56 protein-coding genes and 1 other annotated feature are annotated in these 57,671 nt (G+C 40.1%); of the genes, 47 read left to right on the top strand and 9 right to left on the bottom strand.

The annotated features are described in order from the left end of the window. Positions 1–51 precede the first annotated feature (51 nt). The 7 genes from ACIFPW_RS09085 to ACIFPW_RS09055 all read left to right on the top strand — a co-directional run bounded on the left by ACIFPW_RS09085 (position 52) and on the right by ACIFPW_RS09055 (position 9,237). On the top strand, positions 52–1,632 hold the full coding sequence (locus tag ACIFPW_RS09085) for a glycoside hydrolase family 32 protein (protein WP_430243643.1): 1,581 nt from the start codon (positions 52–54) through the stop codon (positions 1,630–1,632). A 225-nt stretch (positions 1,633–1,857) separates the two neighbouring features. Beyond that, positions 1,858–3,894: a hypothetical protein gene (locus tag ACIFPW_RS09080; RefSeq protein ID WP_430243641.1), complete on the top strand. Its 2,037-nt coding sequence runs from the start codon at positions 1,858–1,860 to the stop codon at positions 3,892–3,894. Positions 3,895–3,996: 102 nt separating this feature from the next. Next, entirely contained in the window at positions 3,997–4,869 is an 873-nt protein-coding gene (locus ACIFPW_RS09075) for an SMP-30/gluconolactonase/LRE family protein (RefSeq protein WP_303530210.1), read from the top strand. A gap of 87 nt (positions 4,870–4,956) precedes the next feature. Then, the gene (locus ACIFPW_RS09070) at positions 4,957–6,957 is read left to right on the top strand and encodes a penicillin-binding transpeptidase domain-containing protein (protein ID WP_430243639.1); all 2,001 of its coding nucleotides are present in this window, start codon (positions 4,957–4,959) and stop codon (positions 6,955–6,957) included. Positions 6,958–7,217: 260 nt separating this feature from the next. Next, positions 7,218–7,742 (top strand): DinB family protein, encoded by a 525-nt coding sequence (locus tag ACIFPW_RS09065; protein ID WP_430243638.1) that lies wholly within the window; start codon positions 7,218–7,220, stop codon positions 7,740–7,742. A 30-nt stretch (positions 7,743–7,772) separates the two neighbouring features. Next, positions 7,773–8,669 carry an alpha/beta fold hydrolase gene (locus ACIFPW_RS09060; protein WP_430243888.1) on the top strand — a complete coding sequence of 299 codons (897 nt, stop codon included), beginning with the start codon at positions 7,773–7,775 and terminating at the stop codon, positions 8,667–8,669. Positions 8,670–8,673: 4 nt separating this feature from the next. Further along, positions 8,674–9,237 (top strand): GNAT family N-acetyltransferase, encoded by a 564-nt coding sequence (locus ACIFPW_RS09055; RefSeq protein ID WP_303530207.1) that lies wholly within the window; start codon positions 8,674–8,676, stop codon positions 9,235–9,237. Positions 9,238–9,270: 33 nt separating this feature from the next. Here the strand turns inward: ACIFPW_RS09055 and ACIFPW_RS09050 are convergent, their stop codons facing one another. After that, a complete protein-coding gene (locus tag ACIFPW_RS09050) occupies positions 9,271–9,429 on the bottom strand; it encodes a Fur-regulated basic protein FbpA (RefSeq protein WP_303530205.1) in 159 nt (52 codons plus the stop codon). Between the two features lie 141 nt (positions 9,430–9,570). On the opposite strand from ACIFPW_RS09050, the gene ACIFPW_RS09045 reads away from it, so the two are divergent. Both ACIFPW_RS09045 and ACIFPW_RS09040 read left to right on the top strand, forming a co-directional pair. Beyond that, positions 9,571–10,311 carry an alpha/beta hydrolase gene (locus ACIFPW_RS09045; protein WP_430243635.1) on the top strand — a complete coding sequence of 247 codons (741 nt, stop codon included), beginning with the start codon at positions 9,571–9,573 and terminating at the stop codon, positions 10,309–10,311. 13 nt (positions 10,312–10,324) lie between these two features. Then, complete coding sequence (locus ACIFPW_RS09040) at positions 10,325–10,822, top strand: N-acetyltransferase family protein (RefSeq protein WP_430243634.1); 498 nt, start codon at positions 10,325–10,327, stop codon at positions 10,820–10,822. 13 nt (positions 10,823–10,835) lie between these two features. On the opposite strand, the gene ACIFPW_RS09035 is transcribed toward ACIFPW_RS09040, so the two are convergent. Then, complete coding sequence (locus ACIFPW_RS09035) at positions 10,836–11,165, bottom strand: YciI family protein (RefSeq protein WP_430243632.1); 330 nt, start codon at positions 11,163–11,165, stop codon at positions 10,836–10,838. A 381-nt stretch (positions 11,166–11,546) separates the two neighbouring features. Here ACIFPW_RS09035 and ACIFPW_RS09030 point away from each other — a divergent pair, with 381 nt between their 5' ends. Both ACIFPW_RS09030 and ACIFPW_RS09025 read left to right on the top strand, forming a co-directional pair. Continuing rightward, complete coding sequence (locus ACIFPW_RS09030; RefSeq protein WP_430243631.1) at positions 11,547–13,136, top strand: solute:sodium symporter family transporter; 1,590 nt, start codon at positions 11,547–11,549, stop codon at positions 13,134–13,136. Positions 13,137–13,201: 65 nt separating this feature from the next. Then, on the top strand, positions 13,202–13,453 hold the full coding sequence (locus tag ACIFPW_RS09025; RefSeq protein WP_430243630.1) for a hypothetical protein: 252 nt from the start codon (positions 13,202–13,204) through the stop codon (positions 13,451–13,453). Positions 13,454–13,483: 30 nt separating this feature from the next. On the opposite strand, the gene ACIFPW_RS09020 is transcribed toward ACIFPW_RS09025, so the two are convergent. Continuing rightward, positions 13,484–14,356, bottom strand: coding sequence for a helix-turn-helix domain-containing protein (locus ACIFPW_RS09020; RefSeq protein WP_430243629.1), 873 nt, complete (start codon positions 14,354–14,356; stop codon positions 13,484–13,486). A 230-nt stretch (positions 14,357–14,586) separates the two neighbouring features. On the opposite strand from ACIFPW_RS09020, the gene ACIFPW_RS09015 reads away from it, so the two are divergent. From ACIFPW_RS09015 to ACIFPW_RS08940, 16 genes are all read left to right on the top strand, one after another. Further along, positions 14,587–16,842 carry an alpha-galactosidase gene (locus ACIFPW_RS09015; RefSeq protein ID WP_430243627.1) on the top strand — a complete coding sequence of 752 codons (2,256 nt, stop codon included), beginning with the start codon at positions 14,587–14,589 and terminating at the stop codon, positions 16,840–16,842. Continuing rightward, positions 16,839–18,005: a galactokinase gene (locus ACIFPW_RS09010; protein WP_430243626.1), complete on the top strand. Its 1,167-nt coding sequence runs from the start codon at positions 16,839–16,841 to the stop codon at positions 18,003–18,005. Before ACIFPW_RS09015 ends, ACIFPW_RS09010 begins: the two co-directional genes overlap by 4 nt. Then, complete coding sequence (gene galT / locus ACIFPW_RS09005; RefSeq protein WP_430243625.1) at positions 18,002–19,534, top strand: UDP-glucose--hexose-1-phosphate uridylyltransferase; 1,533 nt, start codon at positions 18,002–18,004, stop codon at positions 19,532–19,534. Before ACIFPW_RS09010 ends, galT begins: the two co-directional genes overlap by 4 nt. Before the next feature lie 172 nt (positions 19,535–19,706). After that, entirely contained in the window at positions 19,707–21,116 is a 1,410-nt protein-coding gene (locus ACIFPW_RS09000) for a sodium:solute symporter family protein (RefSeq protein ID WP_430243623.1), read from the top strand. Next, on the top strand, positions 21,116–22,801 hold the full coding sequence (locus ACIFPW_RS08995; protein ID WP_430243621.1) for a sensor histidine kinase: 1,686 nt from the start codon (positions 21,116–21,118) through the stop codon (positions 22,799–22,801). Before ACIFPW_RS09000 ends, ACIFPW_RS08995 begins: the two co-directional genes overlap by 1 nt. After that, complete coding sequence (locus tag ACIFPW_RS08990; RefSeq protein WP_430243620.1) at positions 22,802–24,178, top strand: sigma-54-dependent transcriptional regulator; 1,377 nt, start codon at positions 22,802–22,804, stop codon at positions 24,176–24,178. A gap of 138 nt (positions 24,179–24,316) precedes the next feature. Continuing rightward, on the top strand, positions 24,317–25,546 hold the full coding sequence (locus ACIFPW_RS08985) for an NRAMP family divalent metal transporter (RefSeq protein ID WP_430243618.1): 1,230 nt from the start codon (positions 24,317–24,319) through the stop codon (positions 25,544–25,546). 18 nt (positions 25,547–25,564) lie between these two features. Further along, a complete protein-coding gene (pxpB, locus tag ACIFPW_RS08980) occupies positions 25,565–26,311 on the top strand; it encodes a 5-oxoprolinase subunit PxpB (RefSeq protein WP_430243616.1) in 747 nt (248 codons plus the stop codon). Next, a complete protein-coding gene (locus ACIFPW_RS08975; RefSeq protein WP_430243614.1) occupies positions 26,298–27,071 on the top strand; it encodes a LamB/YcsF family protein in 774 nt (257 codons plus the stop codon). Before pxpB ends, ACIFPW_RS08975 begins: the two co-directional genes overlap by 14 nt. Further along, entirely contained in the window at positions 27,064–28,014 is a 951-nt protein-coding gene (locus ACIFPW_RS08970) for a biotin-dependent carboxyltransferase family protein (protein ID WP_430243612.1), read from the top strand. Before ACIFPW_RS08975 ends, ACIFPW_RS08970 begins: the two co-directional genes overlap by 8 nt. A 13-nt stretch (positions 28,015–28,027) precedes the next feature. Further along, positions 28,028–28,501, top strand: a complete 474-nt coding sequence (gene accB, locus ACIFPW_RS08965; protein ID WP_430243610.1) for an acetyl-CoA carboxylase biotin carboxyl carrier protein — start codon at positions 28,028–28,030, stop codon at positions 28,499–28,501. A gap of 10 nt (positions 28,502–28,511) precedes the next feature. Beyond that, entirely contained in the window at positions 28,512–29,858 is a 1,347-nt protein-coding gene (accC, locus tag ACIFPW_RS08960) for an acetyl-CoA carboxylase biotin carboxylase subunit (protein WP_430243608.1), read from the top strand. Continuing rightward, on the top strand, positions 29,836–30,627 hold the full coding sequence (locus tag ACIFPW_RS08955; protein WP_430243886.1) for a putative hydro-lyase: 792 nt from the start codon (positions 29,836–29,838) through the stop codon (positions 30,625–30,627). Before accC ends, ACIFPW_RS08955 begins: the two co-directional genes overlap by 23 nt. A 172-nt stretch (positions 30,628–30,799) precedes the next feature. Further along, positions 30,800–30,994 carry a hypothetical protein gene (locus ACIFPW_RS08950; protein WP_430243606.1) on the top strand — a complete coding sequence of 65 codons (195 nt, stop codon included), beginning with the start codon at positions 30,800–30,802 and terminating at the stop codon, positions 30,992–30,994. Positions 30,995–31,019: 25 nt separating this feature from the next. Next, complete coding sequence (locus ACIFPW_RS08945; protein WP_430243605.1) at positions 31,020–31,166, top strand: hypothetical protein; 147 nt, start codon at positions 31,020–31,022, stop codon at positions 31,164–31,166. Between the two features lie 367 nt (positions 31,167–31,533). Further along, on the top strand, positions 31,534–31,926 hold the full coding sequence (locus tag ACIFPW_RS08940; protein WP_430243604.1) for a hypothetical protein: 393 nt from the start codon (positions 31,534–31,536) through the stop codon (positions 31,924–31,926). A 238-nt stretch (positions 31,927–32,164) separates the two neighbouring features. Here the strand turns inward: ACIFPW_RS08940 and dacB are convergent, their stop codons facing one another. After that, the gene (gene dacB, locus ACIFPW_RS08935) at positions 32,165–33,631 is read right to left on the bottom strand and encodes a D-alanyl-D-alanine carboxypeptidase/D-alanyl-D-alanine endopeptidase (RefSeq protein ID WP_430243602.1); all 1,467 of its coding nucleotides are present in this window, start codon (positions 33,629–33,631) and stop codon (positions 32,165–32,167) included. Between the two features lie 290 nt (positions 33,632–33,921). Next, on the bottom strand, positions 33,922–34,905 hold the full coding sequence (gene guaC / locus ACIFPW_RS08930) for a GMP reductase (RefSeq protein ID WP_430243601.1): 984 nt from the start codon (positions 34,903–34,905) through the stop codon (positions 33,922–33,924). Between the two features lie 249 nt (positions 34,906–35,154). Here guaC and ACIFPW_RS08925 point away from each other — a divergent pair, with 249 nt between their 5' ends. From ACIFPW_RS08925 to ACIFPW_RS08875, 11 genes are all read left to right on the top strand, one after another. Then, the gene (locus ACIFPW_RS08925) at positions 35,155–35,586 is read left to right on the top strand and encodes a VOC family protein (protein WP_430243599.1); all 432 of its coding nucleotides are present in this window, start codon (positions 35,155–35,157) and stop codon (positions 35,584–35,586) included. Positions 35,587–35,796: 210 nt separating this feature from the next. Continuing rightward, positions 35,797–36,195: a VOC family protein gene (locus ACIFPW_RS08920; protein ID WP_430243597.1), complete on the top strand. Its 399-nt coding sequence runs from the start codon at positions 35,797–35,799 to the stop codon at positions 36,193–36,195. Positions 36,196–36,323: 128 nt separating this feature from the next. Continuing rightward, a complete protein-coding gene (locus ACIFPW_RS08915; RefSeq protein WP_430243595.1) occupies positions 36,324–36,896 on the top strand; it encodes a DUF4825 domain-containing protein in 573 nt (190 codons plus the stop codon). A gap of 29 nt (positions 36,897–36,925) precedes the next feature. Further along, on the top strand, positions 36,926–37,111 hold the full coding sequence (locus tag ACIFPW_RS08910) for a hypothetical protein (RefSeq protein WP_194220510.1): 186 nt from the start codon (positions 36,926–36,928) through the stop codon (positions 37,109–37,111). Positions 37,112–37,133: 22 nt separating this feature from the next. Then, positions 37,134–37,427, top strand: a complete 294-nt coding sequence (locus ACIFPW_RS08905; RefSeq protein ID WP_430243594.1) for a TIGR04104 family putative zinc finger protein — start codon at positions 37,134–37,136, stop codon at positions 37,425–37,427. A 272-nt stretch (positions 37,428–37,699) separates the two neighbouring features. Further along, a complete protein-coding gene (locus ACIFPW_RS08900; protein WP_430243592.1) occupies positions 37,700–38,917 on the top strand; it encodes a hypothetical protein in 1,218 nt (405 codons plus the stop codon). Next, complete coding sequence (locus ACIFPW_RS08895) at positions 38,910–40,670, top strand: ATP-binding protein (RefSeq protein WP_430243590.1); 1,761 nt, start codon at positions 38,910–38,912, stop codon at positions 40,668–40,670. Before ACIFPW_RS08900 ends, ACIFPW_RS08895 begins: the two co-directional genes overlap by 8 nt. A 229-nt stretch (positions 40,671–40,899) precedes the next feature. Further along, positions 40,900–41,439 (top strand): GNAT family N-acetyltransferase, encoded by a 540-nt coding sequence (locus ACIFPW_RS08890; protein ID WP_430243588.1) that lies wholly within the window; start codon positions 40,900–40,902, stop codon positions 41,437–41,439. 106 nt (positions 41,440–41,545) lie between these two features. Next, positions 41,546–42,100, top strand: a complete 555-nt coding sequence (locus ACIFPW_RS08885; RefSeq protein WP_430243586.1) for a CPBP family intramembrane glutamic endopeptidase — start codon at positions 41,546–41,548, stop codon at positions 42,098–42,100. A gap of 94 nt (positions 42,101–42,194) precedes the next feature. Next, positions 42,195–42,434 (top strand): membrane lipoprotein lipid attachment site-containing protein, encoded by a 240-nt coding sequence (locus tag ACIFPW_RS08880; RefSeq protein WP_430243585.1) that lies wholly within the window; start codon positions 42,195–42,197, stop codon positions 42,432–42,434. Positions 42,435–42,780: 346 nt separating this feature from the next. Continuing rightward, the gene (locus ACIFPW_RS08875) at positions 42,781–42,966 is read left to right on the top strand and encodes a hypothetical protein (RefSeq protein WP_430243583.1); all 186 of its coding nucleotides are present in this window, start codon (positions 42,781–42,783) and stop codon (positions 42,964–42,966) included. Between the two features lie 968 nt (positions 42,967–43,934). Here the strand turns inward: ACIFPW_RS08875 and ACIFPW_RS08870 are convergent. Both ACIFPW_RS08870 and ACIFPW_RS08865 read right to left on the bottom strand, forming a co-directional pair. After that, positions 43,935–44,534 carry a zeta toxin family protein gene (locus ACIFPW_RS08870; RefSeq protein ID WP_430243582.1) on the bottom strand — a complete coding sequence of 200 codons (600 nt, stop codon included), beginning with the start codon at positions 44,532–44,534 and terminating at the stop codon, positions 43,935–43,937. Then, positions 44,531–44,734 (bottom strand): hypothetical protein, encoded by a 204-nt coding sequence (locus ACIFPW_RS08865; RefSeq protein ID WP_098443859.1) that lies wholly within the window; start codon positions 44,732–44,734, stop codon positions 44,531–44,533. The genes ACIFPW_RS08870 and ACIFPW_RS08865 overlap by 4 nt, the downstream gene beginning before the upstream one ends. Positions 44,735–45,792: 1,058 nt before the next feature. Between ACIFPW_RS08865 and ACIFPW_RS08860 the strand changes: the two genes are divergently transcribed. The 5 genes from ACIFPW_RS08860 (at position 45,793) to ACIFPW_RS08840 (ending at position 48,785) form a co-directional block, all read left to right on the top strand. Further along, positions 45,793–46,191, top strand: a complete 399-nt coding sequence (locus tag ACIFPW_RS08860) for a disulfide bond formation protein DsbD (RefSeq protein WP_430243580.1) — start codon at positions 45,793–45,795, stop codon at positions 46,189–46,191. 103 nt (positions 46,192–46,294) lie between these two features. Next, positions 46,295–46,843 (top strand): DUF4269 domain-containing protein, encoded by a 549-nt coding sequence (locus tag ACIFPW_RS08855; protein WP_430243578.1) that lies wholly within the window; start codon positions 46,295–46,297, stop codon positions 46,841–46,843. Between the two features lie 83 nt (positions 46,844–46,926). Beyond that, the gene (locus tag ACIFPW_RS08850) at positions 46,927–47,148 is read left to right on the top strand and encodes a DUF3953 domain-containing protein (protein WP_430243576.1); all 222 of its coding nucleotides are present in this window, start codon (positions 46,927–46,929) and stop codon (positions 47,146–47,148) included. Between the two features lie 328 nt (positions 47,149–47,476). After that, positions 47,477–48,394: a DMT family transporter gene (locus ACIFPW_RS08845; protein WP_430243574.1), complete on the top strand. Its 918-nt coding sequence runs from the start codon at positions 47,477–47,479 to the stop codon at positions 48,392–48,394. Between the two features lie 256 nt (positions 48,395–48,650). Continuing rightward, complete coding sequence (locus ACIFPW_RS08840) at positions 48,651–48,785, top strand: hypothetical protein (RefSeq protein WP_430243909.1); 135 nt, start codon at positions 48,651–48,653, stop codon at positions 48,783–48,785. 151 nt (positions 48,786–48,936) lie between these two features. Here ACIFPW_RS08840 and ald read toward each other — a convergent pair whose 3' ends face one another. Further along, a complete protein-coding gene (gene ald / locus ACIFPW_RS08835; RefSeq protein ID WP_430243572.1) occupies positions 48,937–50,061 on the bottom strand; it encodes an alanine dehydrogenase in 1,125 nt (374 codons plus the stop codon). A 123-nt stretch (positions 50,062–50,184) separates the two neighbouring features. Beyond that, on the bottom strand, positions 50,185–51,417 hold the full coding sequence (locus ACIFPW_RS08830; protein ID WP_430243570.1) for a PucR family transcriptional regulator: 1,233 nt from the start codon (positions 51,415–51,417) through the stop codon (positions 50,185–50,187). Between the two features lie 297 nt (positions 51,418–51,714). Between ACIFPW_RS08830 and ppsA the strand changes: the two genes are divergently transcribed. The 4 genes from ppsA to ACIFPW_RS08810 all read left to right on the top strand — a co-directional run bounded on the left by ppsA (position 51,715) and on the right by ACIFPW_RS08810 (position 57,654). Beyond that, positions 51,715–54,081, top strand: coding sequence for a phosphoenolpyruvate synthase (gene ppsA / locus ACIFPW_RS08825; protein ID WP_430243568.1), 2,367 nt, complete (start codon positions 51,715–51,717; stop codon positions 54,079–54,081). Between the two features lie 45 nt (positions 54,082–54,126). After that, positions 54,127–54,377: a binding site (T-box leader), on the top strand. A 67-nt stretch (positions 54,378–54,444) separates the two neighbouring features. Beyond that, on the top strand, positions 54,445–55,668 hold the full coding sequence (locus tag ACIFPW_RS08820; RefSeq protein WP_430243566.1) for an MFS transporter: 1,224 nt from the start codon (positions 54,445–54,447) through the stop codon (positions 55,666–55,668). A gap of 315 nt (positions 55,669–55,983) precedes the next feature. After that, the gene (locus ACIFPW_RS08815) at positions 55,984–56,547 is read left to right on the top strand and encodes a copper resistance CopC family protein (protein WP_430243564.1); all 564 of its coding nucleotides are present in this window, start codon (positions 55,984–55,986) and stop codon (positions 56,545–56,547) included. 3 nt (positions 56,548–56,550) lie between these two features. Continuing rightward, positions 56,551–57,654: a copper resistance D family protein gene (locus ACIFPW_RS08810; protein ID WP_430243562.1), complete on the top strand. Its 1,104-nt coding sequence runs from the start codon at positions 56,551–56,553 to the stop codon at positions 57,652–57,654. Positions 57,655–57,671 lie beyond the last annotated feature (17 nt).

Genomic DNA, 57,671 nt, shown 5'->3' with positions numbered 1-57,671 from the left:
TATTCAGAGATACCCTATTCGTAAATTCGATGGACAGGAGAGCTTGATACGATGAGAAAATGGTTGCTAGCTGTCGGAGCTATCTTAGTAATCGGCACAATTATACTCATAATGAACTGGAATGAAAACAATGAATCTTCCAGGCAAGACGAAGTAAAAGAAGCGGGAATCCTAGAAGACTACAATCAATCGTATCGACCCCAATTTCACTATACGCCTATGCAAAACTGGATGAATGATCCAAATGGAATGGTCTTTTTTGAAGGACAATACCATTTATTTTATCAACATAATCCTTCTGGAAATGAATTTGGCAACATGGGCTGGGGGCATGCGGTTAGTAACGATTTGTATCATTGGGAAGAGAAGCCAATGGCGCTAGAGGCGGATGATCAGGGAATGATTTTCTCGGGTGGTGCGGTCTATGACGAGAACAATACGAGCGGTCTTTTTAAAGAAGGAAAGGGGGGTCTCGTAGCGTTCTATACAATCGCTGGTGAAGAACAAACCCAGGCGCTTGCTTATAGTGAAGATGGTGGCGAAACATGGAAAAAGTACGGTGGTAACCCAATACTTCCGAATCCAGGAATCAAAGATTTTCGAGATCCAAAAGTGATCTGGCACGAGGAGTCTGAAAAGTGGATCATGCTTCTCGCTGCTGGAGATAAAGTTATCTTTTACGGTTCGGATAATTTGATTGATTGGCAGCAGTTTAGTGAATTTGGTGTCGATCAGGGAGCGCAGGGTGGCGTTTGGGAAACGCCAGAGTTATTTAAACTACCTGTCGATGAGGATTCGGAGAATGAAAAATGGGTGCTACAGGTGGATATGAATCCAGGCAGCATCGCCGGCGGATCCGGTGGACAGTATTTTATCGGTGATTTTGATGGAGAGACGTTCACGAGAGAAGGCGCAAAAGAAGACATTAACTGGGTCGATTATGGAACTGATTTCTATGCGGCTCAAGCCTTCAGCAATCATGAAGGTAATCCGATTTGGATGGCGTGGATGAGCAATTGGATGTATGCGACTGATTTGCCAACGGATCCGTGGAAAGGGGCGATGTCTTTACCACGTCAGGTTTCTTTGAAAGAAGTGAACGGAGAAACGCGTCTTATCCAAGAGCCTGCGGGTGAGATTGAGTCAAATCGTTCTAAGAAGTTAGTGGATTTATCGGATAAAGAAGTGGAAGGTCGAATGCCGCTTGATGATTTTAAAGCAGATACGTATGAGGTGATCGCTGAATTTGATTTAGACACGTCAGGTGAATTCGGTTTCCGCGTTCGAAAGGGAGATGAAGAGGAAACGATTGTAGGTTACGACTCCAAGAATAATCTCGCGTTTGTTGATCGGCAAAATAGTGGCGATACAGGATTTCATGAACAGTTTCCTGGTGTGTATCGAGCTCCGCTTGAACCAACGGAAGATGGCAAAGTGAAGCTCCATCTTTTTGTTGATCGCTCTTCCGTTGAATTGTTTGCGAACGATGGAAAGCGTGTTATGACAAATCGGATCTTCCCATCTGAGGAAAGTGATGGTTTTGAGATCTATGCGATGAATGGCAAAGTGACACTTGATTCTTTAGAAGTGTATAAGCTTGATTCTTCGTGGAAAACGGGTGGGGAAGAGTAAAGGTTTTATGTTGAGAGCGGTCATCTGCGATAAAGATGGCCGCTTTTTCGTATTGGAGACTTCTTGTTGAGAGGTGAATCTCGTTATTTCCGCGAATTCTGGAATATATCCGCGATATTTTATTTTATTCCGCGAAAAACGTGATTTTTCCGCGATATTCTTAATTATTCCGCGAAATGCTCGATAATCGAAAATAAATAGGTCCATAGAAGGGGTTTCCTTTTCTTGGATTGGGGTACAAATAGCTATCTTGTAAATAATGGGGGATGTATGGAAATGGAATCATCATTTTCAAATTCAGAACAGCAAAAGTTTGTCAGTACTCTTCAGTCATTCAAGGAAAACCGTCAGAATCCAGTTGTGTTAGAAGAACTATTATCAGACGCTGCCGTTCTCATTGACCAGAATAATCTCGAATCCCTTTATCAACTCGCTAGTGACTATGATAAGGCGGGCGTTTTTGAAGGTGGACCATGGGAAGAACCTCGTAAATTACAACCGCCTCTTGTAGGGGGATCTTTTAAAATAGACGGAAACTATTCGATCTTTGAAGTACTAAGTGAGCTTCGTATGCTTGCGATTGCGAAAGAGGAATATACTCATCCAGATGTTTCGAGCGAACAGGCTCGCACTTTTCTAAACAAAGTCATGGCGCTAAATCTCCAAATGATTTTCCCAGCTGAGACGGAGGAAGCAAGAATCAATCAAGGTCAAGAACAAAAGAGGGGCATGAACCTTTTTCAATTTTTAGCTGAAAAGATGTCGCTCGGGTCGCTGTCGGCTACGTTTGTGGATGAAATTGATCGACTAACCGCACAGCGCCCGATCATGGTAAAGCGAATTAAAGAAATGATCGGTTACGCTGAAAATCTCTTGTCTTCAGAGGACTTAAGCACAGAAGGACGCGCGAGCATTCAGCGCTATCTCGATAGCGCGCATGCCCCGACGGAACTGAGTCAATCCTATCCGGACTTCATGGACTATCGCGATCAATTCAATGCGTTATCTGAAATGGAGAAAGAGTTAGAAGCGGAACGGTTCGCTGATGTCATGCGTGATACAGGTCTCGTTTCTCCCATTCACGCACAGCTTGCTCGTACCCTTGCTGAGGAGGACGCTTCTCATCTACTCGTTCTCACGCTTGGATTAACTGAAAAAGGTGAAGCTAATTTAAATGAGCATTTTTCTTTAGTAAAAGAGCTCATTTTACTATCAATCTATCCTGTCACAGCTCAGTCCCTCTATGGACTTGCGCGCATGCTTGAGCGTGGGGTTTTATCCTCTCCTCCGGTAATCCCAGGGCTTGAAAGGATCATTGAAATCGATATGCTAGCAGAAGTAGAAAAGGATTTAATGGCTTCACGGAATCACCCTGATGATGTGACGCCTGTAGGGATTTTACTTTCAGGTCTACTGAGTGTGCTAGGGCAACCGCTTGGCATTGGTCAGGGGATGAATCCTACATGTCAATCTGCGCGAGGAATCAGCCTTTGGTCACAGCACGACCCTGGATTCCTTCTAGAACTTGTCGCAAGAGCGTGTCGTGATGGTGAGGTTGATATTTCGTTTGAAGGGGCTGAAATCAATTCTTCTCTCATCTTAGGAGGTTTAGCTCCGGATCTTCATAAAGAGCTTGATGCCGTTTCCCTTATACTCGTTCCGCATCTTGATCGCGTTTACGATGAAATGATGAAGCGCAGTGCCTTTCGTGGGGAAGATGGTCATAAATTTGTGAATCCAGAATTTTACGGTCAGTGGATATCTAAAGAGTTTTCTTCTGTTATCAATCCAGTTACTGGTGCTGTGTCAGATTATGAGCAGTTTGCAAGGCTTTTTTACGCGACGCATCATCCAGACTACAACGCAGGCCATCAGCTCATTTATCCAAACCCGGTCGGAATTTTCGTTACGACGGCTAATGCGGACTTACTCGGATTGCATGCCATTTCGATCCAGCGTATTGCTGCGGATTCATCAGGAGAAATGAGAGTTTATTTCTATAATCCGAACAATGATAGCGGTCAAGATTGGGGGCAGGGCATTAAGTCAACGGTTCGGAATCACGGCGAAGAGGAAGGGGAAGCTAGCCTTCCATTTGATCAATTCCTTTCACGTGTTTATGCCTATCACTATAATCCAAACGAGATGGGCGATTTAGCGGTCGTTCCAGATGAGTTGATTGATCGGGTGACAACTCTCGCAAAAGAAAGCTGGGGACAGAAATACCAGTGGGCAGATTTAACGAATCCGTTTTTAATTTAAAAGGTTGATGGGTTCCCTTCTTCTTCATAGAAGGTGGACCCTTTTCTTATTAAGGGGTAGAGTAGAGAGAATAGGTGATTCACTAATTAGGAGGTACATAATATGGAAGCAAAACTAGTGATTGATGCACGCGCGATACTTGGAGAAGGTCCTTGCTGGGATGATCAAAGCCAGCTTCTCTATTGGGTGGATATTGAAGGGAAGAAGGTTCACGCCTACAATCCAATGACCGCAGGCAATATTGAGACGCAACAGGAGCAAATGGTTGGCACAATTGCTCCGCGAGAATCAGGCGGACTTGTGATGGCGATGGCCGGTGGCTTTTATGCGATGAACCTTTCTACGGAGAGCGTGGAAGCAATCACCGATCCAGAAAGCCATTTACCAGATAACCGATTTAATGATGGCAAGTGTGATCCGGCAGGCAGGTTTTGGGCAGGTACGATGCACTTAGAAGGATTAAAAGGAGAAGGAGCGCTTTATTGCCTTGATGAAAACCTTGAAGTGACGAAGAAAGTCGATCATGTTAGTACATCAAATGGTTTGGCATGGTCACCTGATACGCGCTACATGTACTTTATTGATACACCAACGAAAAAAGTTGTCCGCTATGATTATGATTTTTCTACCGGTGATATTCGTAACCCCGTTGAGGTGATCACTATTCCAGACGGAGAAGGGATGCCGGATGGGATGACGAGCGATGAAGAAGGAAATCTGTGGATTGCCCACTGGGGTGGATCTAAGGTAACGAGATGGAATCCTGATACTGGTGAGCGACTGCTAGAAGTAAGCGTCCCTGCATTGAACGTAACATCATGCGTATTTGGTGGAAAAGAGCGGAACGAGCTCTACATTACTACTGCTAGAACGAATACGAGTGAAGAAGAGCTAAAGCAGTTTCCGTATGCAGGCGGAGTGTTTCGAGTGAAAACAAATGTGATAGGCAGTCGAACCTACTCGTTTAAAGGTTAGTCCTTTTCCCTTCCTTCTTGTTTAAAAGTCTTCTATAATAGTAGGAAAATAATAGAAAATGAATGGAAAAAGAAGGGGAGGCTGAGTGTGAAACTAAAATCACTCATCGCAATGGGGCTTTTTTTATTGCTGCTTGCGGGTTGTTCGGATCAACCATCAGCGGTTGATGCGTTCGATACATATGTTAAGGACTGGAATAAACAAGAATTTAGCAGCATGTATAAGAAGTTATCACCTGCTATGCAAAAGGAAATATCAGAAGAAGACTTTGTTGATCGCTACAAATCTATTTATGGCGATGTAGAAGTCGAGGATTTGAAAGTTACTTTTAAGAAACCGGAAGAAGAGCCTGAGCCAAATGATGAAGGAGAAGTGACGTTTCCTTTTTCAGTGTCGATGCAGACGCTAGCTGGCGAAGTTTCGTTTGATAACGAAGCAACGCTAGTCCTGACTGAAGGAGACGACGCTGATTCTTACAGTGTGAACTGGAATCCTTCGTTTATTTTTAAAGAATTGAAGGAAGGCGATGAGGTCGCCATTCGTTCTTCAGTTCCGGTTCGTGGTGAATTGACCGATCGGAATGGAGAGGGCTTAGCGATCAATGGTACGGTTAAGCAAATTGGCGTTGTGCCGCAGGCCATTGAATCCAATCAAGAAAAGATTGTGAATGAGCTTAGTGATGCTTTGAAGGTGAGCGTAGCGGATATTGAGAAAGAGCTTAATCAGGGGTGGGTGCAGTCTGATCCAACACAATTCGTTCCGCTAAAAAGCGTGATGGAATCAGAGGAAGAGTTACTTGCTGAAGCAAGTGAGATTACAGGCGTTCAGATAAACAATACGACTGAAAGAATCTATCCTTTTGGTGAAAGTGCTGCACATTTAACAGGCTATATTCGTCAGATGCAGAAAGAAGATCTAGAGAAGTATGCAGGAAAAGGGTATTCCAGCTATGAAAGCATTGGAAAGGCTGGCCTCGAGCAAGTGTATGAAGACGAGCTTCATGGTGTAACGGGCTGGTCGATTGAAGTAAAGGGTGCGGATCCTGAGAAAGTGATTGCCAGTAAGGAAAAGGTTGATGGCGAGAACATTCAAGTTACGATCGATGGCACTGTCCAACAGAAGTTGTTTGAAGAGCTTGGAAAAGATCCGGGAACTGCGGTAGCGCTCCATCCAACAACAGGTGAGACGCTTGCATTAACAAGCTCCCCTTCTTATAACCCAAATGATTTTACACTTGGATTCGATGAAGGCGAGTATGCGAAGTTAGCGGATAATAAGGATCTTCCTTTTTCAGCGAAGTTTAACAAAACGTATTCACCAGGCTCGACGATTAAGCCACTTACTGCTTCGATCGCACTACGAGATGGGGATTTAGATCCGAATGCAGTTGAGAAAATTGATGGTTTGAAGTGGCAGCCAGACTCAAGCTGGGGTGGATATAAAGTGACGCGCGTGAAGCCTGCAGATCCGGAAGTAAACCTTGCAGAAGCGCTTATGCATTCGGACAATATTTATTTTGCACGTAAAGCGCTGGATCTTGGCGCAGATAAGTTCCAGAAAGGATTGGAGTCGTTCCAGGTTGGTCAGGAAGTTGAGTTTCCTTTCCCAACTGAAAACTCTTCGATCTCGAACGGTGGGCTCGATGATAATGACATTCTTTTAGCTGACTCTGCCTATGGACAGGGGGAGCTACAGATTTCCCCTTATCAGTTAGCGATGACCTATACGACGTTTGCGAATGATGGCGTGATGCTGAAACCGACGCTTCGAACGGGAGAAGATGAGTCAGCGGAGGAGTATGAAGTGATTTCCCCTGAAATCGCCTCGATTGTGAGCGATGATCTTGGGAAGGTGGTTTCTGATCCTGAGGGTACCGCTTATGATCCAGTGGTTAAAGGCATTTCGCTCGCTGGTAAGACAGGAACGGCTGAGTTAAAAGCGGCAGGCGAAGAAGAAGGCCCAGAAAATGGACTGTTTGTCGCGTATAATACGGATCAAAAGGACTTACTGATCGCAATGATGGTCGAAGGCGCCTCAAGTCACGATATTACAGGCAAAGTGAAAGACGTTTTCGCTGAAATGCAGTGATGTTGGGTGGCCATTGGCTGGCTGATCGCGGTTTATTGGCCAAATTCCTGATATATTGGCTAAACTGAGATTTTATTGGCCAAAACGCGAATATATTGTCCAAAATTCACTTTTATTGCCCAAACACACTAAAGCCTCGATTCTCACGTAGAATCGAGGCTTTTTTCTGGAAAAGTAAGGAATCTTAAAAGGAATTCTCGGCACTCTCATGGAAATTAATAAGTATAAGCTAGATTCAATTGAAAGGAGGGTGTCGAACGATGCAGCATAATGATCTTTGTATGATTGATCGATTAGAAGGGTTCACGCCTGAGGTTAGTAGATTGGTTTCAATGATGAATTACGCTAGATATACGACGGAAGAGACGATAAAAGGATTAACTACCGAACAGCTCGATTTTCACCTTGATGAAAAGAGCAATTCAATCGGCATGCTGCTACAGCACATGGCTTCGGTTGAAAAGGCGTTTCAAATTATGACATTTCAAGAGCGAGAGTTAAATGACGAGGAATGGGAGGAGTTTGGGACAGGGATTGAGCTTGGAGAAAAGGCAAGATCAGTCATTCGCGGGCGCGATCTGGATGATTATTGGAGTGAGCTCAGTCTTGTGCGTGCTCATACGCTGGATCACCTGCGGAAGAAGGAAGACAAATGGCTAGAAAAAGTCACACCGTTTGGTTGGGATGAAAAGGCTAACCATTATTTCAAATGGTTTCACGTGATGGAAGATGAAATTAGTCATCGCGGGCAAATACTCTTAATTAAAAGAAGAATAAAGAGTTAGAGGTGAAACAAAGTGCATAATGGAACACTGATGACAATACGAGACAAAGCATTATATGTAGAAGTGCATGGTTCAAAAAATAACCCGCCTCTTCTTTATCTACACGGAGGACCAGGAGAGAGCTGCTTTGATTTCTCTTACCAACAGACGGATCGACTGAAAGAGAATTTCAGAGTGATTGCGATTGATCAGCGTGGCGTTTGCCGTTCAGAAGCGGTGAATGATGATGAAGAATTTGGCTTGATGGATCTAATCGAAGACTGCGAAGCGATCAGGAAACAGTTTGAATTAGAATCGTGGTCAGTGCTCGGTCATTCGTTTGGTGGCTATCTTGGTGTACTCTATGCCAGTCTTTATCCTGAATCAATTGATCATTTACTGCTTGAATGTCCGACGTTTGATTTTACGTTAACATCGAGAAGCTTGTTGAAAAAAACGAGTGCGCTCTTAGACAAATATGGGGAGCATCAGAAAGCAACAGAGAGCTTAGAAATTGCCAAGGATTCTGATATTAAGAATCGAGAGCTAGCAGAGCTTTATGGAACATACAGTGATTATCTTGAAGAGAACCGAATGGAAATATACATTTACAATACAAACGAGCCTACAGACTATAGCTATTATAGTGAGGCGAAATGGGATGAGCTTTACGACAAATCAGAAGTGCACTATAACTTGTTAAGAGAAGAAGGAAAGATCTTTCATTCACTCATTCCACATCTATCAAAGCTTACGATGCCAACTCTCTTATTAACAGGAGAGCATGATCCCGTGACATCCGAAGAACAGATCGATGCTTTCAAGAAGTACGTTGAAAATGGGGCAATCTATCATTTTGCAAACAGCGGCCATACCCCCCATGATGAAGAAGCCGATCACTTTGCACACGTTGTAACCCAATACATAGGTGATAAAAGAGGAGAATAGACGCATGTTTACATATCAAATCAATGACGATCTTTACCTAAGAATGTATACGATAGACGATGCCGAAGCGCTTTATCATTTAATCGATGAATCAAGAGATTACTTGAAAGAATGGTTAGCGTGGGTTGATTATAATACAGATATTGAATCTTCTCGTGATTTTATACAACGGACATTACAAGGCGTGAGTGAAACAGGAGGATATCCGAAAACGCTCGGCATGTTTTATAAAGGTGAGCTTGCTGGTACGGTTGGGTTTAATGAAGTGAATCGAACACATAAGTACGCGACGATTGGATACTGGCTGAGCGAAAAGTTTCAGAAGAAAGGTATCGTAACGGAGGCGTGTCGTGGAATGATTAATCTAGGATTTAACGAAATCGGGCTCAACCGGATAGAGATTCGTGCTGCCTCAGGAAATAAGAAAAGCCAGGCGGTTCCAGAACGACTAGGTTTTACGAAAGAAGCAGTGGTACGGGAGGCGGAGCTCGTTAATGGACAGTTCTATGATCACATTGTGTACGGAATGCTAGCGAGAGAGTGGTTAACAAAAGAAAAAGAAGCATAAAAAATCTCCAGGGGATAACATCCTCTGGAGGAATTAAGGTAGATCAACTTTCCTTATTAAATACTCTAGTTCTTCCATTGTGCATTCATAGAGCTGTTTATCTTTTAATTTATAAATTCCACGGTCTAATAGACGTTGAATGAAGGACTGTTTTTGTTTAGGGTCTTGCTCGGATGATATGAGATGTGACATGTTTCATTCCTCCTGTTAAGTATATCCAGGTAATATGTTCCACTTTGGGTCCAAGCTCAAACCTTAAAGAGCACATTTTCAAAAAAGGATAAAGCGCTTTCGTGACGAATGCTAGATGATAACGATTAGGAGGGATACGATATGGCGAAGTATGACGTACTACTAGGGGCAGAGCCTTTTTACTTTGCTGGGAATCACATCGGTGTGCTTGTTCTCCATGGTTTTACAGGTTCGACGCAAAGCATGCGTTATCTTGGGGAGCAATTGGCTTCAGAAGGGTATACGGTTCGTGGTCCGAGATTGAAAGGTCACGGTACTCACTATGAAGACATGGAGCAGAGTACATATGAAGAATGGATCCAGTCTGTTGAAGAAGGCTATCAATGGTTAAACGAACGATGTGAGGAAATCTTTATTACAGGCCTGTCGATGGGCGGCACGCTAACGCTTTATTTAGCTGAAAAACATCCTGAAGTGAAAGGGATCATGCCGATTAATGCTGCGATTGATTTACCAGGTCTTGAACAAATGAGAGGAAAAACAGAGCCGCGTTTCCTTGATGCAATTGGATCAGATATTAAAGCGGAAGGTGTCGATGAGCTGGCATACGAGAAAACGCCTACGAAGTCGATTCAAGAGATTCTTGATTTAACAGAAATTACACGAAAAGGCCTTGAAACAATATCGGTGCCGGCCTTAATTTTTAAATCACTAGAAGATCATGTCGTGCCGCCAGAGAATTCGACGATGATTTATAATGAAATAGCTTCATCGAGTAAAGAGGTGATCGAACTAAAAGATAGCTATCACGTAGCGACGCTCGATCATGATAAAGAGCTAATTGCAGAGAAGTGTAAAGCATTTGTGAAAGCTCTTCTATAAAGGAGGTTTTAAGATGGAAGTCAGACAGCTAACAGCGGATGACGCTGAAGCTTATTGGGAACTTCGGTTAGAAGCGTTAAAGAAAAATCCAGAAGCATTTGCCTCAAGCTATGAAGAGGCGATTCAAAAAGATGATCCGATTAAAAGTACAGCGAGAAACATGGAATCAGGTGCCACTTTTGGCGCTTTTGATCAAGAGACATTAATTGGTGTCATCACTTTTGTCAGAGGCAGCGGCATCAAGGTTTGTCATAAAGCTGATTTATTTGCTGTTTACGTGACGCCAGAATATCGTGGCAAAGGGGCAGGGAGAGCTCTTTTATCCCGGGTGATGGATTATGCGAAAAGTCAGGATGCTCTTATTAAATTAAGCGTTTCGGTCGTTTCTACGAATGAACGGGCGAAGCATCTGTACAAAAGCTACGGCTTTAAAACCGTTTACATTGAAGAGAAGGCCCTTTATGTTCAGGGAAGGTTTCTAAACGAAGAACATATGGTGCAATACTTTTAAGAACTAGCAGACGTCACGATGACGTCTGCTTTGTTGTGAAATCTTCATTATAAAGAGCAACGCTGTAGGGAAAGAGCTCAGCTGTCATCATTCCATCTCGAACAGCGGGATCACTTTTCATAAGCGCTTCTGCTTCTTTTTCAGAAGAAACCTGAATGACAACAATTCCAAAAGAAGAAGGGTCGTTGTTTAACGTTCTGCCAGCCATAATGAGCATATTATTCTTCAACAGCTGCTGAAGGGCATGGAAGTGCTCTGATACAATACTGTTCTCTTTGTCAGTCCAGTTGCTTTCTTCTAGTAGTTCGGGAATGAGCGTTAGCTTGTATAGAAATTGTTTCATTTGTAACCTCCATAACTGGCAAATCAGAGGCACAAGGCTCTTCTGATTAAAAAGTCACCATATATAGTTTGTTTCTCCATTAAAGAAAGAAATCCTCTATTTTGGGGAAGGTTGTGCTCGCAATTACTAGAAATATGAACAGAAAAATAGCTAGAAACGCTTCATAGCTTAAATTTTTTAAGTCGAACCACTGTTTCCTCTTTCAGAGCAGTGGTTTTTTGGTGCTTCGGTAACGAAATAAAGCAAAAAAGTGCATAACTTTCTGTTTTTTTTACCGTTGAAACGCTTACAGAACGCAGTATAGAATATTAACCAGACATTAAAACGCATACATAACTGTGCGGATCACTTTGATTCCGCTTACAAAAAGGAGAGGCAGCAATGAGTTTATTTACAGTCGGTTCATTTCTATTTTTTACTGGTATGGTAGCCGTGATCTCCTACCTAGTAACGAGAAAGGAAGATTTAGCAACACAGGATGGATATTTTCTAGGAGGAAGAAGTCTAGGCGCATGGGTCATTGCAGGTTCATTGATGCTGACGAATCTTTCAACTGAACAATTAATAGGTTTGAATGCTCAAGGGTATTCAGACACTATTGCGGTTATGGGGTGGGAAGTTGGTTCAGCCATCTCACTTGTGATCGTGGCTTTCTTCTTATTGCCACGGTATCTTAAAGGTGGTATTACGACGATTCCAGATTTCCTAGAGGAACGGTATGATTTTGGGACTAAGCAAATTGTTACCATTCTCTTTCTTTTTGGATATGTTTTCAATTTGCTCCCACCTATTCTTTATTCAGGGGCGGTGGCGCTAAATGGACTTTTCAATATTCCGGAAGTTTTAGGTCTTGGTCGAATGGCAAGTCTTTATGTAACCGTTTTTGCAATCGGAATTATTGGTGCGATTTATGCGATCTTCGGTGGTCTTAAAGCCGTTGCTGTATCAGATACGATTAATGGTATTGGTCTTTTAATCGGTGGGTTAATGATCCCAATTATCGGATTGTATGTACTGGGTGATGGATCAATACTCGGAGGATTTAGCACAATAGTTGAGGACTCTCCTGAGAAGTTAAATTCGGTAGGCGATAAAAACAGTCCTGTTCCGTTTGGAACGATGTTTACGGGGATGCTTCTTGTTAATCTATTTTACTGGGGCACGGCTCAGCACATTATGCAGCGAGCGATTGCAGCTAAGAATTTGAAGGAAGGTCAGAAGGGCGTCTTGATTGCTGCCTTCTTAAAACTACTTGGACCTGTGTTTCTTATTTTACCAGGAATTATTGCCTTTAATATGTTTGGACCGGGTCTTGAACCAACGGATGCTTATCCGATGCTAGTGAATGAAGTATTACCAAAGCCGCTTGTTGGCTTCTTTGCAGCAGTGTTGTTCGGTGCAATTTTATCATCTTTTAACTCGGCTCTAAATTCATCGGTGACGCTCATTGCTCTTAACATTTATAAACCTTATTTTAATCCGAAAGCGCCGGACAATGTAGTTGTACGAAAAGGAAAATTCGTTGGAATTATTCTCGCTATTTTTGCAATGTGTATCGCTCCAATGATTGATAAAGTTCCTCAAGGGTTCTTTCAATATTTACAAATCGTAAACGGTTTCTATAACGTGCCGATCTTTACGATTCTCATTGTTGGGTATTTAACGAAACGTGTCCCTTCGATCGCAGCGAAGGTTTCTCTGTTTGTTTTCATATCGGTCTATGCGACAACTCAACTTATTTGGGATACAGGAATTCACTTCTTGCATATTCTTGGTATTTTGTTTGTGGCTTGTACGATTCTGATGCTCGTGATTGGAAAAATTGCGCCACGTGATAAGGACTTTGTACTTGAAGAGAATGCGCAGGTAGAAATGTCTCCATGGAAGCTTCTGTATCCTGTAGGTATTGCAGCGACAGTAGCGATGATTATTATTTATACGTTGCTTTCACCAATTGGCATCATTTCGTAATGTTCCATTGGATTTCCATTTGATATAATAGGAACAATGTCAAATGGAATGAAGGATGATGTGGGATGAGTAAGGCGAATGAGCCAATCGAATCGCTATATCACAGCGTTTACGAATCATTAGAAAAGCTACAAAAGGAAGTAACTGAGCAAGAAGAAAAGCTGGATCTTGTGGACCCAGCTGATATAGAGAAGCTTGATCGCACACAGTTTGCACTGCAATTGTCGAAGGATGTTCTGGAAAATTTCGTAGCTTCAGGGAAAAGCATGACCATTAATTATGACAAACGCTCGATTACAATTGAAGTAGCAAAATAGAACAGGACCGCGCTTAGGCGGTCCTGTTTTTCATTTCTGTAACGAGACATTTGTGTTCGTTCGGTATTTTCCTGGTGAAGTGCCTGTCACTTTTTTGAACACTTTATTAAAGTAATTGGCATTTTTGTATCCAATGAGAATAGCGATATCCTCTGAAGAATATTTGGTATTCAATAGGAGCTCTTTTGCTTTTTTGATGCGAATATCTGTTAAATACTGTATAGGCGTTTGGTTCGTATATTCCTTGAACTGCCTAGTGAAATGATAACGAGACATGCCGGATGAAGCCGCCATTTCATCTGGGCCGATTTCTTCACTATAATGATTCATTGCATACATCGAAGATTCCACGATTGCCTCAGGCCACTCAGACAGCCGTTTTTCTAGGTTTGAACAGTACGTATAAAGCATCATTGTGAATTGATAAGCCTTACCGGAAGCTTGATGAGCATTAGAAATCTGTCGGTTTGAAGCCATTCTTAATAGATTAAGTAAGTAGTGAACCGGCTCTGAATTTGGTTGGAAATGGATGATGTGTCCGATTTCATTTTGAATTTCATCCCAATACTTTTTCACGACATCTCCGTAGAGTGTAAGGTATATAAACTCCCAGCGATCACTATCTTCAGGTAAATAGTAGCGGTAATCACCTGGAATATTTACGATAAATCCCTGACCAGGTGTTAATTCATGACTATGTCCATCAATGTCGATGCAGCCCTTACCAGAGATCGTATATTGAAATATGTATTTTCCTGTATCGCGTCGATTTGTCCCGTCCCAATCGTAGAGAGAAGTGGTTTGTTCATCCCATCCGAGTGACCAGATTTGGGCGATGTTCTGAAGTGTAGGATCTGAAAAACGATAGCCGTAAGATCCGTATTGTAATGATTTATCTTCCATATGATCCCTCCTTAACAAGCAAAATAGTACCATTTATATAACGAGAACGTACAGGTGAATCATACTCTAAATAGCATTTTAGCTTATATAGGAAAATAAGTCTAAGCAATAAAAGGCATTATTTTTAAATTTATTTACCATTGATCAGATATAGGGATTTTTTTAAACTAGATGTGGATACGAAAACGAGGATGTGAAAACGTTTTCGATTAGAAGACGGAGGTAAGTATATGCCAGTAATGATTAATGATCAAACACTTCAGTTTCACTTACAAGGAAAAGAAGTCAGCTATGTATTTCATGTTATGAAAAATGGGCAGCTCGGACAGCTGTATTTTGGGAAAAAAATCCGAAATCGATCAGATTTCAGCCATTTATCTAAACGAGAATCTAGAGTGACATCCTCTTACATTTACGATGATGACTCAACCTTTTCACTAGATTTAATAAAACAGGAATATCCAGGGTATGGAACGTCAGACTATCGAGAGCCTGCTTTTCAAATCGAACATCCAGATGGAAGTCGTATTTCAGATTTCACCTATCAATCATATGAACTAATAAAAGGAAAACCTCGTTTATCAGGTTTACCCGCTACATATGTTGAGGACGATGGGGAGGCAGATACGTTAGTGATTCATATGTACGATAAAGTGACGAATCTGTCTCTTTCCTTGATGTACTCTGTCTACCATGGAAGAAATGTCATCACTCGCTCTGCGTTGTTTACAAATCATGGAGAAGAGACTCACGTAATCAAACGAGCACATAGTGCCTCAGTTGATTTTCCAGATGCGGACTATGAAATGATTCAGCTATCAGGTTCGTGGTCGAGAGAGCGTCATATGTCCGAACGGAAGCTTAGCCCAGGTATTCAAAGCATTCAAAGTACTCGTGGAACTAGTAGTGCACAGCACAATCCGTTTCTTGCATTAAAAAGACCAATGACAACGGAACATACTGGAGAAGTCTACGGATTTAGCTTCGTCTATAGTGGGAACTTCCAGGCGCAGGTCGAGGTAGATCATTACGAGACGGCAAGAATGACAATGGGGATTAATCCATTTGATTTCTCATGGACGTTAGGAAGTGGCACTAGTTTTCAAACACCTGAAGTGGTGATGGCTTATTCCAAACATGGGTTAAATGAACTTAGTCAAACCTATCATGATCTCTATCAATCTCGTCTTGCACGTGGGAAGTGGCGGGATGCGGAACGTCCTGTTTTACTAAACAATTGGGAAGCGACGTATTTCGATTTCGATGAGAATAAACTACTTAGCATTGCTGAAAAAGCGAAGGAAACAGGGGTCGAACTGTTTGTATTAGATGATGGATGGTTTGGTAAGCGAAATGACGATCGGACCTCTCTTGGTGATTGGTTTGTGGATTCTAAGAAGCTTCCTGAAGGATTATCAAATCTTGCTTCAAAGATGAATGATATGGGGCTACTGTTCGGACTCTGGTTTGAACCTGAAATGGTATCAAAAGAAAGTGAACTCTATCAGAAACATCCAGATTGGGTCATTCAAGTGCCGGGACGCATAAAGTCTATTGGGCGGCACCAGCTTGTACTTGATTTTGCGAATCAGGAAGTGGTGGATTACATCTATGAACAGATGGCTACGATTTTAAATGAAGCGAACATTGACTATGTGAAGTGGGATATGAATCGCTACATGACGGAGATCGGTTCGCTATCGCTTCTGAAAAATCAGCAGGCGGAAGTACCACACCGCTATATTTTAGGTGTTTATGAGCTGTATGAACGTTTAATCGAAGCTTTTCCACACGTCCTGTTTGAATCATGTGCAAGCGGCGGGGCAAGATTTGATCCCGGTATGCTTTATTACGCCCCACAGGCGTGGACGAGTGATGACACAGATGCAATGGAGCGACTTAGCATTCAATATGGAACATCGTTGGTTTATCCGCTGAGCAGTATGGGAGCGCATGTATCAGCTGTGCCGAATCATCAGGTGAAACGAATTACGTCGCTTGAGACAAGAGCGAATGTCGCTTACTTTGGCGCGTTTGGGTATGAGCTCGATGTGACGAAGATGAATAAAGATGAGTTGAAGGAAATGACGGAGCAAATCCGCTGGTATAAAGAGAATCGCCAACTCCTTCAATACGGAGCATTCTATCGGTTAAGAAGTCCGTTTGAACAGAAAGGAAATGTCACTAGTTGGATGAGTGTATCAAGCGATCAAACGAAAGCTATCGTTGGTTATTATCAAGTACTTGCGGAGCCTAACCCCTCATTTAAACGCTTGTATTTGAAGGGGCTTGCTGCAGAGAAAGAATATGAAGTAAGCGGCTATGAAGGAACTTACTTTGGGGATGAATTAATGAACGCTGGAATTCAATTATCAAGCGGTTATGATGGATCACAAACAGGTGGTTTGGAAGAATCAGGAGATTTTTCTTCTCACGTATTTGTATTAGTCGAGACGGATCAGAATAATAGAGGTGGAGAAGTATGAAGAAACTTGAACAGGAATTTATTGAACAATTCGGAGAGGAAGGAGAGAGAGCTCTCTATTTTGCTCCTGGGAGAGTGAATTTAATTGGCGAGCATACGGATTATAACGGGGGACACGTCTTTCCATGTGCCTTAAGCGTTGGTACGTATGCCGTTGCAAGAAAACGTGAGGATCAGAAGGTCAGGTTTTATTCCATGAACTTTCCAAGTCATGGAATCATAGAATCTTCATTGGACTCGCTCGTTTATAACGACGAGGATGATTGGGCGAATTATCCGAAGGGAGTCATCGCTCTTTTTCAACAGGACTATTCGATTCCGCATGGCATCGATATTGCCTATTACGGCAATATACCAAATGGAGCCGGTCTATCATCTTCTGCATCAATCGAGCTAGCCACGTCTGTCGTACTGAGGGATCTTTTTCAGGTTCCAATTGAAATGGTTGAAATGGTAAAGCTTTCTCAAAAAGCAGAGAATGAGTTTGTTGGAGTCAATTGTGGAATTATGGATCAGTTTGCAATTGGTATGGGGAAAAAGGATCATGCAGTTCTTCTGAATTGTGACACGCTTACGTATAAGCACACCCCGATCCGTCTAGAAGATCATTCATTGGTTATTGCGAATACGAATAAGCGTAGAGGACTAGCCGATTCCAAATACAATGAACGCCGATTGCAGTGTGAACAGGCTCTCAAAGCTTTGCAAGAAGAGCTTGACGTTAACTCGCTAGGTGATGTGACAGAAGAGCAATTCCAAGCTTATAAGCACTTGATTCTAGATACTAAAACTCGTAAGCGTGCGCGTCATGCGGTTTATGAGAATCGTCGCACGATGAAAGCTGTTGATTTTCTGAACGAAGGCGATGTTGAGGCGTTTGGAAAGCTCATGAATGAATCGCATGTCTCATTACGTGATGATTACGAAGTAACAGGGAATGAATTAGATGCGATGGTGGAAGCTTCTTGGAAGGAAGGGGTCGTTGGGTCACGAATGACAGGCGCTGGTTTTGGAGGCTGTACGATCAGTATTGTGGAGAAGGAAAAGGTCGAGGCCTTCATTAAAAACGTTGGTGAAAGCTACAAACATCAAACGGATCTTGAAGGAGACTTCTATGTTGTTGAAATCGGTGACGGCGCTCACAAGGTGGTGGAAGGAATATGAGCCATCAAAAGAGACCGAATATTTATTTAGAGATTGAGCGTCTTCTACAATACGGTTTGCAAAAACAGCTGATCGAAAGTATGGATGCCGATTACGCTCGAAACGCTCTTCTACACCTTTTTGAATTAAATGGAATTGAATCGTTTCCGCATCCACACGAAGAGCAGCTCGACACACCAACATCTATCCTTGAGAACATGCTTGATTATGCGGTGATGACAGGTTTAATAAAAGAAGACACCGTTACCGAGCGTGATCTGTTCGATCCTAAAATTATGAATACAATCGTTCCACGACCGTCAGAGACCATACGTCAATTTTATGAAGATTACATGTACAGTCCAATTAAAGCGACAGATACTTTCTATCAGCTTTCGAAGGATTCGCAATACATTCGAACGAACAGAATTGCGAAGAATGTGCATTGGTATAGTAAAACAGAGTATGGTGACCTTGAAATCACGATAAACTTATCAAAGCCTGAGAAAGATCCTAAAGCGATCGCAGCAGCAAAAGCCAATCCATCTTCAGCCTATCCGAAATGCTTGCTTTGCAAAGAAAATGTCGGGTATGCCGGAAGACTTGATCATCCAGCGCGCGATCAGCATCGAATTATTCCAGTGAACCTTGAGGGAGAAAATTGGTACATGCAGTATTCTCCTTACGTTTATTACAATGAGCATGCAATCGTTTTATCTGAGTACCATCGTCCGATGACGATCTCTAAAGAAAGCTTTGATCGCTTGCTTCATTTTACTGAGCAGTTCCCTCATTACTTTATCGGTTCCAATGCGGACCTTCCGATTGTCGGTGGATCGATCTTAAGTCACGATCATTTCCAAGGAGGGCATCATGAATTCCCAATGGCGAAAGCGGAGATTCAGGAAAAAGTTCACATTAACGGCTATCGGGATTTGACGATCGGGATTGTAAACTGGCCGATGTCCGTGCTTCGCTTGCGAGGAAAGAATCGGAAGCGTCTAACGGAGTTAGCGAATAAGATTCTAACGTCGTGGAGAGGGTATACTGATCATGATGTCAATTTAGTACATGAAACAGATGGAGAACCCCATAGTACGATCACCCCAATCGCAAGAATGCGCGGAGATCAATTCGAGCTAGATCTTGTGTTACGAAATAATCGAACGAGCGCGAAACATCCAATGGGGATTTTTCATCCACATGAAGAAGTGCATCATATTAAGAAAGAAAACATTGGATTGATTGAAGTCATGGGTCTTGCGGTTCTGCCCGGGCGTCTTATAGAAGAAATGGAAAAGCTCGCTTCTTATATAGAAGATCGTCTTCTTGATCGCGCATTTCATGATGAAGTGGTAGCGAAGCATGTACCTTGGGCAAAAAAGGTGATGAAGAAACATGGATCTCTATCGAAGGATCAGTTACGTGACACGCTTAGACATGAAATTGGTGTCACCTTCTCGACTGTTCTAGAACATGCGGGAGTATTTAAACAAGATGAAGCAGGTCAGCAAGCGTTTAGACGTTTCATAAACCAGGTGACTAACTAAATAGATCAAAAAAGTCGTTACCAAAAGGTAGCGGCCTTTTTGTAGTTCGAACCCCATCATTCCTTCGTTTCTGGTGTCTCAACGTTATGTTGTATATAATGAAACCTGAAACGAATGAGCTATTTTACGCTAAGGCATCCATAGATTTACGACGTTTGAAGGGAGGAGCCAAATGGATGAATTACTTTATCTAGGTGTTTTCCTCATCTATACCATTGCTATTCTTATCTTTGGTAAACATGGATTCGATAAAACGGATGAGCTGAAAGGGTATTTTCTAGCGGGAAGAAATCTGCCTTTGTTTCCGAGTATTGCGTCCTTCTGCGCAACTTGGTTTAGTGCAGCATCGCTTCTTGGTCTACCAGGTTTGATTTATGAAGGGGGTATGTCCGTTATTTGGACAACGGCTATTGCCTGGTTGCTTGGATTAATCGGCTTGTTTTTTATTTCAACTAAACTCTATACATATAACGTTGTAACGGTTCCAGAGTTTTTCTTAGTACGCTATGATTCAAAGCTACTGCAAATTTGGGTTGGGATTATTCTTGGTGTTAGTTATCTCTTATACGTAGTCATCCAAATCCGAGGCTTCGGTATTGTGGTTAGTCAAATGCTTGAAGTGCCTTATACGGTAAGTGTGTTTTTGATCTATATTTTCGTTCTCTACACGACGTTTGGAGGGCTTCACTCTGTTGCACGCACGGATATTTTTCATTTCTGTTTAATCCTGTTTGGAACGATGCTAGGAGCTCTATTTATTGTGAGCGAAATAGGAGGGCTATCTGAATTGATGACTGGCCTATCAGCCATTGCGGATCGAAGCGATGATTCTTATTTGGCTCTGTTTCCTGAGGGAGGCTTATCGTTCTGGGCGTTAGTTAGTGCGTTCTTATCACTCGGAATTGGTGTTGCGGCAAATCCTCAATATGCTGTGCGGATTCTTTCGTCTCGATCGAAAGAAGTGGCGTTAAAGATGGTTATCACGAGTACGGTCTTTTTAGTTCTTATCTATTTTTCTATTTTTGTAATAGGTATAGGCTCAAGAGTATTGGATCCTAACGTTTCGTTTAGTAGTACAGATGAAATTTATCCTTTTATAATTACGTATTTACTCCAAACGCCTTTGAAGGGGATTCTGCTTATTAGCGTTGTCGCTGCTGCTATTTCTACGGCTAATTCTCAGCTCCTTATTATGGCGACGAGCTTTGTGTATGATATTACGCTTCCGATCCGCAAGAAAAAAGCAATTGATCTAAAGGTGATCTCTTGGACGCGCTGGATGATTTTTATATTCGCGACGTTTTCGCTCATTATCGCATTCACTCCGCCGGAGGGAATCGTACCATTTAGCGGACATATATGGGGGATCATTGCTGTTTCGTTGTTTTTCCCTTTATATGGGGGGCTGTACACGAAAGTGGCGAAACGAAATGCCCTTCGTTCATCTTTCAGAGGCTTAATCACCTATCTTATTGCCTTTCTTCTTATTCCGCAGGAGGTTCAGTCTACTTATCATCCCGTTCTCCCGTCCCTTGCGATAGCAGGACTTTTCTTCTTTTGGAAAGGGGGTAGATCTTCCTAATGCGTCATTCTATTGAACGTAAAATATTAGTCCCTTTCTTAATTATCGTTCTGCTACCGATCTTTATCATTGGTGCTGTCTCGATGTGGTCGAGCTATCAGTCTGAGAAACAATTAAAACAGGCAACAGCTCAAGAGCAGTTGATTAGTCTTAATCGCTATGCGGATAAGCTCAATGAACGTGTTCAGAACGGAGATATGAGTGAAGAAGATGCGAAGTCATTAATCAAAATCATGATTAATGAAACGAAAGGTTTGTATGTAGAAGAAGAAGATGGCACCCTATCTTCAGAGGGGGAAGTCGTTCAACCGAATGAAATAGATTGGTACAATGGAAAAGCTAGGTCCAATTTATGGACAGAAAACACCGTGCTAACAGAGCAGCTAGAGCAGTGGAACTGGACACTTTATCATCCGCTGACATTCTCTTTCTATTCCGGATCACTCCCGAATATTCAAAAATATACGCTGTTAATTAGCATTTTTACAGGTGTCATTGCCGTTCAGTTTACGATTATTCTTTCTTATCACCTTTCAAAACCAATCAAAAACCTTGCTGCTTTTTGCAAAAGGATTGCTCTTGGTGAGAGAGAGGACGATCTTCATATGAAAGAGAATCGTAAAGATGAAATTGGCGTGCTTTCAACCTCTTTAAAAGAAATGGTGCAAACACTTGATGAAAGAAATGTCCAAATTGAGAAAATAAAGAAGTTGAATGAAACGATTTTGGATAGTGTTCACGTAGGCATCGTTCTTGTAATAGAAGGAGCTAGCTCTGTCTACAATGAAGCGGCTCAGACGATGATGAAGGAAGACCCTCTTCTAAGAGAGCGGTTTGAGAAATTAACGATTCACGAAACGAAAAAAAGAAGTGAAGAAATGTGGAATCATAAACGACATGAAGAGAAAGTGTTCTATGCGGTGAGTTATAAAGTCTTAAACACAACAGAAAAGCAGCGGTCCATTATTACATTTGAAGACATTACACATAGAAGAAAATTAGAGCAGCGCGTGGAGCGAATGTCTCGCCTTGCTTCATTAGGTGAAATGGCATCCAGAATTGCTCATGAAATTCGGAATCCACTAGCTGGCATTAAAACGACGACAGAGCTATTAACACGAAGACTTGAGTTGTCAGAAGATCAGCTTGCGTTGACAGAGAACATGATGTTGGACATTGATCGTGTGAATAAAATCATTACAAATATTCTCCAATTCTCAAGGCCAATGGACACGAATCCTTCTGTCATTCATGTAGATGATACGTTTCATTCACTTGTCTTACTCATGCAGACAGTGGCAAGCGAAAAGAATGTCACGCTAGAGATTGAACGAAACGAAGATGAAATCATCGTAGACCGCGATCATCTTCGTCAAATTCTATTGAATTTAATTCTAAATGGGATCAACGCTATGCCTGATGGCGGCAAACTGACGCTTTCAAGTTACCGAAGCGGAGCGAATGTAACGATGACGGTGTCCGATAATGGCGTAGGTATGGAAGATTCTGTGATGGAGAAGATCTTTGATCCATTCTTTACAACACGTTCTGAAGGAACAGGGCTTGGTCTGTCGATCGTCCATCAGCTAGTCGTTCAGAATAACGGGGAAATGGATGTAAGAAGTACCCTTGGAAAAGGCACGACGTTCTTTATCACATTTCCAACGAGGAAGGGGGAGGTTTAGATGGCTGTGAAAGTAGGGATTATTGACGACGAAACAACGCTTCGTCTTACACTCCAGATGTTTCTTGAAGATGAAGGTTATGAAGTGCGAGTCGCCTCAACGCTTGAAGATGGCTGGAAGCTAGTGGATGAATTTAGTCCTCAAGTGCTGCTATTAGATATTCGTTTACCTGATGGGAATGGTCTTGATTCCCTCCACAAGTGGAAAGAGCATTACCCCGAAATGGCTGTGATGATGTTGACGGCGTATGGTGATGCAAAGACGGCCGTTCGTGCGATCAAAGAAGGAGCTTTTGATTATTTAACAAAACCTTTTGAACTCGAAGAATTGAAAATCACCCTGGAAAAATGGATGAAGCAGCACCATCTTGAAAAAGAAGTGGAGCGCTATAGAGGAGAGGAGAGAAGAACCAAACTCGTTCGAATGATCGGCGAAAGTGACCAAATGAACGAGTTGAAAGACAAAATTTCTCTTATTGCAGAGAGCAATGATACGACTGTACTCGTTAGAGGAGAGACGGGAACAGGGAAGGAGCTAGTGGCAAGAAGCATCCATCAACAAAGCCATCGACATGAAGGACCTTTTGTTGCAGTGAACTGTGCGAGTATACCTTCAGATCTCATTGAAATGGAACTTTTCGGTCGAGAAAAAAATAGTGCACCAGATCAATCTCAACCGAAGATCGGGTTAATGGAATGGGCAGATGGCGGAACACTATTTCTTGATGAAATCGGTGATTTATCACTCGATATTCAGGTAAAGCTTCTGCGCTTTTTAGAAGATAAGAAGATTAAGCGAATTGGCAGTGTGCACGATATTGAAATGGACGTGCGTGTGATTGCTGCAACGAACCGTTCCCTTGAAAAGATGATACAGGAGAAGGAGTTCAGGTCAGATCTTTATTATCGATTGAACGTCGTACCGGTGAAGCTACCTCCCTTACGTGAACGAGAGAATGATATCGTCATGCTAACAGATTATTTCCTAAATGAATTTTGTCAGCAAATGAGGAAAGAAACGCCAATGCTCCGAGCGGATGCGAAAAAGCGACTGTTGAACTATGATTGGCCAGGGAATGTAAGAGAGCTCAAAAATACGATCGAGCGCATTGCCATTTTACACCGAGAAGATGAGCTTGCCGCTCCTCATTTTGATTTCTTAAACCCAGTTGAAGGACAAGCAGAAGGATCGAAATCAATTGAAGAGGTCGTCTTCGATAAGGAATTTTCATTAGAAGATCATATTGAATCAATCGAAAAGAAATATATTGAGAAAGCGATTCAAGATGCGAAGTGGAATATTACGCAGGCAAGTAAGCTACTAGGCATCAGTCGGTATGCTCTGCAGCGTCGAATTGATAAATACGATATAACATGAGCGAAATCGCCCGATGTGGGCGGTTTTTTTGTGCGGAATCTTATAAAATTATCTGAAAATTACGTGATATCGTAGAGATAAGAGAAAAAACGCATCGATTCATGTAACGGATGAATCATATAAAAAAGGGGGAATTTGATGGCTTCGAAAAATAAAGACCCATTATCAATAGAGAATGGCCCAACGAAAAGTAAATGGGGTGTCATTCTTGGTGCTGCTTTCTTAATGGGCTCGTCAGCTATTGGACCAGGTTTTCTAACCCAGACGGCTGTCTTTACGGAACAGCTTCTTGCGAGTTTCGGGTTTGTTATTCTTATATCCATTATTCTAGACATTGGGGTTCAAGCAAATATTTGGAGAATCATCGCTGTTTCTAAGAAAAAAGGACAGGACATCGCAAATATGGTTGTTCCTGGACTTGGCTATTTCCTTGCCTTCGCCGTAGCGCTTGGTGGACTTGCCTTTAATATCGGTAACGTCGGTGGTGCTGGACTTGGAATGAATGTTCTATTTGGCATTGATCCACGTATCGGTGCAGCCATTACAGGTGTGATTACGATTGGGATTTTCCTATCGAAGGAAGCTGGCGTTGCGATGGATAAAATCGCACGAATCCTCGGTGGGCTTATGATTTTACTAACATTGTACGTAGCGTTCCAAAGTAATCCACCGGTCGGAGATGCGATTACACATACATTTGCGCCAGACAAAATTGATGTGTTTGCGATTATTACATTAGTCGGTGGAACAGTTGGCGGATACATTACGTTTGCAGGGGGACATCGCCTGCTTGATGCGGGGATTTCAGGTAAAGAAAACCTCCACCAGGTGACGAAAAGTTCCGTTTCAGGAATTTTAATTGCGTCGATCATGCGCGTCTTTCTATTTCTTGCGGTGTTAGGTGTTGTTGCAACAGGATTTAAACTAGATCCAGCCAACCCGCCTGCGTCTGTGTTCCAACAAGCAGCAGGGGCCATTGGTTATAAAATGTTTGGTATCGTTCTTTGGGCAGCAGGGATTACGTCAGTCGTTGGCGCGGCTTATACATCTGTATCGTTTCTAAGAACGCTATCGAAGAAAGTGGATCGTCATCATTCAGGAGTAACGATTGGATTTATTGCCGTATCGACGATCATTTTCACCTTCATCGGAAAGCCGGTTCTGTTACTGATCCTTGCTGGAGCTTTTAACGGATTGATTTTACCTGTTGCTCTTGGAACACTCCTTGTAGCCGCTTATAAGAAATCGATCGTAGGGGATTACAAACATCCGCTATGGCTAACGATCTTTGGTGGGTTCGTCTTTCTTATTACAGCCTACTTAGCCATCGTTACGCTTATTGATAAAGTGCCACAGCTTTTTTCTTAATTGTTAGGAGGAACATGTGTGAAACTTGATTATTTTCCGCTTGGTGATACGGGCATTCAGCTTGTATTTGGCACCGAGATATCAGAAGAAACGAATCAGAAAATAAGAATGTTTGCAGACGAACTTGCGCAGCACCCTATTAATGGAGTGGAAGAATGGGTGCCAGCTTATACAACGTTAACGATCTATTATCTTCCAAGCAAAATTTCTTACAGTACACTGAAAGAAAAGCTTGAGGAAATGAACGAACAACAACATGGAAGAGAAGCAGAATCTGCTTCTCTTGTTTATATCATCCCAACCTATTATGGGGATGAAGTAGGATCCGATTTAGAGTTTGTAGCGGAGCATAACGGATTAAGTAAAGAAGAAGTGATCTCAATTCACGCTGATAAAGATTACCTCATTTACATGATGGGCTTTGTACCTGGATTTCCTTATCTAGGAGGAATGTCTGAAGAAATCGCAACGCCAAGACGTGAAAATCCACGTGCTGAAATAGAGCCTGGATCTGTTGGTATTGCTGGAGCTCAAACGGGCGTCTATCCGCTAGAATCACCAGGTGGCTGGCAGCTTATTGGACAAACGCCGGTTAAGCTGTATGACCCGACAAGTGAGTCACCGATCTTATTAGAATCAGGTCATTACTTACGTTTTGTTTCTGTTAGTAAAACAGAATTTCTAGAAATCAAAGAAGCGATTAAGCGTGGAGACTATGTTGTTGAAACCGAAGAGAAGAAGGTGGGATATCATGAAGTCAGTTGATTTAAATAGTGATTTAGGAGAAAGCTTTGGGGCGTACAAAATCGGTAATGATGAGAATGTTCTTCCTTTTATTTCATCAGCCAATATCGCGTGCGGTTATCATGCGGGAGATCATAATGTCATGATGAAAACAGTCGAGTTAGCCAAGTCTCTAGGGGTATCCATTGGTGCACATCCGGGATTTCCTGATCTTGGAGGGTTTGGCAGGCGAGATATGAACATGTCACCTGATGAGGTATATAACCTCGTCGCATATCAAGTTGGTGCCATTCAGGGTGTTGCGAATGTCCATCAAGCCACTGTTTATCATGTGAAGCCTCACGGTGCGCTTTATAACAAAGCATCGAAAGACTCTGCTGTTGCCAAAGCGATTGCAAACGCTATCTATGCCGTTAACCCGAACCTCGTTTTATACGGATTAGCAGGAAGCGAATTAGTGAAGGCAGGAAGAGCATGCGGGTTAACCGTTGCGGAAGAAGTTTTCGCTGATCGTACGTATCAACAAGATGGTACGTTGACTCCAAGAACGGAGCCGAATGCGATGATTCATGATGCGGACGAAGCTGTGGAACGAGTCATTCGCATGATAACGGAAGGGAAAGTAACCGCCGTCAATGGCAGCGATATTAGCATTCAAGCTGATACGATTTGCGTGCACGGAGATGAGCCTGAGGCGCTGCTTTTTGTTCAAAAATTGAGAGAACGTATCGAGGGAAATGGAATAGAGATCAAGCGTGTTGGAGTGAATGCCAGTGTCTAACTCACTATTTAAAGTAAAAAAATCAGGTCTTTTATCCACCATTCAGGACGAGGGGAGAAAAGGGTATCAGCAGTATGGCATTGTTGTATCAGGAGCCATGGATCCTTTTTCAATGAATATCGCTAATTTTCTTGTTGGTAACAAAGGGAATGAAGCGGTTCTTGAAGTAACAGTTATGGGACCTGTATTAGAAATATTAAATCAGGCTGTTATAGCGATCTGTGGCGGTAACCTTTCCCCAAAAGTGAACGGTGAAGAGGTTCAAATGTGGAAGAGCTTCGAAGTAAAAGAAGGAGATCGGCTTGAATTTGGGCAGCCGCTTTCAGGAGCAAGGTCATATATCAGCGTAGCAGGCGGCTACGATGTTCCATTCGTTATGGGCAGTAAATCAACCTACTTAAAAGCAGGGATTGGCGGTATTGAAGGACGAGCTCTTGAAAAAGGTGACGTGCTTTGTCGTGCGGAAGAAATCAAGGGAGTTAGCGGACGTGCCCTTCACCATGAAGAAATTCCTGACTACCATAAAGAGCTCGATATACGCGTTGTCATGGGACCTCATGCTTTTACTGAAAAAGGGACCGATACCTTTCTATCTACCCCTTATGAAGTGACGCCGCAATCAGATCGAATGGGCTTTCGTTTGAAAGGTGAGAAAATCGAGCACGCGGGCTCGGCCGATATTATTTCTGAAGCGATTCCGCTTGGCGGGATTCAGGTGCCTGCTAGTGGCGATCCAATCATTCTTATGTCTGATCGTCAGACAACCGGCGGTTATACACGAATCGCCACTGTTATCTCAAGTGACATTCCATATCTTGCTCAAGCGATGCCAGGTAGCACGATTCGTTTTCGTGAAGTAACTGTAGAAGAAGCGCAAGAAGCTTATGAAGAGAATGATCGTTTTATGCGTACGTTAGGTAAAGTGTCTAACCCCCGTCGATAAAGGAGAATACAACATGTTAAGTTCAAAAGAAATTATTGAAATGATTAAATATGTGGATGGTTCAACTGTAGATGAGGTTCATTATGAACATGATAGCTTCGTAGTAAAAGTGAAAAACCAGAATCCTTACGGAGAAGGACAAGTTAAAAGAGAAGAGGAGTCTGCTCCTGTCACGCCGACGGCCGTAGAGGAGCGAGGTCAGGGTAATGTTATCCCGAGTCCAGACGAGGAAGAGATCTCAGAAAGCACTCATACTGTTACTTCACCAATGGTAGGGATGTTCTACTCCTCACCTTCACCTGATGAACCCGCCTTTATTCAAGTAGGGGATACTGTTCAGGAAGAAACCGTTGTTTGTGTACTAGAAGCGATGAAGATGTTCAATGACGTGCAAGCAGATGTGAATGGAGAAATCATCGAAATTCTTGTCGAGAATGGTGACCTTGTTGAATTTGGTCAACCGCTATTCTTAGTAAAGCCAGAATAGGAGGGATCAGATGGGTATTCAGAAAGTACTAATCGCAAATCGAGGCGAGATCGCTGTTCGCATTATTCGCGCCTGCCACGAGCTAAATCTTACTGCTGTAGCGGTATATTCAGATGCGGATCGGGACGCGCTTCATGTTCAATTAGCAGATGAGAGCTACTGTATTGGACCAACATCATCAAGTGAAAGCTACTTAAATGTTGGGAATATCATGACGGTTGCCGTAAATAGCGGCGTAGATGCTATTCATCCGGGATATGGTTTTCTTGCAGAAAATGCTAGTTTTGCAGAGATCTGCGAAGACTGTGACATTGCGTTTATTGGCCCTAGTAAAGAGGCCATCAATCGCATGGGAACGAAAGATGTTGCACGAGCAACGATGGAAGACGCGGGCGTTCCAGTTGTTCCTGGCTCGGACGGCATTATTGAAACGAAAGAAGAAGCGCTTGAGCTTGCGAATGAAATGGGCTACCCCATTATTATTAAAGCAACAGCAGGCGGTGGGGGCAAAGGAATTCGCGTCGTACATGAGGAAGAAGAACTGATTAAAGCGATTAACATGACACAGCAGGAAGCCGAGAAAGCGTTTGGTAATCCGGGTGTCTATATTGAAAAGTTCATTGAGGATTTTCGCCATATCGAAATTCAAATTATCGCGGATTTGTATGGTAATGTGATTCATCTCGGTGAGCGAGACTGCTCGATTCAAAGACGTATGCAGAAGCTCGTTGAAGAAACGCCATCACCAGCTTTAGATCAATCGATTCGTGAAGCGATGGGAGATGCAGCTGTTCGGGCAGCTAAAGCTGTGAACTACGCTGGGGCAGGAACGGTCGAGTTTATTTATGACGTTAATGGAAACTACTATTTTATGGAGATGAACACTAGAATTCAAGTGGAGCATCCCGTAACAGAGATGGTCACTGGCGTTGATTTGATTAAAGAACAAATTAAAGTGGCCGATGGAGAAAGACTCTCCCTCACACAGGATGAAGTGATTTTGAAGGGATGGTCAATCGAATGCCGGATCAATGCGGAAGATCCTGAGAACGGTTTTATGCCATCACCTGGGAAAGTAGAAACGTATTTACCTCCAGGCGGTTTTGGCGTGAGAGTTGATTCAGCCGTTTATCCAGGCTACATGATTCCTCCGTTCTATGATTCGATGGTAGCGAAGCTTATTACATACGGCGCTACTCGTGAGGAAGCGATGCAGCGTATGAAGCGAGCACTCAGTGAATTTATGATCAAAGGTGTGAAAACAACGATTCCCTTTCATCAAAAATTACTAAGGCATGAGAAGTTCGTTGAAGGTGATTTTAATACAAAGTTTCTTGAGATCTATAAAGAGCTATAAAGGAGATGACGTGTTGGAAACCCCTCATACACAGCGACAGCAGTATCATGAGAATCTAGATAGTGGAACGACCTCAGGTAAATGTGATGGCTACTTACAGGCAAATATGATTACGCTTCCGGCTGAGTATGCATTCGAGTTTCTTCTATTTTGTCAGCGCAACCCAAAGCCATGCCCTGTTGTGGATGTTCTTGAAGCAGGTCAGGTTACACCTCGTATTGCTGATGCCGACATTCGAACAGATCTGCCCAAGTATCGCATTTATAAAAATGGCGAGCTAGAAAGGGAAGCACTTGATCTAAAAGACGTCTGGCAAGATGATTTCGTTACGTTTCTGCTTGGATGCAGCTTTACGTTTGAACGAGCGCTCGTTGAAAAAGAGATCAGCTTGTTGCATCAGGAAATGAACCGCGTTGTTCCGATGTATCAAACGACGATTCCTTGCGAAGACGCGGGTCGCTTTAAAGGGGAGATGGTTGTAAGCATGAGAGCGATTAAGAAAGAAGAGCTCGATGAAACGATACGCATCACATCGAAGTTTCCGCTTGCGCACGGAGCGCCGATTCATGTGGGCCATCCATCAGAAATAGGCATTGAAAACATAGAGAAACCGGATTACGGGGAATTTACCCCTTTTGACGAAGAAGAGCGAATCCCAGTTTTCTGGGCGTGTGGCGTTACACCTCAATATGTTGGGTTAAACGTGAAGCCTGAGATTATGATCACGCATGCGCCAGGACACATGCTCATTACCGATCAAAAAGAATAGTTGGCAGTATTTTGATGAAAAAAGTTCGGTTCGATAGCACAGTAAATAAGTTGTGCTAACGATCGAACTTTTTTAGATTGTCTTCGTTATGAGAGATTAGGTCATTTAGATCATATGATAAAATAAAAGAGATCGATTGAACGTTTCGCCAAAAGTGGGAGGGGTGTGAATCATGACAATTGTTAGCTTCTTACTTATTGGTTGGATCTTAAGCTGGTTTAAATTTGAACAGCTGTTTATTCAAGCTTTTCAAGAGCTTTTTAATAAAACGATTACGAAAGCAAGCTACTACTTTATTTTTTTCTGTATCGGATTGATCGGAGATATTGTGCTGCTATTGAATGGGAGTTTTCTTGAAATGATGTAGTTTTAGATAAAGGGGAAAGCACGAAATGGTGAGAAGATCAATTGGGGACGTAGCTGGGTTATACAATCTATTAATAGCACTCGGAGCAATTTCGACAGGCGTTTATATGTTAGCTGGCATGGGGCTTTTTTTTAGTTATCCACCGGAATGGCAGGGGATTCTTCCTTTTTAAAATTGAGGAGTGCTCGCCCTTATTACGATCGTATTGTTTGGGTATGGCAATGTTCCAGCATGGATAATCAGCTTTACTAGGAAGCATAGTAAATCCTATCCCTTCTCTCTTCTTATGGGAGCGGCACTGCTTTTCTGTATCGTGTTGCAAGTGATTATGCTCGGGGAATGGTACTTAGCCTCTATTGAGCTATTGCTTCTAAATCTGATCGGAAAGATGCTAGGTTCTTTTGTCTTTCGATTTTCAAAAGAATAAATCTTAGTAAAAAGTCACTTCCAAAATAGGAATGGCTTTTTTTACTTTATAACATTACGAATGACAAAATAACGTAAAAGTGAAAAAATGGAAAGAGGAGGTGTTAACTATAATGACAAAAGCTAATCGGCTTTCTGTTGTGATGTTTTGTCTCATATTGATCAGTATAGGAACAGTGATGATCTTTATTTATTGGCGAGATGACTACGCGTATTCAAGCGAAATTGTGCTCTGGTGTTTAGGTGTCTTTTTTCTTTCTATTTTGTACTTTGTAGTTTTAACTATTTGGAAAATGAGACTGCTAAACAAGTACGAATTAAAAGAGAGGGCAGGCACATTTCTCAAATGGTTTGCGGGTCTAAGCGTTATGAATCTATTGTTCTCATATTTTACTTCATCGGAGATAACCGGATATGAATTTTTCACCTCATTTGGACTAGCGATGGGCATCGCATTTAGTGATGTGATGTTTCTCAAAAAAGAAATCTTATTAAAAAACATTTGAAAAAGGAGAATACATAATGAATGTTGCCCTAAAATGGCGAAAAAGAGCAGTTCAGATAGCATTATTGTCATTATGATATCCTGCTTATTCCCCCAAATGGTATAGCAGCGATTTTAACGAAGTGTACTTCCCTAGAATAAAAAAGATGCCCCGAAAAATTAACGTGAAACTCTGGGGGCATCATGTGTTTCAATTTTCTTTTTTTTGGATTTCAAAACCGAACGGCTTCCTGTGAATCTTATTCTTTTCCTTCAGTAGAGTACTCTGCTAGCACTATAGCGATTTCGTCTTCAATGTCCTTGATGTCATCTTCTTCAACAAATTGATTCAGTAAAATGGAAAAGACGAGGCCGCTCCCTTGTTCCATATATCCTGAAAGGGAAGAGACGCCGGTTAATGATCCGGTTTTGGCATGGACGATTTGTTCTGCAGCTGTGTCTCTCATGCGATATCGTAGCGTACCGCCCTCAGATCGATCTGAATCGCCTGCAATTGGAAGAGAACGATAAAAGGGGTCAAACCAGCTTTCGGTTTGGACGTTAAATAGAAATTTGGAAAGCTGATTTGGTTTAACTAATGTAACGTGAGAGATACCTGAACCGTCTCGCAGACGCATATCGTCGGTGTGAAGGCCTTGCTTTTGAAGAAAGTCTGTCACTACTTCCAATCCAGCTTCCCAACTGCCTTCATCTTTCTTCACTTTCCCCATCTCTTTCACTAATATTTCAGCATGACCGTTATTGCTTAGCTTCATAAATGGAATAAGAAGCTCCGATAATGGCATGGATTTCTTTTCAATGAGAAGAGTCGCATCTTCAGGTGTTTTGCTTTGTTGAATGTCACCCTTGAATTTAATTCCAGCTTCTTTTAGTGATTGGTTCATTAAGCTCAGTGCATATTGCGGGGGATCCCATACCGCAATCCATTCACGCTTACGTGAGGCATCTTCAGAAATTTCACCTTCTACTAAAATTGTATTCGATCCATGTTCTCGTGAAATAGTTAATTCGGCATCCTTGTCCGCCTTGACTGTTATGGTACGGTTTTCAACTGTTAGGACATCGGAAGAAGGTGAAAGTTGAACATCAGCTTGATCGCCAGGTTGTTTTCCAGGATAAACTTCAACAATGATCGTACCCGCGTCGTAATCTTCGTTTGGTGAAGCTGTTAATGCTGAAACTTTGGCACCATAATAGTTGTCTTCATCCGACCAAACCATATCCTGTGAGAGAGCTTCTTCGTCATACCAGCTGTTATCGCCTATGAGATCACCTTGTATCTTATGTACACCTTTTTCTTTTAAAGATTGTGCAAGTTCATCAAAGTCTTCTTTAAGAAGGGTAGGGTCTCCTTTTCCTTTTAGATAAATGTTTCCTTTAAGGTTATTTTTTTTGAGTTCTCCATCAGTGAGCAGTTCAGTGCTAAACCGGTAGTCTGGACCAAGTGTTTCAAGTGCAGCTCCGACGGTGAATAATTTCATATTAGAGGCAGGAGTGAGCCGGGTTTCGCCATAGTTCTCATAGATTAACTCACCTGTATTAGCCGCTCGGACGCTTATCCCTGCGATTGCGCCATCTAGAAGTTTATTTGATAGGATATCATCTAACTGTGTTGAGAGAGTACTGTTTGTTTTGTCTGCACTTGCATCTTGATGAGAAGTGAGAGGGGGAAGATAAGGAGGAATAGCAGCGATATGATTAAGCAACTTTTCAGTGTTTGTTTCAATTCATCATCTCCTCGTTGTTTAGTATGATCAAATATGGTTTCAACTAAAATACATTGTAGAAGGAACTCTACTTAATTTTGTTCACCTCCGTTTAATTAACTAAATGGTCGTTACAATTTAAACCTTTCGTGTAACACATTCAAATCCCCTTTCATTTCAACAAAGTTGAATCTTTTTACACATGCCCTAGCTGAGAAAAATAGTGAAATAAGCCTATAATCATGAAAACACAAAAAAGCAGCTGCATATTAGCAACTGCCCCCACTTCATTAATATACTTTATCTCCATTAAAAATGGAGTTCTTCACTACGACATAATCTACCGTACGAATTGATTCTAGCTTGTCTCCGCCTGAATAAGAAATCGCCGATTGAAGATCCTGCTCCATCTCTGTAAGCGTGTCTTGAAGATCTCCTTTATGCTCAACGAACATTTTCTTACCTTCAACGTTTTTCTTCTCGCCTTTTTGAAATTCAGAGGCAGAACCGAAGTATTCTTTGTATAGCTTGCCATCTCGTTCGAACGTTTCACCAGGTGATTCTTCGTGTCCTGCAAAGAGAGAACCGATCATCACCATCGAAGCACCAAAACGAACGGATTTAGCGATATCGCCATGCGTACGAATACCGCCATCTGCAATGATTGGTTTTGTTGCTGCTTTTGCACACCAGCGTAGAGCTGCGAGCTGCCAGCCACCAGTACCAAATCCGGTTTTAATCTTCGTAATGCACACCTTACCAGGTCCGATGCCGACTTTCGTAGCGTCAGCACCTGCGTGCTCTAACTCTCTGACAGCTTCAGGCGTGCCAACATTTCCAGCAATCACAAAGCTTTCTGGGAGGTGCTTCTTAATATGACCGATCATTTCAATGACCGCATTTGAATGCCCGTGGGCGATATCAATCGTAATGTAGTCAGGTGCTAGGCCCTGCTCTTTAAGCTGTTCAATAAACGTGTATTCTTCCTCTTTGACGCCCACGCTAATAGAGGTGATGAGCTCACGAGCGTTCATATCACGAATAAAAGCGATACGCTTTTCCGGTTCAAAACGGTGCATCACATAGAAATATCCTTTTTCAGCCAGAGTAACGGCAATTGTTTCATCAATAATCGTCTGCATGTTTGCAGGTACGACCGGTAATTTAAATGTATGCTTGCCAAGCTTAATGGAAGTATCACATTCTGATCGACTGTTTACGACACACTTAGCGGGAATTAGTTGAATATCTTCATAATCGAATACGTTTTCCATGAGATTCACTCCTAAAAACGAATAATACGTTTTAATTTAATTTAAATGTTCGTCCATTTGATAATTTACAGGAATTCATTGTAATTGTCAAAGATTTTCTTGAAATCCTTTACATATGAGGAGGAAAAGAAAGGGATTCGAACGAAGAATATGGAAAATTAGAAGAGGAATCAAAAGAAATACGTCTAGTGGAACAGTATAGTAAAAAGTGTTTTCTAGAAAGAGTGAGCATAAAAAGGAGTTGGTCTTATGATACGAGTTGGCAGTATTTTTATACCCGTCACGGATCTTGAAAAATCAGTGAAATGGTATGAAAAGCATCTAGGTATTCATAAAATTCAAGAGTGGGGAGAAGGATTGGCTGAAGGTGTCGGCTTCTATTTTCCAAATGATTCGACTCAGCTTGCGTTAGTGCAAGTGGAGAACGTTCAGCCAACTGAATTTCACATCAAAGCAGAACGTCGGAATAGCTATTTCAATTTTCTTGTTGATGATATTGAAGCTTTTTATGAGAAGCTCAATAAGAGCGGTGTTAAAACCAATGAGCTTGAACAATTCGGGGGCATGACATGTTTTGATTTCTTTGACCTCGATGATAATTCTTTTAGCGTAGTTAGTGAAGTGGTAGATTCCCCGTTTCATGCTGATCAAGTCAAAAAGATGCAGGGTATGAAACGATGAAGGAAAATGAAAAAAAGTTGCCCTGAGTGTGGCGAAAAAGAAACGAGAACAGGAGAATTTACTGGGTACGGCTCATTATTTAAGAAAAAAGGATTTGCGAAAAGTTCCCCTGTTGATGCTTCTTTCTGTGTTAATTGCGGTACAATCCTTTCTCTTAAGGTGAGGAACCCAAAGAAGTTTATTTAGTAAAGCTTTTAAGGAGGAGTAAAGATGGCGACTGATTTGTGGATGAACCTTCCTGTGCAAAATGTAGAAAAGTCGAAAGCTTTTTTTACAAAGATCGGATTTCCCGCTCAGACCATTGGAGACGGCGTTCAAGTAGCGATCGGTGATCAAGGAACGAAGGTTATGCTGTTTCCTGCTTCAAAATTTGAAACGTTTACCCATCACAGAGTAGCGGATTCTATGAAAGCGACGGAAGTGCTTTTTTCAATTGGAGCGGAAGATCGAGAAGAAGTAGATGCAATGATAAAGAACGTGGAAAAGGCAGGGGGAGCAATCTATGCCAAACCCGGCTTAACAGATGGATGGCTCTATGGAGCAGGGTTCATTGATTTAGATGGTCATCGATGGAATGTGTTGTATATGGACATGGAGAAAATGCCGTAATTAAATGTGCGGGCTTTAAAGGTAACTCTCATCACAGTAGAGTTACCTTTTTGGTTAATTATTGAAACTTCTAAGTAGTTTCCATCGTAAATAAAGTAGGGTAAAAGAATATCAGTAAGGAGAATAAGATGTACTTTAAACAGACGAAATGGTTGTCGATCATACTCGTTTTTCTGTTAGTGACTGGATGCTCCAGTGGAAATGCGTCGTCGGATAAACAGAGTGTGAAAACGATTGGTGGAATCGATCAGGTGGAATTGCTGAAATTTAGCGGGACATATGTTGGGGACAATTCAGCTGTTCTAGCCATTCTAGCGCAACTTCCGGGAAGCGGAACAGTTAATAAATTTGATTTATCTGATCAAAAGATAAGCGTGACATATGACGAGGAGCGAGCAAGTTCTGAATTAGACTTCAATTCTACCTGGTTTGATGGAGCAAACAGCGCTCAGAGGATTTTCCATTATAACGCGATTTACTTAACGATCTTAGTGCCGAACGCCAAAGAATATGAATTTCGAGTGCAAGATGAGAGCTTCCGTATAACGAGAGATGAAATGGTAGCCACATTAACGAGCAAATTTGGTGAATTTCCAAGCGAGGAGCAGCTTATGGAGGAAACATTCGCCGAGGAATATGTGAAAAAGCATGAAGAAGAATTAGGGAAAATGGCAAATCATTATGAGGACTATTTTAATTGATTAGTGATGTAAAAGTAGGTGTTAAATAAATGAAGAAAGTTCGTTACATTTTGGTCCTTCCGCTAGCATTTATCCTATTGATAATTGGATTGGCGTCTTATAATAACAACCGAGCTATGGATATGGCGGTTGAAGGATGTAAAGAAGTAGGAGGAAAAGTCAATTTAGAAAAAGATCTTTTGGGCATAAATTGGCGTTTTTCTTGTGAGAAATAAAAGAAATAAGGGAGAAGAGATCATGCCAACTTGTCAGACTTGTGGCTATACATGGAAATGGAAGGAAGCATTAAGATTAATTTATCGCGCAAAGGCCAGGTGTCCAAACTGTGACGCAAACCAATATCTATCTGCAAAATCGAGAAAACGATCGAGTTATACATCAATGCTAGTCGTTATTCCTCTTGCGATTACTTCAATTTATAGGCTTTCGTTATGGTTCTATTTGAGTTTTTCATTTGCTTTACTAGTACTCATTCTTCTTCTTTCTCCTTTGTATTACCAGTTAAGTAACGAAGAGGAACCACTTTGGTGAATGAGAGGAAGTCAATTGGATTTTCATCAGTTGATGATGCTGCTCACGAAGGTAGATGGAATGTAGTAGGTATAAAAAGGGCATTTAAGAGAGGGTACATATATTAATCAATAAAGGATTAGTAGGTTGTTGTAGTCTTCAAGATAAGGGCAGGATTGTTGAATAAGGTTTTTGTGTAATCAAAGAGATTTAGACTTTTTTCTGAAAAATTACCTTGTGGAAATATTTAGAATTTGACACAATTGATAATATATAAATTGTAAGTTTGAAGGGTGATTTTTATTTCAAGAACAGCTGATTACACAATACAAGGATTCTTATATCAATTTCACAAAACATTATTGGAAATTCAAAGCAAGCCATCTGAGGCGTTTGTTTCAATAGAAGGTATTATTGAAGATGTAGAGGTAGCCACTGCTGGTAGAACAGAAGCAATCCAATGCAAGTATCATGAATCTATTGAAAAGTTCACGCTATCTCAGGTATATAAACCCATTATTCAGATGTTGGAACACTGGTATAATTCTGGAAATAAAGATAATGGCGTAACATACATACTTTATGCGTATTTTCCTCAAATGGTTGAGGAGAAAATAAACTTAACAACAGAAAATATTGAGGAAATATTATCTACTAAAAATGAGAAATTATCCATTAAAGCAGCTAACCTAAAAGGAAAAGTAAACATTAAAGAATTCTTAGAGAATTTTAAGTTTGAATTTGGTTATTCGATGGACGATATAAAAAAAGAAATTATCACGAACTTCATAGACTTAGGATTTAAAGAAGATTATGTCGATAATTTAATATATCCAAATGCGGTGAATTTCATTGCAGAAACTAGTACACTCCATTCTGAAAAAGAAAGAACGATAAATATTGGGGAATTCTTAAAACATTTACAAAAAATAAAAAATACAGCATTGTCAAAATGGACTCTATCCTTAAGGAATTTCCGATCAATTTTACAAACTAGAAAAAAACAACTTAATGTAAATTTGCAACAAAATTCTAGACTAAGATACTTTATTATCAATGAAGAATTCATAGAGGATTTTGATCAAAATATTGTAACTTTCATTAAGGAATATGTAGATAAATATCACTTTAAAATTGTACATGATAGAACACCGTTATTTTGCCTAGATTGTTCAGAACATAAATTTAATGAAATTTTAGTAAGGCTACGTCAGAAAAATGTAAAAGCAAACCATGGCTTGGTTGCATCTGATTGTTTTGATGAAGCATATTTCTTTGGAGACCCTATCATTAACTATAAAAAGAGCCAAATCATTAGTAGAGAATTTGAAATACGAATGTTACATATTAAACGGCATGAAATCTTGAATAGATATAAAGCTGATGATCTATTTATCCTATCAGATAATGATTATTTGCTTGATAGTAATGATGTTAACTATGAAAAAATTGAGCTTCGTGATTTTAATGCAATAAAATTTGTATTAGGAATGAGGGATACTTATGAGTAATGAAGTATTAGGTATTGTTATTGACAGTTCTCCGCTTGATATAGTAATAGAAGTTCAGGATGTTAGAACTTTCGAAAAGAATAAAAGCTTTCTACAGGTCGGCCAATATATTAAAATCCTCGATGGTAATTCAAAGCATATAATAAGTTCTATTTCAAATGTAAAGGCGATACACCAACTAGATAAAGATAATAATCCCTATTTCAGATTTAACATACATACTCAACCTGTGGGTGTGTTAAATAATGATGGAGACTTTAAAAGAGGGAATATGACATTACCAGTACCTACTGAACCAGCATATATAGTTTCCGAATCTGACATGTATAAAATTTTCAATGGCAATGGGAGTTATAACTTTCAGTTTGGTAAACTTATACAAAATAATGAAATCAATTTAATGATAGATGGTAATAAATTTTTCAGTAAACATGTTGGGGTTGTTGGATCCACAGGATCGGGTAAGTCAAGCACTGTTGCAAAGTTACTCCAAAAGAGCGTTGGGATTGAAGATAACATGAATACTAACAAAGAAGATCAAAAAAACAGCCATATAATTATTTTCGACATCCATTCTGAATATGCATCAGCTTTTTTTCTAAGGGAGGAAGAAAAATTCAATCTAAATATCTTAGATGTAAATAATATTAAACTACCTTATTGGCTAATGAACTCTGAAGAACTGGAAGACATGTTTATTGAAAGCAATGAATCAAATTCACATAATCAAGTATCACAATTTAGAAGGGCAGTAATATTAAATAAAAATAAATACAACCCGGATTTGAATGATCTAACATACGATACACCAGTATATTTTAGTATGGAAGAAGTGTGTAAATATATTGAAAATCTAAACAACGAAATGATTAGTAAGCTAGAGGGGGAAAATTTGCCCAAACTGACTAATGGAGAATTAATTTCAGATCGGGTTTGTTATTTCGAAGATTTATACGAGTTTGTTCCCCAATCAACTGCAAAAGCTGATAAAGCTTCAGGTGGTCCTTACTATGGTGAATTTAATAGATTTATCTTAAGACTAAAAAATAAAATAGAGGATAAAAGGTTAAGCTTCTTATTTCAATCTCCTCAACAAGAAGACGACAAATTTGAGGATATAATAAAACAATTTATTGGATATTTGGATAAATCTAATATTTCAATTGTTGACTTAAGCGGTATCCCCTTCGAAGTCCTGAGTATTACAGTTAGTCTTATCTCAAGGGTAGTTTTCGATTTTAGTTTTCATTACTCTAAAATTAGACATAATGATCATTTATTAAATGATGTTCCAATAATGATAGTTTGTGAAGAAGCACATATTTATGTGCCCAATAATACAAGTGCTCAGTACAGATCATCGAAAAAATCCATCGAAAGAATCGCTAAAGAAGGAAGAAAATATGGTTTAAGTCTAATGGTAGTAAGTCAAAGACCATCAGAAGTTTCTGAGACAATATTTGCACAATGCAATAATTTCATTGCACTCAGACTTACTAATTATAATGACCAAAATTATATAAGAAGGTTGTTGCCGGACACTTCTAATGGGGTAGCTAACATACTTCCAAATTTATCTTCAGGGGAGTTTATTATGGTAGGTGATGCTGTAATAATACCTTCTGTTGCGAAAGAAGAAATGCCTAACCCTGCCCCAAAATCACAAAGCGTAGACTTTCATAATGAATGGCAAAAAAGTTGGGTCGGAAATTTAGGGTTTGAACACATAATTGAAAGATGGACAGGAGAGTAATACACCGTGGGAAATTAAAATCTCTCCAAAACTGGATGTTAAACTTTTAAATCCAGGGAGAAAATTAAAAAAACAAATGAATTATAACCGTTAATATATCTTTAAACTGAGTTTTCATTTATATCGGAGCGTTTGCTTAATAAAAAGTAAGCGCTTTTTGTTGGTTTAGGCAGGATCGTTAAATAACTGAGTAATAGAAGTATTGAATATGGGAGTGGAGTAAGTAGTGTTGATAAAAACAATTCCAGCGATGTGGGAAACTAAAAGTCTCACAATCCAAGACCTTGATGAAGATGAAATACAAAGTGTTCAAAAGTTATATGAACAAGGGAGTTACATACACCAATGGGACGGCGGTAGCCTAGATTATGAATATGCTTATCGCTGTTTTACTGATGGTGACTTACCTCCTAATGGAACTAAAGACAATTATAAAATCCAGGTAATTAGAGTGAAGGAAACGGATACTATTGTTGGAATACTTACCACCTATCAAGGATATCCGAAGAATGAAACTTTTTATATTAACTATCTATACATTGACAAGGAATATCACAAACAAGGACTAGGGAAAGAAGTCATTAGTGAATTGTTAAGTATTTTAAGAGAGTCTAAATTTGGAGAGGTCCGAGCTAGTGTAGCAATAAAAAATTGGCCAGCTATTAGATTTTGGACTGGACTTGGACTAGATACGATTAATGGATTTTATGGAGATAATGAATATAGAGCTGATCATTACGCTGACATAGAATTAATTAAGGAGTTTTAATTCCACATCTTCAATTAAATCGGAGCAAATACAGAATAACAAAAGGGTCGCTGCTCTTTTTGAATGCAGTAATCCTGTTATAAATAAAAGACAATAAGGAGGCAGCGTGCAAACACCAACTTTTTCATTATACTGGGCACTTATTATTTATGGTGCTCTTTTAGGTTTAATCTATGTTTTCCCAAAGACAAGGCAGCTTTATAAGAAAGCATTTGATTTTAGTGTTCTAAAGAAATTTCCAACGTACCTTCTGATTTTAACAGCATTTCTGACCATATTTTTTGCAAACCTAGTAATCTTCAAGCGTCATTTATCATCAACCTTCAATTTACTTACTAGTAATTATTCACAAACACTTTTTTTAGATACCTTCGAACTAATATCACTTCTTGTTGGTAAGCTTATAATAGCTCCAGTGTTTGAAGAGTTGATGTTCAGAGTACCATTATCTATTTGGATGAATAGACGTTTCTATTTCATCTTCGCACTATTGGGTTCCTCTATAATATTCGGAATGATGCATTCAGAGTATCCGTTATTCGGGGTCATATTAGGAATCGTTTTTGGGAGTGTTTATGGATTAACTAAGTCTATTGTTCCTGGTATACTCGTTCACTTTCTATGGAACTTATTTTCACTCTACTATTTTAATTACATATAGTAGGCAATATAGGAATCAACATTTTAGATGTTCAACTAAATCGGACCGATTATTTAATAATGTAAAGTACGAATGTAGGAGGGTAAAAGTCAATTTGAAAAAGTTTATTTTTCTCTTTGTATTTACGACATTTTTGGTAGGTTGTTCAGAAGAAATAACGGATGGAAAAAATTCTTCAAACTCAAATACAATGCCAAATATAGAACAGAAAGAAGAAGCTAATAAAACCGCAGATTATACCGAGGTATATATTCAAGAGATAAATAAAACTAGTATTATTATATCTCCGTATGCTACTGATCCAGAGGCTTCCTATCCTGTGTATGAAATCTAAATTGATGAGAAAACAAAGATCGAGGGAAAAAGAAACAGTAAAGAAGAACTGCAAGAAGATGATGATATTGAAGTTTGGATAAGGAAAAAAGGAGTAGAGAAATTGAAAGCTGAAAAAGTGTTCGTAAATAAATGATCTTCCGTAATCTCGGAGCAATTCTGCAATAATAAAGTAGAGTAAACAGTGAATATCGATTTTCATTTATTGGACGTAATTCCCACTGCGGAATTACGTCTTTTTTTTAAAACAAGGTTGAGTATGTGGTTGGGTTTTGAAATAATTGGAATTAAGTGTTAAGTTAGCAATCTTGTTATGATGGACTTTTATTTTTATTGGAGGTTATTTTATGCTATTAGCAGCTGGGTTTAATACTGGGGATGTTATATACCAGGTAATTGCATTTCTTCTTTTAGTAGCTATCCCTGTGGGGATTGTGATGCTCATCATTATATTAAAAAAGAGGGCGTCTAGACTAGGTAGAGTGGAAGCGAAGATAGATAGGTTGTTAGAACAGAAATCTGATCGAACATAAAAATCCGATCATTACAAGATAGATTATCATGAGATCGAGTCTTCCACAATCTCGGAGCTTATCTGTGATAAGATAAGCACTTTCAATTTGAAATAAAAGATTGATTTAAGTAAATTATTTTGAAATAATTGGTATTAAATAAAGGTTAATTTAATTGATCAGAGATCAAGGAGGTAATATATGAGTCTGAAAATAAAAGTTTTCTTTCTGATTCTTTTACCACTTTTATTAATAACATTGAGTATTTTGAAGTTTTCAGGAAACCTGAACTCAATAACAGGATTAATAGTAGTCCTACTATGTGCTCTATGCGGGTTAGCGGTTAATAGATCTATTAAAAAACATAAAAACAATAATTAAACTCAAATTGTAATTTTCTTTCTTCGACAATCTCGGAGCTTTACTCTAAAACGATTATGCTCTATTTTTTGCTAGTAACTGGGCAGTGTAATGAAAGGATTGAATTCGACATAATTGAGAGTCTTGGAACTAAAACCAAACTTTTACCTATATGGAATCAGAAGGGATTAATATGACCAAAGATAATAGAAGTAAATTGTTAGTTATATTGGCATTTCCGTTTTTTTTCTCTTTTTTTATTTATGATATAAAGGATATCGAGTTTTGGTATTACAATGGTTTCACATTAGTTCTTTTTTTGACTATATTTAATTTAGTTGCAATCAAAGTTTTTTATCCAAGAGCTTCTTTTGTAATAGGTGTAATAATTTGGACAACTCTGTGTGCACTTTTATATAATGACACTTTCGTGGTCATAGGAATATCTTTATTTTCATTACTTACTATATTGACTTTCGTGTTTATGTATCAACGACCTAAAGGATTGAATAACGAAAACTAATATATCATTTTTATTCTAGTTCCGTAAAATCGGAGCGATTGTTTAGTTTGTGTTCATTCCTTAGTTACATTAAAAAGCTTCTTCTATGAACCAATAGAAGAAGCTTTCACCTTAGAGTATTAAATTTCTGTTTTATAGGGTCTGCCCAGTCAGGTATCTCATCAGTTTCGAAGGTTAATTGGTTATTAGATATTTCTAAAATCAATTCTCCATCTGATTTGCTGTTATCGATAACGACGAGGTTGTTAATGAGTGACAAGTGTTGAAGTAGGTTTTCTTTGGAAGTGATATCTCTTTTCAGGATGTCCTTTGTTGGGATATGATGGCCACCATTCCTCACTCGTAATGCGACTCGCTCAATGTTTTGCGTGACGTGGCTTAATCCAACATAAAACATTGTAATTTCAAATCCTTTTTCCTTGGCTTTGGTCATTTGGTGAATCGCATTTTTTCCAGCGAGCGTCGTTTCAATTGAAAAACTCTTTTCTTCTTCAATGCACTCGTAAATCAGTCTTACGGCTGCTTTACCTGCTGCTAATTGTTTCGTCTCAGGTGATTGTGGATCCAATCTACGCGCAATGGAATCAGGATCAATATTAATGTCTATGCCTAACTTATCAATTAGAAGGTTACGTAGCGTGCTTTTTCCACTCCCATTGTTACCAGCAAAAACATACATCATAGGAGGGAGCTTTGGCTTTGTCATTCAATATCACCATCTGGTTTTTGGTCAAACTTTACAACGGTTCCATCAGGATACTCTTTCACAAGGCCATTTTCTGTATCATAAACGATATAGGTGTTATTTACCTTGGCATCAATTTTTGCACGATCACCAGTCATTTTTGCCCATTTACCCACCCAAGCAAACTTTCTTCCTTGTGATTCACTTTCACGTTCTAACACATAAACCACCACCTTTATTTTGTAATTTAATTATATCAGATGAAATGAATATTTTCATAAGGCTCCACAATAGCTGACTACTGAGGTGCCAGAAATGGAACGACAATCACTTGAGGAAGAAATGTCTTTGAAATAACAGTTATTAAACAATCTCGGAGCGAGATTCTTTAACAAAGAATTGGCTCTCTTTTTTTGTTTAGAGTATTTATATAGAAGGATCAGTTATCAAATAATAGACAGGTTGAAACAAAGTAGGACCTTCTTTCGTAAATGTATTGGAAACGAAATGAAAATATTGAAGTCTGTGTATCAAATCTTAGTGTGAAAAATAGAGGTGGTGAAAGTGTTAAGTTATTTTAAGTTCTTCTTATTCATGATTGTTGGCCTATCAATATGGAATGTGTTGTTCTTATCACATAAGCAGACAGTTGTAAGTATAATTGGCATCTCTTTTTTTGCAACATTTTTTAAATGGTTATATGAGTGGGCTTTTGAAAAATCTTAAAATCAAGATCTTTCTAATCATCATATAGTGGAGCTTATGAAAATGGTTCGAGGTTTCAAAGAAGACTTATTTTAAGTACCGAAGATATCTTGAAGTCTAGTCTTCCATTTAATCGGAGCTTATCATTAATAAGATAGGCTTCTTTTAACTAGAATTAAAGATTGAGTCATGTGGATTCATTTGAAATAATTGGTATTATAAATTCGGCCATATTATTGAAGAAATTCACTTTACCATCGGTAGAATGGTTGCAATTAAAAGTGAAAATTTGTAATGGAGGTATCAAAAGTGAAAGTTGAAGTTCTTATATTTGTAATAAGCATACTGTTAATGCCTTATTTTTTGTTCGAACTCTTTAATGACATTAGTAATCAAGCAGGAATTATATCTTTAATTTCCTCAATTTTTATGTTGATATTGTTAATTTTCTCTGCAAGCCTTATCGTGAGGCATTGGAAAGAGGAAAAAAAGACGACAATGTAATTCTAAAGGAAAATAAAAAGTTATTAAGCTAACGGGGGCCTTTCTGAAAATTTTTTGGGGGAGTGTTTTAGTGAGTAAAAAAACCTTTAACATAATTGGGTGGATTCTGCTTTTGGCAATGGGTGCTTCGTGGATAGGGTTTGGCTATTCAAGTTGGTACTTATTATTAACGCCAATGGCGTATATTTCTTTTTCAGTTAATAATGGCAACATAAAAAAATTAGGAAAGATAAAACAAATGTCCTTATTACAAATAATTCTAAGCTTGTTTGCATTTATTGTGTCAGTGGTTATTGTATTTAGTCTTATCCAATTGGCTAATTACTTGATAAACGATATATTACACTTAACTGGAGGGGTAAGGACTCTCAGTGTGATTATTGCTGTGATTCTTTCATTATACCCTGTTAAGTTTACTTTTGGCAGTGTTGTTTATAAAGTAACAAGTAACTTTAATGCTACAAGATAAGGAGATGTTTGTGAGTCTTGAAGGACAGAGGCTACTCTGCAATCTCGGAGCAAATCTGGAATACATCATGTCATTCTCAAATTAGATAACCTTAAGTTGGAAGGTGGTACTCATTCAATTATTTGAAGCAATGAAATTTGGTAGTGATAAACAGAAAAAAGCTTATATAGCAATTGAAAAACTGGGTATTATGTATGAATTAAGAACCTACCATCCAGTCTTGTGCGGAACCATCCCAATTGGAATTGATGTAGAGGACTCTGATCTAGACATTATTATGGATGTAAATAAACTAGATGAATTCGAAAGTCAGCTAAAAACTCTTTATGGGAATAAAGAAAAATTCAAGGTGAAGCGAACAACCATTAGGTTTAAAGAGGTTGTAAAAGCGAATTTTGTTTTCAATAATTTTGAATTCGAGTTATTCGGGCAAAATGAGCCTGTACATAATCAGAACGCATATCTTCATATGATAATTGAATATAAGTTGATGCAAAAAATTCCTGAACTTAAATCCAAAGTGTTAGGACTCAGAAAACAAGGTCACAAAACTGAACCAGCATTTTGTGAGATCCTCGGAATTACTGAAGATCCATATTATGGTCTCATACGCTATGGAATTGAAGAGGGGATTATATCCAAAATGAATTGAATTACTTTATTCAATAAACTCGGAGTTATCTTTAAATAGGTATTTAGTTTGACTTTCTGAAGAAAAGGTCAGGGGGAATACTGGTGAAAATAATTAGAATAATTTTGGCGACTGTTTTAGTTGCCTTTTGTAGCTATGGCTTGGTAACTGGAACAACTGGAATCATGTTGCCTTATTTATTGCTATTAATGGGTGGAATGTTTCTTCTCATGGGAGTTATTGAATTTCAAAAACGAAAGCCAGTCGCATTCACATCATTTCTTGTTGCTGGATTTAGTTTTTTTGTTGGGATTTATACTATATAAGTAATCTAGCAAAAAACAGAGTGAGATTTTGTGGGAAATCTAACTGATTGCTTCGAAATCAAGTCTTCAAGTAAATCTGAGCTTATCTGTAATAGGTAGGCTCCTTTTAACTGTAAATAAAGATTGAGTTATGGGGAATTTTTTTGAAATGATTAGTATGGAAATTTGTGCGGCATTCTAGAAAACTTGGATTTGAGATAATTTGCGTAGATTTGTTTAATTGTTTGATGTCTGGACCTTAATTTATACTTACTTAAATCCAGATATGGTTTTGAAGGGGAATTAGTCCTGTGTTAGTATAAATGGATTATAGATAGGAGGGATGTTGATGGAAAGTAAATCGGCATGGCTACTGATTGCAATCGGAGCTTCACTATGGGGAGTAATAGGGATTTTCGTAACGTACCTTTATGAGATAGGATTTACGCCGCTTGAAGTCGTAGCAATGCGAGTGTTAACGGCTTCCATCTTCATGGTCCCTTATGTTTTTATAAAGAATCGTCATCTGTTCAAAATAAAGGTGGGGGACTCCGGGTATTTCATAGGTACCGGTATTATTAGTATTGTTCTTTTTAATTGGTGTTTGTTCAGTTCTATGAAAGAGTCTTCTATTTCGATTGCATTCATCTTACTTTATACAGCACCGGCGTTTGTTACGATTCTATCTCGAATTCTCTTCAAAGAATCACTGACCGCTCGCAAGGTCACTGCCCTAATGATTACGTTGATAGGGTGTTCCCTTGTAATTGGAATCTTTTCTAGCTCCACCGCATCCATTTCGCTATATGGATTAATCGTTGGACTAGGATCAGGATTTTTCTATGCCCTTTACAGCATATTCGGAAAAGCAGCACTTTCGAAATATGACTCACTAACCGTTACGGTGTACACGTTTCTTTTCGCTTCATTCGCAATTGTCCCTTTCAGTGGATTAGGTTCGAGAGTTTCTACTTTGACCGATCTAAAAGTGGTAGGACTCGTAATCGGACTTGGCTTTCTTTCTACGATGCTCGCATTCATTTTCTACACGAAAGGTCTTCAATATGTGGAATCAAGCCGTGCCTCGATTATAGCAACGATTGAGCCAGTCGTCGCGTCTGTCATCGGGTTCTTCATTTTCAACGAAACCTTATCGACGTGGCAATATATCGGAATGATCATGGTGATCAGCTCTGTGATCATCGTGCAGGAATCAAAGAACCAAAAAATAAATCGCCCACAGCAATATAACCGTATCGAAGCGTGATTCATTTGACGGTGCCTGTCACGACTCGTTACCAAATGCAGTAAAGCCTATTTGGTGCGTTAGTTGAAAATCTTGAGGATATCTCGAGATCAAGTCTTCAGTAATTTCGGAGCAAGTTTTTAAGAACTAGAAGTACATTTTTTGTGAAATAAGTGTTCAAAATAAAGATTACTGCTGTAAAATAAGGTGTATTATATTGTTGAATAGATTCTCTTGTAAGAGAAGAAAAGTGGTGAGCAAAGTGGGAAGATATCAATTGGATCACAAAAGTAAGGTAGCTGTGACAAAGTTTCATGAGAAACAGCCGTCTGCTAAATTTGATAAAAAGAGTCATCTTGAAAAAATACGTGCGGAGTATTTAAAAAAGAAGCAAAAACAGACAGATAAATAATGTTGTGGAAAACAGAGGGAGATTAAATTCGTCCTATGTTTTTCTTATGACAAGTTATATTTCGATATTTTTTGCAAAGTTGGAGCTTTAATTGAATGAAAAAAAGGGGAACTCCATTCTCATTGGAGTTCCCCTTTTACAATTTAACGGTTTAAGCATGCGTGCCAAGCAAAGCATCGTTTGCTGAAACATAGTCATAACCAAGGTCACGTGCAACGGCTTCGTAAGTAATCGCTCCGTTTGCTACGTTCAATCCTTTTTCAAGTGCCGGGTTGCTTTGGATCGCAGCCGTTACGCCTTTATTTGCGATTTGGATCGCGTAAGGAATCGTTACGTTTGTTAGTGCGATCGTTGATGTTCTTGGAACTGCACCAGGCATGTTCGCTACGGCATAATGAACAACGCCGTGCTTTTCGTAAGTTGGGTTATCGTGCGTAGTAATGTGATCAACTGTTTCAATGATTCCGCCCTGGTCAATCGCAACATCGACAAGAACAGATCCAGGTGTCATGCTTTTCACCATTTCTTCGGTTACAAGCTTCGGAGCTTTTGCTCCTGGAATGAGTACGGCTCCAACAACAAGGTCCGCTTCTTTAACAGCTTGTGCGATGTTGAGTGGATTAGACATAAGCGTATTAATCGCATTTCCGAAAATATCATCAAGCTGACGAAGGCGCTCAGCGCTTAAGTCAAGAATCGTCACATCTGCGCCAAGACCCATCGCGATTTTCGCTGCGTTTGTACCTACAACGCCACCGCCGATAATGGTTACCTTGCCACGCTTCACTCCTGGAACGCCGCCAAGCAAAATGCCTTTTCCGCCTTTAGGCTTTTCAAGAATTTGTGCACCGATTTGAGAAGCCATGCGTCCTGCCACTTCACTCATTGGTGTTAGAAGTGGCAATGTTCCACGATCGACAACTGTTTCGTACGCGATCGCTGTTACGCCGCTATCTTTAAGAGCTTTCGTTAGTTCAGGCTCAGCTGCTAAATGTAGATAAGTGAAGAGAATGAGTCCTTCACGGAAATAAGTATATTCAGAAGGAAGTGGTTCTTTTACTTTCATCACCATTTCTTGATTCCAAACAACGGCTACATCTGTCGCAATTGTGGCGCCAGCTTCTCGATAGTCGATATCCTCGAAACCGCTTCCAATTCCTGCTTCAGTTTCAACTGTTACGTGATGACCAGCCTTTGTTAGTGCGATGACGCCTGCTGGAGTAATCGCTACACGATTTTCATTATTTTTAATTTCCTTTGGAATACCAATATACATCATTTCATCCCCTTAGCCTTAATTAATGATCAATTACCTACGATTATAGACGCCCTATTTGGATTTCACATTGTGTAAATAAAAGAAAATAAAAGGGGGTGTTTGTGTAATTACACAAACACCCTATAATTTCATTTGTTCTATTTTTAAATCGAGATAGATTGTGACTTTTTGGTTAGCGTCTTTTAAATCAAGATTTGCTACATCAGTGATGCGTTTTAACCGATAGTTTAACGTATTCGTATGAACATGGAGAACCTGAGCCGCGGCCTTCACGTTGCTATCGTGCTGCAAATATACTTCTAGCGTTTCAAGTAGCTGTGTGTGATTAATGCCATCGTACTGCTTGAGCTTCTCAATATAATTGTTTTGATAATGCTTGCGCTCTTTATAGAGAAGATCAATAAATTGATAGATCCCAAGATTTTGATAGCTATAAATTGACTTCACTTCACGCTTGAATCGTTCTTTAATGGATAACACATGAAGTGCTTCACGGTAGCTATCTTTAATCGAAAGAGGACTTTGGTAAAGCGTACCAGCTCCGCCTTTTAATGTATCAACACCAAGGCGATTACTAATTTTCTCAACAAACACCTGTACAAATTCTGATAGCTGCTCGGCCGTGTTTTTTTGATCAGTTGGTCGAACGAGCAGAATGAGCTGATTCTGATCCAACGTACTATAGATTAATTCGATTTGGTGAGAAGCCTGAATGTAATAGTTCATATGGCGTTCGAGCGATTGTTGAATTTCATCATTAAACTCAAAGACAACGATCGCCATTTCACCCTTTATCTTAATTTGGTAGGTGGAGGCTTGATCTAGTATATTTGCTTCTTTCGTATAATGTCCCGTAAGCAGTTTCCAGAAAAACTCGCGATGACCTTCTTCTGAATGTCGCTTCTTTATTTCAAGTTTAAGAATTTGATTTTTAACGACTTTAGCCGCTTTTTTTAGAAGCGCTAATTCTTCTTGCTTTACTTCCCAATTAAGTTGAGCCCAAATAAAGCCGAGAAGCTCTTCGTTTTTTCGAACCGATATCGCCACTCTTTGTCCTAGCCCTACTTCTGGGATCGCCGGGATAATAACCGGATCATCACTCTCAAATAGCTGAGGGATAATGCCTTTTTTCCATAGGCTTTTGATCACATCTTCTGGAACTTTTCGTTTCATGATAGTAGCAATACGAGCAGGGTCCACATTTTCATCGTGTGAACTATACGCTAGAATGCGATGATCTGAATCTTCAATCGTGACGGGGCAGCCAAGGTTTTCTCGAATGCAGTCAGCTAAATCTTCTAACGAACGGAATGGCCCCTGAAAAGGGTTATGACGTTCTTGATCGGTATGCATTTTCTACCACTCCTTTCTTATGACTCGTAAACGATGTCCTTACATTCATTACTTCTGATTAAGAGTATACAAGAAAATGAACACCTTTGTGGGATTTCACAAAGAGAAGTTAAGAAATTGTTAGGATTCACAAAGGAAAGTGGGCACGTATCATGGCCGAGGTGAGAAAAAATGACGAAAATAATAACCTATCAACCTATAAGTTCATCATTATTAAACTTTTAAAATAAATAGTATGACATAATTAAATTAATATGTTATTCTAATAATCGAATCTAGTAGGGAGGCGTTGGATAAATGGTGGAGCAAAGTGCGATTCGATGGTTTCATGAAATAAGAAAGGAAGATATTGCTCTTGTCGGTGGTAAGGGAGCAAATCTTGGAGAGCTTACGCAGAGTGGTGTACACGTACCGCCTGGTTTTTGTGTAACAGCTGAAGCGTATGCCACGTTTATCTCTGAACGAGAACTTGATCAGTCGATTCTTCAAAAAATGAAGACGCTTGATTATGAAAATAATGATCAGCTTAATGAGGTGAGTGCTGAGATCAGGGAATGGATCCTACAGACAGATATGCTTGAATCTCTTGAAGTAGAGATCCGAAATGCTTATGCAGCGTTTAGTGAGGATCTTAACGTAACGGACCCTTTCGTTGCCGTTCGAAGCTCGGCAACGGCTGAAGATCTTCCGGAAGCCTCTTTTGCAGGTCAGCAAGATACATATCTTGAGATTTCTGGGATTACAGCACTTCTTTATCACATCAAGAAATGCTGGGCGTCGCTCTGGACATCACGAGCTATTTACTATCGCGAAAAACAGCAGTTCAACCATTTCGATGTCTCTCTTTGTGCGGTCGTACAACTAATGGTGAATAGTGAAAAATCAGGTGTTATTTTTACAGCGAATCCAATTACGGGTGAACGAGAGCAGATGATGATTAATGCGAGCTGGGGACTTGGCGAAGCGGTTGTCTCAGGGATGGTTTCACCAGACGAATACATCGTCGATAAGAGAACGTTTAATTTAATCGAAAAGCACGTAGCCGAAAAGAAAGTGCTTGTCGTAAAGAAAGCCAACGCAATCGGAACGGATACGGTTGCCGTGAAAGAATATTTAAGTGAGAAGCACGTCAATCAACAATGCTTAACGCAAGCTGAAATCGCTCAGCTTTCACGTGACGCTGTTCGAATTGAAGAACTTTATCAAACGCCTCAGGATATTGAGTGGGGCCTTGATTGCCAAACAAATGAACTTTACATTCTGCAAGCTCGTCCAATAACAACACTAAAAGAGGAGGAAACAAAAGTGGTTGAAAAGGTTGAAACGCCAAAGAAGATGCTCGTTCGAGGATTAGCTGCCTCACCTGGTTCTGCAAGCGGAAAGGTTCGTAAAATCAAAGATATTAGTGAAGTTTCTCTTGTAGAAGAAGGCGACATTCTAGTGACCATTATGACGAATCCAGATATGATTCCTGCTATGAAAAAAGCGGCAGCGCTCGTTACAGATGAAGGCGGACGGACGTGTCACGCCGCTATTGTTTCACGTGAATTCGGAATCCCGTGTATTGTTGGATCTTCGATTGCAACAGATGTGTTAATGGATGGAATGGAAGTAACGGTTGATGCGACGCGTGGAGTTGTATATGAAGGAATTCTAAATGACGCTGATCCAGCGAGTAAGAAAGAATCGGCTACTGAAGCGACGAACACCAACGAAGGGTTTAACGAAGCACTTCTTCATCAGCTTGCACCGATTACAGGAACAAAGATTTATATGAATCTCGGTGAGCCTGATCTAATCAATAAATACAAACACTTGCCGTTTGACGGCATTGGGTTAATGCGAACGGAATTTATTTTTTCAAATATCGGTATTCACCCGATGCATTTGCTTAAAACCGGACAAGAAGAGATGTTTATTGAAAAAATGAGCGAAGGAATCACGAAGGTGGCGCAGGATATTTACCCGAAGCCGATGGTTGTCCGTCTAAGCGACTTCCGCTCGAATGAATTTCGTGGCCTCATCGGGGGAGATGAAGTGGAACCAGTTGAAGCAAACCCGATGATCGGCTGGCGAGGTGTTTCACGCTATATTTCTCCTCAGTATGAAGAAGGATTCCGTTTGGAGTGTCGAGCGATTAAAAAAGTTCGTGATGAGTACGGCCTAATCAACGTTTGGACAATGCTTCCATTTGTTCGGACAACGTGGGAAGTGGAGAAAGTGAAGAAGATTATGGCAGAAGAAGGACTAGTTCAAAATCAGGAATTCAAGATTTGGATTATGGCGGAAGTGCCGTCTGTCATTTTTGAAGCGGAGGAATTCGCGCAGCTTGTGGATGGCTTCAGCATCGGAAGCAATGATTTAACACAGCTTATTCTTGGATCGGACCGTGACTCTGGCATTCTGAACAGCATGGGTTATTTCGATGAGCGAAATCCTTCCGTAAAACGAGCGATTAAACAGCTGATCCACGGGGCGCATAAGTATGGTAAAACCGTTTCTATTTGTGGCCAGGGGCCGTCAACTTACCCTGAATTCACAGAGTTTCTCATTCAAGAAGGAATTGATAGCGTAAGCATTAATCCAGATACGGTGGCAGCGACTAGAAGGTCAGTTGCGTCTGTTGAGCAGCGTATGATTTTAAATAAAATAAGAGGCTTGTAAATAAGCATTTACAAGGTGTAGCCGTACTGGTATTATATAACAAAATCAAGTGCGATGATGAGAAGAGTAGATGATGCGACCTTACACAGAGAGCTCCGGTAGCTGAAAAGGAGTGAAGGTAACATGATTGAACCAAACCTCTGAGCTGTACATCGGAACCGAACGTGGGGATGGTGTAACGGGAGCTCCCGTTAACGAGCTATGGTATAAGCAGCTTCTGCCGTACCTGATAAGAGTCATGTGGCGACACATGACTGAACCGGGGTGGCACCGCGATAAGCAATCTCGCCCCCGGGACTATACGTCCTGGGGGTGAGGTTTTTTTATTGGTTAAAAACTTATCGCGATTGGAGCTGACAAGTTATGAAGCGTCTTAGTACTATTCGGAAGAACGATCTATTGTTGCTTACAACAATGGGAGTGTCAAATATCGGAGGATGGGTGTACCATATTGCTCTCAATCTCATCATCTTAAATCAAACAGGGTCAGCACTTGCTGTGACAGGGCTATACTTACTGAAGCCATTCGCAACTTTATTCACAAATCCATGGGCTGGAAGTCTAATTGATCGCGTGAACAAACGTTGGCTTATGATTGGGGTGAATGTCACTCAGGCATTAGTGATGCTTATTCTCCCGCTACTATCAAGCTTATGGATGATTTATGCTCTTGTATTTCTGATCAACATGGGTAGCTCGATTTTTCATCCAACATCAATGACTTACATGACGAAGCTTCTTCCTAAAGAAAGGCGAATCCATTTCAATTCTCTTCGAAGCCTGGTCGATTCAGGTGCATTTGTAATTGGGCCAGCGATTGCTGGTGTGCTATTTATTATCGGAACGCCAACCAATGCCATTTACCTTAATGCAGTTGCATTATTTCTTGCTGGCATGTTGTTTCTCTTGCTACCTGATATAGAAGCTGAAACTAGGATGAACATATCTGGTGTGATTTCATTTCAAATGATTAAAGAAGATTGGCGTGTTGTCTACATGTTTAGTCGAAGCGCTATTTTTGTGATTCTCATTTATTTTCTAGTGAGTGCGGTTGGCGTGATGAGTTGGGGAGTCGATTCACTTGAAGCGAGCTTCGCAACAGAAGTTCTTCATCTGACAAATACCGAATATGGTTTTCTCGTAAGTATCGCTGGAATCGGAGTTCTTTTGGGAGCCATTCTTAATACCGTTATTGCAGAAAAAAGAGATCCCCTGTCGTTAATAGGAGGCGGGGCCATTGTGCTTTCCATTGGGTATCTGATATTTGCTTTATCGTCATCCTTTCAGTTAGCTGCGATCGGCTGCTTTGTTCTTTCCTTTTCTCTTTCGTTCATGAATACTGGCTTTTACACTTTTTATCAAAACAATATTCCCGTTGATGTCATGGGGAGGATTGGTAGTTTGTTCAGCTGGCTTGAGGCGGTTTTTGTTATCGTCGTGATGCTTGGCTGTGGCATCGCTGCAGAACTTATATCTATACGTTTTAGCGTTATAGTAGGTTCAAGTGTGATGCTAACCTTTGCATTACTTCTTTTAGGAGTTGTTTTGAATACGAGGTCGGTGAAAGTACACAGGATGGCTAAATAGTAGCCATCCTTTTCAATCAATTCAGGTGTTAAATAACGATCGAAAGGACAAAAGTCAAGGCAGAACACCTGTCTTGAATGAAAAGTAAATATTGCTTCTATTCTCACTGAGAAAGTTCATGGAATATCCAAAACTGTTTTTTTTGTAAGCATTGTATTCACCTTTAGCGTTTCTCATAATGAAACTATACTGTTGAAGAATGTGATGAGTAGTGAAAGATTCACATATTTTATTCAGGTGTGTTTTCCGATTCCTTTTTCATATAGGAAACAGAGAATCATTCTGCCAGCAGAAATAACTAATGGAGGAACGATAATGAAAAAAATATTGGTTTTAACAATTGCGTGTTTACTCACATTTGGGAATATGACTTACGCCCATACTGGATTGGAAAGTTCTAACCCTGAAGATGGAAGTACAATTACAGAGGAGTTAGACATAGTAACCCTCACTTTCGAAACAGAAATTGAGGAAACAAGCTCTTTTGAATTACAAAATGCGAGTGGTGAAACCGTAGCAGTTGATAACATCACAGTTGAAAACAACACAATGACTGGAACTTTTGATCAGCCAATTGAAAACGGAGAATATGAAGTGCCATGGAAAATTATTGGAGTTGATGGTCATCCAATTGAAGGAACGTTTTCTTTTTCAGTAGACGCACCTGAATCGGAAGTGAAGGAAGATGAGTCATCATCTGAAGAAACAACGAAAGAATTAGAAACTGATGAGACGGAAGAACAAAGGAATAAAGAAGAAGAGACTAAGGCAGATACCGCTGAAGAAGAAAATTCTAGTGGTACAGTAATCGGCATCGTAATTGGTGTCCTGGTTGTTGTGCTTATTGGTAGCGTATTGTTAATGAGGAGGAAAAAATAATCAATGTTTTTCCTAACAGTAATCAGTGAAGCACTGCTTTATATTAGCTTTGCGTTACTGATTGCGGATTATCTTTTCTTATTTATTTCTCACGATAAAAAGCCGGTTATTCATGTTCCTAAAAAAATTCGCCTATTGGCTGCAGGAGGAATTGCGCTTTTTTCCTTCATGCCGATTTTGGATTTACTTCTTTATTTATATGATGACTATGGAATAGGGCAAGCCCTGTCGTCAGTATTATTCACATTTAAAGTAGGCCAGGCTTGGACTTTTACGGTTCTGCTGTCGATTATGTTAAGCCTATTTATTCTCTTCGTTGATGATGGACAGGAGAAGAGATATCCATTCATTGGTATGGTTCTTCTTCTGTTTCTCATTCTAGCACTAGGGTGGGCGAGCCATTCAAGCTCTCTTCATCCAGTTAAGGGTTTCATTATTCATACGATACACTTTACGGGTGTTATTACCTGGGTAGGAGTACTTTTTGTCATAAGCTGGTTTTCAAAAAACGCGGCAAACTGGACGCAATTTCTGAGATGGTTTCATCCAACCGCTATTATCTGTTTCATAGTAGTAGGAATCACAGGGCTATTGTTAATGCAGTTCGTTATTCCAATACAAGATTATCCTGATGCATGGATGGTTTCTTACGGACAAAGCTTATTAATTAAACACTTGCTCATTGTTCCACTACTCGGATATGCCTTTCTGAATGGTGTTATCATGAAGAAAAAGCTTAAAGAGAATAAATCGTTTGATCCAAGACCGTGGACAAAAGTAGAATCCGTTATGGTGTTACTGATTTTTGCCGCTACGGGTGCGATGAGCCACTCTTCACCTCCAAACAATCTGGCTTCTTTCATTCGTCTTGAAGGCGTATCACCGCTGTTTACGCTATTCACAAACGGATTAGTTCGACCTGGTGTCTCTATTGAATTAGTCGTTAACGTGAATACGCTATTGCTTGGCGCTTTAGCCGTAGTGTTTATAGTGGTGATGATTGCTGCATTTATGAAAAAGATGGCACCAATTTTTTCATTTCTAATGAGCGTGTTGTTTATCATATCAGCTTATTTAGCTTTGCTACAAAGCGTTCAAATGATGTAAATACGAACCCCCGAGAG

Origin of the sequence: Pseudalkalibacillus sp. NRS-1564, from assembly GCF_050467905.1 — a bacterium.
Classification (GTDB): domain Bacteria; phylum Bacillota; class Bacilli; order Bacillales; family Guptibacillaceae; genus Guptibacillus; species Guptibacillus hwajinpoensis_B.
Note: the sequence above shows the minus strand (reverse complement) of the source record. Positions and strands in the feature narration are given on the sequence as shown.

What these genes read in the sequence shown, in the direction of transcription:
- ACIFPW_RS09085 (WP_430243643.1), top strand. Translation starts at nt 52, where the DNA reads ATGAGAAAATGGTTGCTAGCTGTCGGAGCTATCTTAGTAATCGGCACA.
- ACIFPW_RS09075 (WP_303530210.1), top strand. Translation starts at nt 3,997, where the DNA reads ATGGAAGCAAAACTAGTGATTGATGCACGCGCGATACTTGGAGAAGGT.
- ACIFPW_RS09065 (WP_430243638.1), top strand. Translation starts at nt 7,218, where the DNA reads ATGCAGCATAATGATCTTTGTATGATTGATCGATTAGAAGGGTTCACG.
- ACIFPW_RS09060 (WP_430243888.1), top strand. Translation starts at nt 7,773, where the DNA reads ATGACAATACGAGACAAAGCATTATATGTAGAAGTGCATGGTTCAAAA.
- ACIFPW_RS09055 (WP_303530207.1), top strand. Translation starts at nt 8,674, where the DNA reads ATGTTTACATATCAAATCAATGACGATCTTTACCTAAGAATGTATACG.
- ACIFPW_RS09050 (WP_303530205.1), bottom strand. Translation starts at nt 9,429, where the DNA reads ATGTCACATCTCATATCATCCGAGCAAGACCCTAAACAAAAACAGTCC.
- ACIFPW_RS09045 (WP_430243635.1), top strand. Translation starts at nt 9,571, where the DNA reads ATGGCGAAGTATGACGTACTACTAGGGGCAGAGCCTTTTTACTTTGCT.
- ACIFPW_RS09040 (WP_430243634.1), top strand. Translation starts at nt 10,325, where the DNA reads ATGGAAGTCAGACAGCTAACAGCGGATGACGCTGAAGCTTATTGGGAA.
- ACIFPW_RS09035 (WP_430243632.1), bottom strand. Translation starts at nt 11,165, where the DNA reads ATGAAACAATTTCTATACAAGCTAACGCTCATTCCCGAACTACTAGAA.
- ACIFPW_RS09030 (WP_430243631.1), top strand. Translation starts at nt 11,547, where the DNA reads ATGAGTTTATTTACAGTCGGTTCATTTCTATTTTTTACTGGTATGGTA.
- ACIFPW_RS09025 (WP_430243630.1), top strand. Translation starts at nt 13,202, where the DNA reads ATGAGTAAGGCGAATGAGCCAATCGAATCGCTATATCACAGCGTTTAC.
- ACIFPW_RS09020 (WP_430243629.1), bottom strand. Translation starts at nt 14,356, where the DNA reads ATGGAAGATAAATCATTACAATACGGATCTTACGGCTATCGTTTTTCA.
- ACIFPW_RS09015 (WP_430243627.1), top strand. Translation starts at nt 14,587, where the DNA reads ATGCCAGTAATGATTAATGATCAAACACTTCAGTTTCACTTACAAGGA.
- ACIFPW_RS09010 (WP_430243626.1), top strand. Translation starts at nt 16,839, where the DNA reads ATGAAGAAACTTGAACAGGAATTTATTGAACAATTCGGAGAGGAAGGA.
- galT (WP_430243625.1), top strand. Translation starts at nt 18,002, where the DNA reads ATGAGCCATCAAAAGAGACCGAATATTTATTTAGAGATTGAGCGTCTT.
- ACIFPW_RS09000 (WP_430243623.1), top strand. Translation starts at nt 19,707, where the DNA reads ATGGATGAATTACTTTATCTAGGTGTTTTCCTCATCTATACCATTGCT.
- ACIFPW_RS08995 (WP_430243621.1), top strand. Translation starts at nt 21,116, where the DNA reads ATGCGTCATTCTATTGAACGTAAAATATTAGTCCCTTTCTTAATTATC.
- ACIFPW_RS08990 (WP_430243620.1), top strand. Translation starts at nt 22,802, where the DNA reads ATGGCTGTGAAAGTAGGGATTATTGACGACGAAACAACGCTTCGTCTT.
- ACIFPW_RS08985 (WP_430243618.1), top strand. Translation starts at nt 24,317, where the DNA reads ATGGCTTCGAAAAATAAAGACCCATTATCAATAGAGAATGGCCCAACG.
- ACIFPW_RS08975 (WP_430243614.1), top strand. Translation starts at nt 26,298, where the DNA reads ATGAAGTCAGTTGATTTAAATAGTGATTTAGGAGAAAGCTTTGGGGCG.
- accB (WP_430243610.1), top strand. Translation starts at nt 28,028, where the DNA reads ATGTTAAGTTCAAAAGAAATTATTGAAATGATTAAATATGTGGATGGT.
- accC (WP_430243608.1), top strand. Translation starts at nt 28,512, where the DNA reads ATGGGTATTCAGAAAGTACTAATCGCAAATCGAGGCGAGATCGCTGTT.
- ACIFPW_RS08950 (WP_430243606.1), top strand. Translation starts at nt 30,800, where the DNA reads ATGACAATTGTTAGCTTCTTACTTATTGGTTGGATCTTAAGCTGGTTT.
- ACIFPW_RS08945 (WP_430243605.1), top strand. Translation starts at nt 31,020, where the DNA reads ATGGTGAGAAGATCAATTGGGGACGTAGCTGGGTTATACAATCTATTA.
- ACIFPW_RS08940 (WP_430243604.1), top strand. Translation starts at nt 31,534, where the DNA reads ATGACAAAAGCTAATCGGCTTTCTGTTGTGATGTTTTGTCTCATATTG.
- guaC (WP_430243601.1), bottom strand. Translation starts at nt 34,905, where the DNA reads ATGGAAAACGTATTCGATTATGAAGATATTCAACTAATTCCCGCTAAG.
- ACIFPW_RS08925 (WP_430243599.1), top strand. Translation starts at nt 35,155, where the DNA reads ATGATACGAGTTGGCAGTATTTTTATACCCGTCACGGATCTTGAAAAA.
- ACIFPW_RS08920 (WP_430243597.1), top strand. Translation starts at nt 35,797, where the DNA reads ATGGCGACTGATTTGTGGATGAACCTTCCTGTGCAAAATGTAGAAAAG.
- ACIFPW_RS08915 (WP_430243595.1), top strand. Translation starts at nt 36,324, where the DNA reads ATGTACTTTAAACAGACGAAATGGTTGTCGATCATACTCGTTTTTCTG.
- ACIFPW_RS08910 (WP_194220510.1), top strand. Translation starts at nt 36,926, where the DNA reads ATGAAGAAAGTTCGTTACATTTTGGTCCTTCCGCTAGCATTTATCCTA.
- ACIFPW_RS08905 (WP_430243594.1), top strand. Translation starts at nt 37,134, where the DNA reads ATGCCAACTTGTCAGACTTGTGGCTATACATGGAAATGGAAGGAAGCA.
- ACIFPW_RS08895 (WP_430243590.1), top strand. Translation starts at nt 38,910, where the DNA reads ATGAGTAATGAAGTATTAGGTATTGTTATTGACAGTTCTCCGCTTGAT.
- ACIFPW_RS08875 (WP_430243583.1), top strand. Translation starts at nt 42,781, where the DNA reads ATGCTATTAGCAGCTGGGTTTAATACTGGGGATGTTATATACCAGGTA.
- ACIFPW_RS08870 (WP_430243582.1), bottom strand. Translation starts at nt 44,534, where the DNA reads ATGACAAAGCCAAAGCTCCCTCCTATGATGTATGTTTTTGCTGGTAAC.
- ACIFPW_RS08845 (WP_430243574.1), top strand. Translation starts at nt 47,477, where the DNA reads ATGGAAAGTAAATCGGCATGGCTACTGATTGCAATCGGAGCTTCACTA.
- ald (WP_430243572.1), bottom strand. Translation starts at nt 50,061, where the DNA reads ATGTATATTGGTATTCCAAAGGAAATTAAAAATAATGAAAATCGTGTA.
- ACIFPW_RS08830 (WP_430243570.1), bottom strand. Translation starts at nt 51,417, where the DNA reads ATGCATACCGATCAAGAACGTCATAACCCTTTTCAGGGGCCATTCCGT.
- ppsA (WP_430243568.1), top strand. Translation starts at nt 51,715, where the DNA reads ATGGTGGAGCAAAGTGCGATTCGATGGTTTCATGAAATAAGAAAGGAA.
- ACIFPW_RS08820 (WP_430243566.1), top strand. Translation starts at nt 54,445, where the DNA reads ATGAAGCGTCTTAGTACTATTCGGAAGAACGATCTATTGTTGCTTACA.
- ACIFPW_RS08815 (WP_430243564.1), top strand. Translation starts at nt 55,984, where the DNA reads ATGAAAAAAATATTGGTTTTAACAATTGCGTGTTTACTCACATTTGGG.
- ACIFPW_RS08810 (WP_430243562.1), top strand. Translation starts at nt 56,551, where the DNA reads ATGTTTTTCCTAACAGTAATCAGTGAAGCACTGCTTTATATTAGCTTT.